This is a genomic window from Erwinia sp. PsM31 (genome assembly GCF_030433775.1).
Taxonomy (GTDB): domain Bacteria; phylum Pseudomonadota; class Gammaproteobacteria; order Enterobacterales; family Enterobacteriaceae; genus Erwinia; species Erwinia aeris.
The window spans coordinates 1-56258 of the sequence record NZ_JARUWZ010000011.1 but is presented as its reverse complement, the minus strand read 5'-3'; the positions used below and the strand labels follow the sequence as shown (position 1 = coordinate 56258).

The window sequence follows — 56258 nt, the reverse complement described above, 5'->3', positions numbered from 1 at the left end:
AAATCTCAACGTTCGACATCATTCGCTTACCTTTTCTGATACTGACGGAAACGCTGCTGTAAATAGCGCAGCTGATCGATACGGGCATCGTAGCGGGCCTGCTTGAGGCTGCCCAGCGGCACGGCGGCGCTGGCGTCGCTCAGGCTGCGGATCGCCTGATCCAGCTGGCCGTTCAGCGCCAGGCTTTCCGCCCGCGCCGCCTCTTCTTCATCCGTCAGCCCCTGAGCGGACGACGCCTGCGCCAGCAGATCCCAGCCGTTGGGATCGTCTTTATGCGTCCAGGTATAGCGATAAAGGATTTTGCTGGCGCTGGCGGGCTGCTTCGCCTCGACGTAAGCGTTAGCCAGGTTGAGCTGTACCACCGGGCTGGATGCTTTGGCTTTTTCCAGCAGGGCGATAGCGCGCTGCGGCTGCTTCAGGCCGATATCAATATCGGTCATCAGATCCAGATACCAGACGTTATTCGGCTGAGCGGCCAGCAGCGGCGCGATAATGCGTCGGGCGTTGTCATAGCTTTTCGCCTGCAGGAACTGAACGGCCTTGCCGTACTGCGCGGCGGTCTGCTCGCGCGTGTTGCCTTTACTCAATGTTTCCAGCAGATCGTCACCAAGCTGGTTTTTTCCCGTCGCGTACATGCCCAGCACGCGCACTTTCGCCATATAGAAATCCTGTGACGACTGCACTACGACGGGCTTCATCTGGTTGGCGCGGTTGCGGGCATCGGCCAGGCGGCTGTCGGGCAGGGGATGGGTCAGCAAAATTTCCGGCGGCTTAGAGGCGAAGCGGGACTGGTCGGACAGCTTTTGCAGAAAGTTGGGCATCGCCTGGGGATCGAACCCCGCGCGCTGCAAGACCTGAATGCCGATACGGTCAGCCTCCTGCTCGTTCTGCTGGGTAAAGCTGATCACGCCCTGCTGCGCGCCCGCCAGCGTGCCGCTTAACGCCGCCATCCCGGCCTGCGGGTTTGCCATCGCCAGCAGAATGGAGCCAAGCGCGCCCACCCAGGTCAGCGGCGCGTTACGCTGCTGCTCTTCCATCGCGCGCGCCAGGTGACGCTGGGTAACGTGAGAAATTTCGTGTGCCAGCACCGAGGCCAGCTGGCTTTCGTTTTCGGTATAGCGGAACAGGGCGGAATGCAGCACCACGTTGCCGCCGAAAAAGGCAAAGGCGTTCAGCTCGTCATTGCTGACCAGGAAAAAGTGGAACGGCGTCTTGACCGACCAGGCGTGCGCCACCAGCCGCTGGCCCAGCTGGTTGATATAGTCATTGAGCAGGGGATCGTTGATCAGCGGCGCGCTGGCCCGCAGCTGGCGAACATAGAAATCCCCCATCGCCAGTTCCTGATTAACGGAAAGCGTATTGCCTGCGGTGGTGCCGATATCCGGCAAAGTATCGCTGATGTCGGCCCTGGCAGGCTGCGCGGCTATCGTGGGCAGCAGGATCAGCGACGCCAGCGCGCACCTTTTCAGTCGGTTAATCATGCAAAATCCTATTCTGATAACGTCCTCAATTGCCCGGCAGAAGGATTAACGGTTCTGCAGGACGGCGCTCTTCAGCGGCTATCTTAACCAGAGGTGATAAGGAAGGAAACGCCGCTAAGCATGAATAAATACCGGGCCGGACGAGCATACCTTAAAGTCAGCGAAAAAAACTGAACGTAGGCCCTGCTGGCACACAGGGGCAGGAAAGCGGATTATTAAGTAAATTCAGGTAAATTTATTCAGTAAAATTGAATATGGCACGAAAATTGTTTAGGTTTACTCCTAAAAATGGCTGTAAACCGATCCTTCTCGCCGTCTCTTGCACAGGCCTTCCTTGCGTTTATCTTTATAATCCCGCTCCAGGCTTTATCAGAATTTTTTGCTTAGCCAAAGAACCATGGCTGACTCAGCAGGAATAATAAAAAGCGTTGAGGAGGAAATGCTTTTATACGCTGGCACTTTTTTCTGATTAAAAATATATCTCGCTTTTAAATAAAACAGATAAATAAAACCGACGAGCAGTGCCGCACTTATAAAAGCAGAGTAGCGCTTATTTACAGCAAGAAATAATTTACTCAATCTTTGCGTCAGATTTACACGATAACTTCACTTCCCTCTGTTCCGTTTCCGATTCGTTACGCTTTCTGGAGAGCATACTATGCGTCCTGTTGTGTCTTACGTTTTAATCGCTGCCGTGGCCGGTTTTATTGGCGCCAGCTTCTCTTCCGCCCCGGCTATTGCAGAGAAAATCAGCCAGCACTTCGGCGTTCAGGATAACGATCCTGACGGCTTCTGGAGCACGCCGGCTATCGATGGCTACGGCAAAATTCATTATGAGGCGGATGCGGCTTATAAGCCGGCCGTGGGCGACAGCAATAAAGTCGTGTTCCAGATAACCAAAGCGGAAAATGGCCCTAAAGTCCCTAACCTTGGCCTGGAACGCGTTGCCCGCGTGGTAAATTTATATATTGCTTCCGGAGTGCCGCAGGAGCAGCTTAAATTTGTGGTTTCGGTGACCGGCGACGGTACGCCAGCAATGTTAAATAACGCGGAATATAAAAAAGTCTTCGGCGTGGATAACCCTAATCTGAAGCTGATTAGCGAACTGCGCGCTAAAGGCGTGGACGTCTCCGTCTGCGATCAGTCAGTGGCTTTCCATCACTTTAAGCATGAGTGGATTGATACCTCCGTTACCCATGCACTTTCCAGCCCGACCACGGTCGCCACGCTGGAAAACCAGGGTTACGCTTTCCTCGCTATGTAGCCATCTTTGTCCCGCCCGTTATCGGTGCGGGACGCTACCCCCGCTGTCGCCTGAATTCGCCTTCTTATCAGTTACCTCTGCCCATCTGCAAAAAATTGAGTTAAAATCTCTAAGATTATTCCTAATGCTGACGATACTCCTTGTATGACTCCATGCTTCACCAGGGCATGACGCGTTACCAAACCAAATTAAAAAAAAGAAGCGACATCTATGAAATGTTTCCTCGGGGCTAATCTATGAGGCTTCCTCGTCTGAAGCTGGATTTGCGCACGCTGATTATGCTGCTGGCCTTCGCCAGCATTGCCATCACGTTGGCCAACTCTCTGTACGCCACCCGGCAAGTGCAGCGGGAAGTGCTGATCGAAAATACGCTGGAATCCAACCGGGTTTATGCGACCAAGCTCGCCTCTACCACGGAAATGTTTTTTCAGCTGGCGGAATCGCAGCTGGCTTTCAGTGCCAAAACGCTGGGACAGGGCGGCAATGATGACGCGCTGATGCAGCGTGAAGTCATGCGCCTGCGCGAGCAGACCAACAGTTTTAACTCGGCGGTGATTGTCGATGCCAACGGCTGGGTAAAAGCCATCTCTCCCGACTCGCTGATGCTCAAAGGCGTGCATCTGACCACGCCGGTTACCCGACAGGCGCTGAAAGAGCGTAAACCGCTGGTCAGCCAGCCTTCGCTGTCGGTCGCCAATAATTTAATGGTGTTCGTCTCCTATCCTATCTGGTCGCCCAACGGCGTCTATCTGGGTTTTGTTGGCGGCACCATCTACCTGAAGAAAAAGAGTATTCTCAACGAACTACTGGGCGAGCAGTTCTACCGTGACGGCTCTTCTCTTTACGTGGTCGACAGCGGCAACCGCGTGCTGTATCACCAAAACGGCACGTTAATCGGGCAGAAAATCGCGCCGCTGATTAGCGACGAGATGAAACAGGATAACGGCTCTCAGCAGGTGTCGAAGCAAAACGGCGAGCCGATGCTGGCGGGCTACGCAATGGTTGCCACGCCCGGCTGGATGATTGTGGCGATGAAGCCGACGCCCACCACGCTGACGCCGCTTACCAGCATGATGCTGCAGGTGGTGCAGCGCGCCGTTCCGCTGGCGCTGTTGACGCTGGCGTTAGCCTGGCTGTTTGCCTGGCTGATCGCGCGGCCGCTGGGGCAGCTGGCGGACAACGCCAGCCAGATGGATGCGCCCGGCGCGTCTACGGAGATTGGCGCCATCCGCTCCTGGTATTACGAAGCGGCGCAGATCAAGCGGGCAATGCTCACCGGCCTCGGCCTGCTGCAGGATAAAATTGGTCGCCTGAAGTTTGAGGTGCAGACCGATCCTATGACCTCCTTGCTGAACCGTCGCGGCCTGCACGCCGTGCTGGAGTATTTTTACGCCACGCGCCAGCCTTTTGCCGTGCTGGCGCTGGATATCGATCACTTTAAATGCGTCAACGACGGCTGGGGCCACGACGTGGGCGACAGCGTGATTAAAAGCGTGGCGCAGGAGCTGAGCAAAAGCTCGCGCCAGACCGATGTGGTATGCCGCAACGGCGGCGAAGAGTTTTTGATGATCCTGCCGGGCGCGGACCGGGAAATGGCGGCGGTAATTGCCGAGCGCGTGCGTAAAAAAATTGAACAGCTGGCGCTGGCCCCGGTGGGATGCGTGACGCTGTCGATTGGCGTAGCGCTGTGGAACGCGGACGAGATGCCGCTGGAGCAGGTATTTAAACAGGCGGACGACGCCCTCTACAGCGCCAAACATGCCGGACGCAACCGCGTGGTGGTGAGCGGGCAATGGCAGGAAACGGCGCAGGAGATTTACCGTCAGTATGGCTGAGGCCGGCGCTGGAAGCCGCGCGGCCAGCCATTTTTTCAGGTAGACTCTGCGGCTTCCTTCAGTAAGCCAGGACTTTTCCATGCTGGATCTTCTACTACAGTGGTATCGCCGGCGCTTTAGCGATCCCCAGGCTATCGCGCTGCTGGCGATACTGCTTGCCGCTTTCGGCATCCTTTTCTTCTTTAACGGCCTGCTGGCGCCGCTGCTGGTGGCGCTGGTTGTTGCTTATCTGCTGGAGTGGCCGACGGTACGTCTGGAACGGCTTGGCTGCTCGCGCGCCTGGGCCACTACTATCGTACTGATTTTCTTCGCCACTATTGTGCTGGTGCTGATCCTGGTCGTGGCGCCCGTCGCCTGGCAACAGGGCATCAATTTAGCGCACGAGCTGCCTACGATGCTAACCAGCCTGTATCACTTTGCCACGCGTCTGCCGGAGCGTTTCCCGGCGCTGATAGATGTCGGGCTGGTCGATATCGTGGTGGAAAACCTGCGCGCCAGGCTGAGCGGTATCGGCGATCAGCTGCTGCGCTATTCTCTGGCTTCGCTGGTGGGCCTGATGACGCTGGCGATTTACCTGGTGCTGGTGCCTCTGATGGTGTTCTTCCTGCTTAAGGATAAAGAGCAGATGCTGGCGGCGATCGGCCGCATTTTACCGCGTAATCGCGGCCTGGCCGGACAGGTCTGGCTGGAGATGAATCAGCAGGTTTCCAACTATATTCGCGGCAAAGTGCTGGAAATGGTGGTGGTCGGCGTGGCGAGCTGGATCGGTTTTCTGGCTATCGGCATGAACTACGCGCTGCTGCTGGCGGTGCTGGTTGGCGTGTCGGTACTGATCCCTTACATAGGCGCGCTGGCCGTGACCGTGCCGGTTATTGGCGTAGGCCTGGCGCAGTGGGGGCTGGGCGGCGATTTCTGGACGATGATTATCGTTTATCTGATTATTCAGGGGCTGGACGGCAATATTCTGGTGCCGGTGCTGTTTTCCGAAGCGGTGAATCTGCATCCGCTGGTAATTATTCTGTCGGTGGTGATTTTTGGCGGTCTGTGGGGCTTCTGGGGCGTATTTTTCGCTATTCCGCTGGCCTCGCTGGTGAAAGCGGTGCTTCATGCCTGGCCTGATGAACTGAATTCTGAACGTTCAGGGCTTAAATAGGTAATAAAGAGAGGAGAGAATATCTCCTCTCTTTATCTATTAATTCTTGTTGCGCTATTCATGAAATTATTTTCTGTATAATCGAGTCGCTATTCCGCAAAGGGATAATGAATTAAAGTTTTTTTCCGTGGAAGGAAGCGTAATGTTTTAGGTTTTTTTAAAGCCCTTCCTTTAACTCTTCTTCAAAAGGATTTTTATGGAAAGATTAAGCGGAAAACATTGGGTAAAAGAGTTTTTTGGCAGAGAGCCTGGCCGCAGCAGCGGAAATGATGGCAGCATTTGGCATGGCAAACCTGAACGTTGCGCCATCGTTAAGAAGCCGGCATACGGAAGGGAAAGTTATTGATATGGCCATTTCCTGGTCTGGGGTGTTAATAATAGAAGACAATAATAAAAAAACGCTAACTATCAGATCATTTCCGAAAGACGGCATGAATAAAGAACTTCATGAGGTGGGGAAAATATTTGGCGTCATTAAATACCGTGGTGGTATAAGCGATAAACCTCATTGGTCCTCGGATGGGCGGTAATATGAAAGCTCACTTAGCTGTTCTTGTTTTTAATTTTACTGTTTGCGGTTGTTCGTATGCCAATAAGCCTCCATCTGTACCCAAAGATTTGAAGGCATTTTTGGATAACGCCGAAGATTGCCAGCACTTTTCAGGCGAATGGGACAGTACGCTTTCAGCGGCACGCCAAAATGAGATAGAAAAGAAGGTAGAAACCGTCTGTGACCAGGCCAGAAGACAAAAGGAAAAATTAAAGAAAAGGTATTATGGAAATAAAATGATTGAAGCACAGCTGGATGACTACGATTTTTAACATCAGAAAACGTTATCGCAATGGGCGGTAATCACACCGCCCGTTTCACCATCAGGCCGATTGCAAATAGTCCATCACGATATCGTGGTGGTTGCTGGTTTTGAAATCATCAAACACTTTTTCGATTTTGCCGTCGGTACCAATCAGGAAGCTGATGCGGTGGATGCCGTCATAGGTTTTGCCCATAAAGGTTTTCTCGCCCCAGATGCCGAACTGCTCGCAAACCCGATGATTTTCATCCGACAGCAGCGTGAAGTTCAGCAGCTCCTTCTCGACAAAACGCGAGAGTTTTTCCGGTTTATCGGTGCTGATGCCCAGCACTTCCACGCCCGCTTTTTTCAGCTCGTCCATGCTGTCGCGCAGACCGCACGCCTGTACGGTGCAGCCCGGCGTCATGGCTTTTGGGTAAAAATAGACCAGAACGCGCTGTCCCTGGAAGTCGGTCAGGTTTACCTGCTCGCCATCCTGGTCGGGCAAGCTAAAGACGGGTGCGGGATCGCCGGCTTTCAGTGGATTCATCACTATTCTCCGTTTTTTCATCATGCTGTGGATACTGGACGACGCTAATAGTGCCTTGTGCACTTAACTCTGTACAGAGGCTGTTAAACGCCTGCTCAATAATGGCAGCATCCTGGCTGGCAGGACTGTGCGCGGTAATTTGAATATAGAGCAAGGGCGGCTGATTTTCTGCCGCAGGTTGCGTGCGTGAGACCAGTTCAGCAATATGCATCTGATGGGAATCAAAGAGATCGGTAAAGCGTTCGATAATATGCGCGGAGTCGGTGACTTCAATCTGCACCCAGACGGTAGCGGGCATAGGCGGCCTTTCGCGAAAGGTGGTGCGCTTCATCACGATCAGCAGCTCCAGCTCGGCGCCTTTCAGCGGCAGCGTCGATTCAATCAGCGCGATAGCGTTCCAGCTTCCTGAAAGCAGCATAATAAAAGTGAATTCATCACCCAATATGGCCAGGCGGCTGTCTTCGATATTGCAATCGCAGCTGCTGACGTGGCGGGTAATGGTATTAACAATCCCCGGTCGGTCGACGCCCACGGCGGTAATAACCAGGTGATGTTGCTCTGACTGCGGCAAAATAATGCTTCCTGTACGTCTCAGTGATTAGCAATTGTGATAACTCTTAGGTAAACATAAAAAATACCCTGTGCCAAGGGGCCTGGCAGGCTTGCCCGCTTGCTTTTCGTGGGCCGTCAAACGTACCATGAAGCACTTGTTTGTGGAGGGGATGGCTAATGTTTACGGGAAGTATTGTTGCGCTCGTTACGCCGATGGACGACAAAGGGTCCGTCTGTCGCGCAAGTCTGAAAAAACTGATTGATTATCATGTTGCCAGCGGAACAGCGGCAATTGTCTCCGTAGGAACAACGGGCGAATCGGCAACATTAAGCCACGACGAGCATGGTGACGTGGTCATGCTGACGCTGGAGCTGGCCGACGGGCGCATTCCCATCATTGCCGGTACCGGCGCCAACGCCACGGCAGAAGGCATCGCGCTGACGCATCGTTTTGAAAACAGCGGCGTGGTAGGCTGCCTTACCGTCACCCCATACTACAATCGTCCAACCCAGGAAGGGTTGTTCCAGCACTTTAAAGCCATCGCCGAAAGCACCGATCTTCCGCAAATGCTCTACAATGTGCCGTCGCGTACCGGTTGCGATATGCTGCCGGAAACCGTAGGCCGTCTGGCGAAGATCAAAAATATTATCGGAATCAAAGAGGCGACCGGGAACTTATCGCGGGTTAGCCAGATCCAAGAGCTGGTCGATGACGATTTCGTGCTGGTCAGCGGCGACGACCTTTCTGCCCTCGACTTTATGCAGCTGGGCGGCAGGGGCGTTATCTCCGTAACGGCCAACATCGCCGCGCGCGAAATGGCGGAGCTCTGCGCGCTTGCGCAGCAGGGCAACTTCCGGGAAGCGCGCCGCCTTAACCAGCGTCTGATGCCTCTGCATCAGACGCTATTTATTGAGCCTAATCCTGTCCCGGTAAAATGGGCTGCTAAAAAATTAGGATTAATTGCAACCGATACGCTGCGTCTACCAATGACGCCGATGACTGATGCCGGTCGTCCGGTTGTTGAGCAGGCACTGAAAGACGCAGGCCTGCTGTAAATTTAGGGAGAAGTAATGGCTTACTCAGTACAAAAGTCGGCAATCGCAAAAGTGGTTGGCCTGTCGCTGGTGATGTTGTTGGCGGCATGTTCGAGCGATCAGCGCTACAAGCGCCAGGTCAGCGGCGACGAATCTTACCTCAAAGCTGCGGATATCAACGAGCTGCACGCGCCAGCAGGAATGATCCTGCCGCTGCAAAACGGTGATTTTGATATCCCTTCCGCCAGCGCGAAAGGCGCCGTCGGCAAGCAGCTGGATATCCGTCCACCGGCCCAGCCGCTGGCGCTGATCAACGGCGCCCGCACTCAGTTTGCCGGCAACTCCGGCGTGCTGCTAATCGATAACGCCAGCGGCGCGCTGTGGCCGCAGGTTGTGACGGTAGTGCAGACGCGCAACTATCCGATTGCCAGCCGCACCGACGGCAGCCAGACGCTGACCACCGACTGGGTGCAGTGGAACCGCGCTGATGAAGATCATCAGTATCGCGGCCGCTACCAGATAGCCGTGCAGCAGCAGGGCTATCAGCAGGCGCTGAGCGTGAAGCTGCTGGAGCTGGAGCAGGAAGGTAAAGCCGTTACTTCACCCGTCCAGCTGCAGCGCTACACCGCGCAGATGCTGAACGAGCTGAGCGCTGGCCTGGATAAAATCGCCACGACTCGCGACGACGCGGCGGTTAAAGGCAGCACTGCGCAAATCAACGTGCAGAGCGGCGCGGACGATACCGGCCTGCCTACGCTGGTGGTGCGCGCGCCGTTTAACCTGGTCTGGGAGCGTCTGCCGACCGCGCTGGAGCGCGTGGGCATGAAGATCACCGACCGCAACCGTCCGCAGGGCAGCCTGAACGTGACCTACAGCGCCCCGTCCAGCGAGACCTGGGACAGCATTGGCGCGAAAGATCCTGAGCTGACCGACGGCAACTATAAGCTACAGGTCGGCGATCTGGATAACCGCAGCAGCCTGCAGTTCCTGGATCCAAAAGGCCATGCGCTGACCCAGTCGCAAAACGATGCGCTGGTCGCCGTGTTCCAGGCGGCATTTAACAAATAATCGAAAGGCCGACGCGCGTCGGCCTTTTTTATTTGCTGCCGCGTAATCGATTGCTTCGGTTTTTTCGCGTCCGATCATACAATGGACGCAACAGTTCATACCCGACCGGTTTCGGCCTGTTCGCAGGCGCAAAGCACCGGGCATTTCACGTTTGGAGTAAAGAGATGAAAAAGCAAGCTGAGTTGTATCGCGGCAAAGCGAAAACCGTTTACAGCACCGAAAATCCGGATCTGCTGATACTCGAATTCCGCAACGATACATCAGCCCTGGACGGTGAGCGCATCGAACAGTTTGACCGCAAAGGAATGATTAACAATAAATTTAATCACTTTATCATGAGCAAGCTGGCGGAAGCGGGCATCCCTACCCAGATGGAAGCGCTGCTGTCGGACAACGAAGCGCTGGTCAAAAAGCTGGAAATGGTGCCGGTGGAGTGTGTAGTGCGCAACCGCGCGGCAGGGTCGCTGGTGAAGCGCCTGGGCGTGGAAGAGGGCACCATCCTGAACCCGCCGCTGTTCGATCTGTTTTTAAAAGACGATGCGCGTCACGATCCCATGATCAACGAATCCTACTGTGAAACCTTTGGCTGGGTGAGCAAAGAGAACCTGGCGCGTATGCGCGAGCTGACCTACAAAGCCAACGACGTGCTGAGCCAGCTTTTCTCCGATGCCGGTCTGATCCTGGTGGACTTCAAGCTCGAGTTCGGCCTGTTCCACGGCGAAGTCACGCTGGGCGATGAGTTTTCCCCGGACGGCGCGCGCCTGTGGGACAAAGAGACGCTGAATAAAATGGATAAAGATCGCTATCGCCAGAGTCTGGGCGGTCTGATTGAAGCCTATGAAGAAGTGGCGAATCGTCTGGGCGTGAAGCTGGACTGATTTCCCCCGGCCGTGGGTGTCGCCACGGCCGCTTTTCTCTTACCTGCTCCGCTAATCTACCTCTATTCTGAAATACCTTTCCGTTCCGGCCCGGCAGCCGCCGCAAGGCTGGTGTTAGCGGCTATGCGCGACTAAAATCACTCCAACAGTTCATAATCCGAGGTAGTGTATGCGTTGGCAAGGGCGCCGTGAGAGCGATAACGTGGAAGATCGCCGTAATGAATCCGGTGGTAACTCAATGGGCGCGGGACGGATGCGTATTCCGCGCGGCAAAGGTGGCATTATTCTGCTGATCGTCGTGATGATTGCGGGCTACTACGGCTACGATTTAACGCCTTTATTGACCGGCGAGTCGACCTCGCTCTCTTCACAACAGCAGCAGCAGCGAAGCACGCCGCAGCAGGATGAGGCGGCGAAATTCACCTCGGTGATGCTGGCCACCACGGAAGACACCTGGCAAAAAATCTTCGAGAAAATGGGCAAAACCTATACGCCACCCAAGCTGGTGATGTATCGCGGTGCAACCCGTACCGGCTGCGGCACGGGACAGTCCGTGATGGGGCCGTTCTACTGCCCGACCGACAGCACCGTCTACATCGATCTGTCGTTCTATGATGAAATGAAAAACAAGCTTGGCGCCGATGGCGACTTTGCGCAGGGCTACGTGGTCGCGCACGAGGTCGGACACCACGTGCAGCATCTTCTTGGTATTGAACCTAAGGTGCGTCAGCTGCAGCAGCAGGGCGGCCAAAAGCAGGCGAACCAGCTTTCCGTGAAGCTGGAGCTACAGGCCGACTGCTTTGCCGGCGTTTGGGGCCACTACATGCAGCAGGAAAACGTGCTGGAGCCGGGCGATTTGCAGGAGGCGCTGAACGCCGCCGAAGCGATCGGGGACGATCGTCTGCAACAGAAAAGCCAGGGACGCGTAGTGCCGGACAGTTTCACCCACGGCACCTCGGAGCAGCGCTACAGCTGGTTTAAAAAAGGGTTCGACAGCGGCAATCCTGGCCAGTGTGACACTTTCAGTGGCTGATCTGCGCGACGTCATTACGCAAACGGAACAGCTACAGCGGCAGGGAATGCGCAGGCTGATGGTTATCAGCGGCGAGGCGGAGTGGTGCCAGCAGCAGGCGCAGCAGTGGCTATCGCTGCTGCCCGGCGACTGGCTGTGGCTTGGCGATGCGCCGCAAAGCCCGCTGCATTGCGCGCCCGAAGCGGTGCGGACGCTGCTGGGGCAGGAGTTTCTGCACGCCGTGTTTGACGCGCGTCACGGCTTCAACGCCGAGGCGCTGGCGGTGCTGGCGGGCACGCTGAAAGCGGGAAGCTGGCTGCTGATGCTGGTGCCGGAATGGGTCGGCTGGCCAACGCAACCCGATAAAGATTCGCTGCGCTGGGGAGATACCGCTACGCCGCTCGCCACGCCTAATTTTGTCTCCCGTCTGCAAAAGCTGCTGCTGGCCGATCCACAGGCCGCGCGGTTTTGCCAGCATCAGGCGCCCGTTTTGCCTGCGCCGCCGTTCGCGCCAGACTGGCAGCCCGATGACGACGGTCAGCAGCAGGCTCTGTTGGAGCAATTGCTGATGGCGAAACCGGGTATCTACGTGGTCACCGCGCCGCGAGGACGAGGCAAATCCGCGCTTGCCGGGTTGCTTGCCGCCCGCTGGCCCGGCCGTGCGCTTATCTCTGCCCCCGCGAAAGCCGCCACCGACGTGCTGGCAACCTACGCGGGCGACGCTTTTGATTTTATCGCGCCGGACAGGCTGCTGGCGCTCGACCCGGCGGCGCGTCCCCGGGATGTTGACTGGCTGCTGATTGACGAAGCGGCAGCGATCCCCGCGCCGATGCTTGAGCAGCTGGTCAGGCTTTTTCCGCGCACGCTGTTAACCACCACCTTGCAGGGTTATGAAGGGACGGGGCGCGGCTTTATGCTGAAGTTCTGCGACAGCCTGCCCAACGCTACGCTGTGCCGACTTGACCAGCCTTTGCGCTGGTCGGCGCACGATCCGCTTGAGCAGTTTATCGATCGCGCCCTGCTGTTCAGCGAAGCGGAGCCTGAAATTGTCAGCGCGCCGGTGCGCTTTTGTTTTCCGCATCAGGCGGAATGGCAGGAAAACCCGGCGGTGCTGGAGGCGATTTATCAGCTGCTCGCCAGCGCGCACTACCGCACTTCGCCGATCGATCTTCGGCGCATGATGGACGCGCCGGGCATGCGCTTCAGCGCCGCGCTGCAGGCGGACAAAGTTCAGGGCGCGCTCTGGCTGGTGGAGGAAGGTGGATTAACGGCGGAGCTGGCGCAGGCCGTGTGGGCAGGACTGCGTCGTCCGCCAGGCAACCTGGTGGCGCAGTCGCTGGCGGCTCACGGCGGCTGGCCGGAAGCGGCGCAGATGCGCTCACGCCGTATCAGCCGCATCGCCATCATGCCCGCGCTGCGGCGGCAGGGTGTCGGCAGGGAGATGGTGCGGCACAGCGTCAGTCAGGCGGAAGGGCTGGACTTTTTCTCGGTGAGTTTTGGCTATACGCCTTCGCTATGGCGTTTCTGGCAGGCCTGCGGGTTCCGGCTGGCGCGGGTGGGCACGCGAACGGAAGCGAGCAGCGGCTGCCACACCGTGATGGCGATACTGCCGCTGAGCGAACAGGGAAGGGCGCTGGCCGACAGGGCGGAGCGTCGGCTGGCGCGCGACTGGCGCTGGCTGCGTCCTTTTCTTCATGACGTCGATCTGACTTTCCCGAAAGTTGAGGCCACTGGCCTGGATGAGGACGACTGGCGCGAGCTGGCGGGCTTTGCGTGGGCGCAGCGCTCGTTCGAGGCCGCTATCGGTGCGCTGGGCCGACTGCTGGAAAACGCCCCGCAGCCGCTGCCGTTATTACAGGGCGCGCTGACGGAAGGGCTGGCTCAGGCAGAGCTGGTCAAACTGTCGGGGCTGTCGGGGCGTAAGGCGTTGCTGAACGGCTGGCGGCAGGAGGCGGAACGGGCGCTGACAGCGCTGGATAATGAGCGGGCAGAAACATGGCGGCTAAAGATAATGAAGACAGGGCAGTCGGACATAAATTAAAACAGGGGCCGTCGCCCCTGTCGTTTACTTCTTCTTCGGCCAGTCGTCTTCATCGTCCCATTTATCGTTAAAATCGCGATGCGGCGGCAAATCCGGGCGGTTATCCATATATTTTTTATGGTCGATACGCTTCAGGTCTTTATACACATTCATCAGAATGCCCACCATCAGCACAATCCCCAGCAACCACCAGTACTCTTTCAGCCATTCCATATTTGATCCTTACGCTATCAATTGTTCCATAATGCGCTGATACATCCGACTCAGCAGCTGGAGGTCGGCAGCCTTAACGCACTCATTTATTTTGTGAATGGTGGCGTTGACCGGCCCTAACTCCACAACCTGCGCGCCCATACGGGCAATAAAGCGGCCGTCGGACGTGCCGCCGGTCGTCAGCAGCTGCGGCTTGATCTCATTATAGTGCTCAACGGCGTTTACCACCGCCTCGACCAGTTTGCCGGTAGAGGTTAAAAAAGGCTGGCCGGAAACCACCCAGTCAAGCGTATAGCGCAGCTGATGCCGATCCAGCAGCGCCTGTACGCGCTCTTTGATCAGCGCGTCGGTCAGCTCGGTGCTGAAACGGAAATTAAACTGCACGAAAAACTCGCCGGGGATCACGTTGTTGCTGCCGGTTCCGGCCTGGACATTGGCAATCTGCATGCTGGTCGGCGGGAAAAACTCGTTGCCCCGATCCCATTCTGTCGCCGTCAGCTCGTTCAGCGCAGGCAGCGCGCGATGTACCGGATTATCAGCGAGGTGCGGATAAGCGACGTGGCCCTGTACGCCATGAATGGTCAGGTTGGCGGTCATCGAACCGCGACGGCCGTTTTTCACCACGTCGCCCACGATTTCCGTGCTGGAAGGCTCGCCGACCAGGCAGTAGTCCAGGCGCTCGTTGCGCGCCATCAGCGTCTCGACAACTTTGACCGTGCCGTTTACGGCGCTGGCTTCTTCATCGGAGGTAATCAGAAAGGCCAGGCGGCCCTTGTGGTGCGGATGGGCGGCGACAAAACGCTCGGCGGCGACAACCATGGCGGCCAGCGAGCCTTTCATATCCGCCGCGCCGCGTCCAAACAGCATGCCGTCGCGGATGGCGGGTTCAAACGGCGGGTTGATCCAGCGGTTGGCATCACCTGCGGGCACCACGTCGGTATGCCCGGCAAAGGCCAGCGTTTCGCCTTCGCCGCGCCATGCCCAGAAATTTTGCGTATCGCCAATATTCATTAATTCAACGGTAAAGCCCAGCGCCTTAAGGCGCTCGATCATCACAGCCTGGCAACCGGCATCATCCGGGCTGAGGGAAGGGCGACGAATAAGCTGCTGCGTCAGCTCAATGACCGGACAATACATAATCAGGACTTCTCCACGATAAAAGATGCGTAAGCGGTTTCGTTAAAACCCAGCAGCATAGAGCCGTCGGCCCGGCAGAGCAATGGGCGTTTAATCATCGCCGGCTGTGCCAGCATAAGCTGCTGCGCGGCCGCCGCGTTGTCTACCGCGCTGCGCGTCGCTTCATCCAGTTTGCGCCAGGTGGTTCCACGCGTGTTCAGCAGCGCCTCCCAGCCCAGCGTATCGCTGAAGCGCTGGAGCAAATCCGCCTCCAGCCCGTCGGCGCGATAGTCGTGAAACTGGTAAGCTACACCGTTAGCATCCAGGTACTTTCGTGCCTTTTTGATGGTGTCGCAGTTTTTAATGCCGTACATCGTCAGCATGGCGGGTTCCCTTCTATTTTCTGTGGGCTTCATCTATATTCGATACTGCTCAGGCGCTGAGTTTACAATGGATACGCCTGCGAGGCACGGAAGACGGCATAAACCCAGGAACAGAGGAGAGGGAGGGATAATATGAACTATATGGAAGCGTCTTCCGCCCATACGGTTGAAGAGACGAAATCGACAATTGTGATCGCCAGAAAAAAAGAGACCCGCTGCGATGAGTTTAATCACATCGTTGAAGCGGTACTGGCCGAGCATCCCGATGCCAAAACCCATATAGACAGCGAGAGCGGCGGCTACGACAAAATTATTGTGCTGAAGTAGTAAATGCGCGAGGGGGCTTCAGGCCCCCTCAAAAATTTCCCGTGCTTCATACCTCGTGCTTCGCCTGATGTCTCGTACCTTGTACTGCGAACCTCGTAATCCATACCTGATATCTCGTATCGCGTGCTTCGTATCTGAAGTCTGGTTTTTGTCTTGCCAAATGCCTTTTGCTGACATATCAGCCTAATCAAGCGGTTAGCCGATCGTCCGATCCCTGATGATAAGCAGGCTATTAATTCCCTTAAAAATCAACCGATAAGAAATGTGCGCGGCCGCACGTTTTAAGATAATTCTTAATTTTATACCCCTGTTCATGGCCGAAAGTTGTTCACTTCGCCTTAGGAATAATCCTATAATGACCGCAACACAACGAGAGAGGTGATGTATGATTGATTTAGAACTGGGGAACTGGAAAGACTTTATCGAAACGATGTTGACTCGTAAGTAACACATTCATAAAGAAAAATCCGGCAGCACGCCGGCAAGCTTTACCTTCAGTAACCGAATTTAAAAAAGGCAGCCTTCAGGCTGCCTTTGCTCTTTTATGCGATCGGCCTCTCTTTTAACGGAAAGCGTCGGCGCACCAGCACAAAGAAAATCGGCACAAAGAACAGCGCCAGTACGGTGGCGGCGATCATCCCGCCCATCACGCCCGTGCCTACCGCGTGCTGGCTGCTGGAGCCTGCGCCGTTGCCGACAGTCATCGGCAGCACGCCAAAAATAAAGGCCAGCGACGTCATCAGAATAGGGCGCAGGCGTTGACGCGAGGCTTCCAGCGTCGCCTCCAGCAAATCGCATCCTTTACTGTTCATCTCGTTAGCAAACTCCACGATAAGAATGGCGTTTTTCGCCGACAGCCCGATCACCGTCAGCAGCCCTACCTGGAAATAGACGTCGTTTTCCAGCCCGCGCAGCCAGGTCGCCGCCAGCGCGCCCACCACGCCCAGCGGGACGACCAGCATCACGGAGAAAGGCACCGACCAGCTTTCATAAAGCGCCGCCAGGCAGAGAAAAACCACCAGCAGAGAAATGGCATAGAGCGCGGGCGCCTGCGAGCCGCTCATCCGCTCCTGAAACGACGCGCCGGTCCACTGCACGCCAAAACCGGTCGGCAGCTTGCTGACCAGCTGCTCCATGCTGTCCATCGCGGTGCCGGTGCTGACGCCCTGAGCGGATTCGCCAACGATCTCTACCGACGAATAGCCGTTATAGCGCTCCAGACGCGGCGAGCCGGTTTCCCAGCGGGTGCTGGCGAAAGCGGAAAAGGGCACCATGCCGCCGCTGCTGTTGCGCACGTACCATTTATTGATATCGTCCGGCAGCATGCGGAAAGGCGCGGCCGCCTGCACGTAGACTTTTTTTACGCGTCCGCGATCGAGAAAGTCATTGACGTAGGTCGATCCCCAGCCGGTGGTGAGCGTGTCGTTGATATCGTCCACCGACACGCCCAGCGCCTGCGCCTTGTGCTGATCGATATCGATCCGCAGCTGCGGCGTATCGTCCAGCCCGTTATGACGCACGCGGGCCAGTGACGGATCGCTCTCCGCCATCGCCAGCAGCCGATCGCGAGCCTGCATCAGCGCGTCGTGACCCAAACCGGCATGATCCTGTAATTCCATATCAAAACCGGCCGAGTTGCCCATGCCGGTGATAGCGGGCGGGCTGCTGGCAATAACCCGACCCTCGCGAATGTTTTTAAAGGCCACGGTTGCGCGTTCAATAATGGCAAACGAGCTGTTGTCCTTGCCCGGCCGATCCCGCCAGTCTTTCAGCCGGACAAACATGCGCGCCACGTTCTGTCCGTTGCCGCCTGGCCCGGCGCCGATAGTTGAAAACACCGACAGCACGTTATCCTTTTCCCGGGTCAGGTAATATTGTTCAACTTTATTCACCACTTTATTCGTCTGTTGCAGCGTGGAGCCTGGCGGTAGCTGCACCTGAGTGGTAAAGACGCCGCGATCTTCCAGCGGCAGAAAAGAGGTCGGCAGATGCAGGAACAGCAGCGCCATGCCGGCGATAAGCAGCACATAAAGCAGCAGCCAGCGTCCCGCTTTCGCTACGATGCGCCCTACGCCGCGCTTATAGCGGTCTGCGTTACGGTTAAAGGTGCGGTTAAACCAGCCGAAGAATCCTCGCCGTTCATGATGCGCGCCCGGCGGCAGCGGTTTTAACAGCGTGGCGCAGAGGGCGGGCGTCAGCACCATCGCCACCAGCACGGAAAGCACCATAGCGGAAACGATAGTGATGGAAAACTGCCGGTAAATGGCGCCGGTGGTGCCGCCAAAAAAGGCCATCGGCACGAAAACGGCGGAGAGCACCAGCGCTATCCCCACCAGCGCGCCCTGAATTTGCCCCATTGACTTTCGCGTGGCCTCGCGCGGCGAGAGGCCTTCCTCACTCATTATTCGCTCGACGTTTTCCACCACCACAATCGCGTCGTCCACCAGCAGGCCGATCGCCAACACCATCGCAAACATCGTCAGCGTGTTAATACTGAATCCGCAGGCAGAGAGAATGGCAAAAGTGCCAAGCAGTACCACCGGCACGGCGATGGTGGGAATAAGCGTGGCGCGAAAATTCTGCAAAAACAGATACATAACCACGAACACCAGTACGATGGCCTCCAGCAGCGTTTTCACCACGTCTTCAATAGAGGCGACCACGAAAGGCGTGGTTTCATAAGCGATTTCCGCCTTGAGGCCGGGCGGGAAATAGTGGGAAAGTTCTTCAATGCGCGCTCTGACCAGCTTGTCCGTTTGCAGCTCGTTCGCGCCCGAAGCCAGCTTCACGCCCAGACCCGAAGCGGCCTGGCCGTTGTACTGGCTCAGATAGTCATATTTTTCCGCGCCCAATGCCACCTGCGCCACGTCGCCCAGCCGCACCTCCGAACCATCCTGGTTAACGCGCAGCGTAATCTGACGAAACTGCTCGGGCGTGGTCAGTAACGACTGAGAGTTAATAGTAGCGTTGAGCGCCTGGCGTTCTATGGAAGGCAGGCCGCCCAGCTGGCCCACGGCGACCTGGCTGTTTTGCGATTCGATGGCGCTGACGATATCGGAGGTGGTCAGCGCATAGTTGATCAATTTGTCAGGATCGAGCCAGATGCGCATGGCGTATTGCGAGCCGTAGGCGTCTACCTGGCCCACGCCGTCGATGCGGCTCAGCGGATCCTGCACGTTGCTGGCGACGTAATCCGCAATGTCCTGTTTGTCCATGCTGCCGTCGGTAGAGACGAAGGCCACCATCAGAATATTGGTGTCGCCGGTTTTGGTTACCGTCACCCCCTGGGACTGCACGGCCTGAGGCAGCTTGCGCAGCGCGGTTTGCAGCTGGTTTTGCACCTGCTGGCGCGCCTCGTCGGGATTGGTGCCCGCAACAAAAGTCAGCGTAATCGTCGCCTGGCCGGTATTGCTGCTTTGCGAAGACATGTACATCAGGTTATCGATGCCGGTCATATTCTGCTCGATCACCTGAGTAACCGTATTTTCCAGCGTCTGCGCGGAAGCGCCGGGATAGTTAGCGGTAATACGGACGTTAGGCGGCGCCAGCGCCGGATATTGCTCTACGGGCAGCGAAAAAATAGCCAGAGTACCGGTCAGACACAGCAAAATTGCTATCACCCACGCAAATATGGGGCGATCGATAAAAAAATTCGCCATCAGCGGCTCCAGGCTAGCGTCGGGAAAGGTTACGACCGGGCGACGCCGTGCAGAATGCATCGCTGCCCGTAACAAAGCGTTTAAGCAGAGCGTTTCACTTTACCCGGCGTCCCTGGCGGAATCGTGGAGAAAATGAGGATAAAATGTAAATTATCATGCAAAATTTCAGCGCCGTGCGCCTTAGCTTTTGTCCGGTATAAAACGGAGGAGCACCCGCGTGCCGCCTTGCGCTTGCGGGGTAATTTCCAGCTGCGCGTTCAGACTTTTTGCGCGCTCCTGCATTATAGCCAAACCGTAGTGGCCGGGTTTGGCATCGGCCAGACAAAATCCCTGGCCGTTATCGCTGACCTCAATATGCAGCAAATCGGCGGCCGACTGCGTAATGCGTACCGCAATGTCGCTGGCGCGCGCGTGGCGGAGAGCGTTGAGCAGCGCTTCCCGGACAATTTGTAAAACGTGTACCTGCTGTTGCGCATTCAAACGCTGCTGCCGCGCCTCGCTGATAAGCTTAATATCCGCTTCCGTTTGCCGGTTAAGCTGCGCGACGACCTGTTCCAGCGCGGTAGTGAGATCGGCTGGCTCCACCGACAGGCGAAAAGTGGTCAGCAGTTCGCGCAGCTGGCGATTGGCTTCGGCCAGCGCCACGTCGATTTCGCCGACGATAGCTGCCGGCGGCGTCTCTTTGTCGACCACGCGCTTCAGCCGCGCCAGCTGAATGCGCAGGTAAACCAGCGACTGCGCCAAAGAATCGTGTAGCTCTCTGGCGATAGTGGCGCGCTCTTCCATCAGCAGCAAATGGCGGCCTTTTTCTTCAGCGTCGTCCAGCTGTAACGAGCGGCCCAGCATCGTCGCCAGCCCCTGCATCAGCGAGGGTTCGCTGTCACTTGCCTGCCAGCGCAGCACCCCGCCTTGCGTCTGCTCCAGCGGCAGGCTGTGCCAGGCGAGACGTTTATCCTCTTCGCCAGCGGTCAGCTGCCAGCGAGGCGCCACGTCCAGAGCGATAATCGGCAGATTTTCATGCTCTTTCGCCAGCTCAAGCACCTGCGCATAGGCCTTATCGTGTCCGCGCAGCATCTCGGAGCAGCGATAAAGCAGTTTCAGGCGGCGATTCGCCTGGCGCAGATCGCCGGTTCGCTCTTTGACCGCCTGTTCAAGCCACAGATACTGTTTTTCTAAATCGCCCGACATGCGGGCAAAGGCTTTCGCCAGCAGGGCAATGGCAATAAAGCCCAGCAGGCAGGCGCCTGCCACCAGTTTCATTTTCAGCTCCGCCCAGCGCTGCAGGGCAAGCACAAATCGATCTATCTGCGCGACATAGTGCGAGACATGCTGCCGGAAGCGCTGACCATCGTCCCTGGTCAGCTCGGGCTGTAGCTTTTGCCAGGCCGTCAGCATTTCGTGATAGCGCGCTTTAACATTGTTTGGCACCCAGGCATGCTGTAGCGAAAGCAGCACCGGCGCCTGAAGCGACTGCTGATAGCTGAGGATATCGCTGTCCAGCGAGGGCGAGCGGGTTGCGGCATCCAGCGCCAGGCGGTAGCTCTGCATGCGCAGCGAACCGGCCATATTGAGCGCCTCGGCATCGCGCAGGCTGGCTGAAAGCGTCAGCAGCGCCAGAAAAGAACAGCACACGGCCAGCAGCACGATAGCGAACAGCGCGCGAGCCAGGCTGCGGGTAACGGAACGTTTTAACATGCAATGCTCCCGTAAAGGGCGTTAACGCTGCGGATAGCGTCATCGGCCAGCGTCAGCCAGATAAGGCCTGCCGCAGTATAAGCTTTTCCTCGCGCGGTGCAGCGCACGAACGCCGGCGCTTTGCGAAAGATCAAAAGTGTGCGGTCGCGCACTTGAAGCCAGACGCGGCGGCGGGTAGAGTTAAAAAGTCGTCATAAAATTACGCTGCGCATTAATATAAAGTTACATCATGCAGAAAAAGTAACTTTTATTGACGCTTCTTGGGATAAATGTTTGTCACGCCCACATTCCTTTAACGCTTTTACCGCGCGCTTACCCTGCTTTGCACCTCATCCGTCATAGTTAACGCCGTATCCCGAATCATGCTATCCGCTAATCCGGATAAGGAGCTAACTATGAATAAACTGCCTGCAACGATTGCCGCTGCCATTCTGGCCGCCACTTCATTTTCAACGCTGGCCGCCACCCAGGTCAGCACTGAACAGAGTCAAAACCTGCAACAAATGGGCACGGTTTCCGTGACCGGCGTGACCGGCTCGCTGGATGACGCCACCGCGCAGCTGGCGCAAAAAGCCGAAGAGATGGGCGCCAGCCACTATCGCGTGATCCGTGCCGACACCCCCGGCGACTCCAGCCTGTGGAGCGGCAACGCCGAGATTTACCGCTAGAACCTGTCCTGTCCCATGTAGCCTTTCCCTGTTGGAGAACCGACCGTCTTAAGCGGTCGGTTTTTTTTTGCCTCCTCTGATGGAAGTCACAAAACCTCACGATTTCGCCTACAGATTTTTTGCGTCGGCTTTACAGAACGGTTAGGATGCATCGCCGTGATTTTCCCGCTTCCGTCAACACAATAACTACAGGAAGAGGGGAAAACGCCCGAACGCCTGCGGGCAACGCAATCGTTTGGTTAGCGCAACAGAAATCAGGTCGCCCGGGAATGGTAGCCGTATCACTGTGGACAGGATAATTAGGAAAGAAAATGAAAGCTGATAAAAAAGCGGTAGCAGACAAGCGCGCCGCAAGAAGACGTTGGTTAAATTCTCATGATTCCGGCTATCACAAAGCGATGGACAATCGCCATGTGCAGATGATTGCTATCGGCGGGGCTATTGGTACCGGCCTGTTCCTGGGTGCGGGCGCGCGATTGCAAATTGCCGGTCCGGCGCTGGCTATCGTCTACCTGGTATGCGGCATCTTCTCTTTCTTTATACTCCGCGCGTTGGGCGAGCTGGTTTTACATCGTCCTTCCAGCGGCAGCTTCGTTTCTTACGCACGTGAATTCCTGGGCGAAAAAGCCTCGTACGTTGCAGGCTGGATGTACTTTGTTAACTGGGCGATGACCGGGATCGTGGATATCACCGCCGTAGCGCTTTATATGCACTACTGGGGCGCGTTTGGTGATGTGCCGCAGTGGGTATTCGCGCTGGGCGCGCTGGCTATCGTCGGTACCATGAACATGATCGGCGTAAAATGGTTTGCCGAAATGGAGTTCTGGTTTGCGCTGGTGAAGGTGCTGGCTATCGCGCTTTTCCTGATTGTGGGCGTGGTGTTTCTTGGCAGCGGCAAGCCGCTGGATGGCAACGCCACCGGCTTCCACTTAATTACCGATAACGGCGGCTTCTTCCCGCACGGTTTGCTGCCTGCGCTGGTGCTGGTGCAGGGCGTCGTTTTCGCCTTCGCCTCTATCGAGCTGGTTGGCACGGCGGCGGGAGAGTGTAAAGATCCGAAGACCATGCTGCCGAAAGCGATCAACAGCGTGATCTGGCGTATCGGCCTGTTCTATGTCGGCTCCGTGGTGTTGCTGGTGCTGCTGCTGCCGTGGAACGCCTATCAGGCGGGTCAAAGCCCGTTTGTTACCTTCTTCTCGAAGCTGGGCGTGCCCTATATCGGCAGCATCATGAATATCGTGGTGCTCAGCGCAGCGCTCTCCAGCCTGAACTCTGGCCTCTATTCTACCGGCCGTATTCTGCGCTCGATGTCTATGGGCGGATCGGCACCAAAGTTCCTCTCTAAAATGAGCGGTCAACAGGTGCCTTATATGGGCATCCTGGTCACCATAGCCGTCTATATCGTGGGCGTCTGGCTGAACTATATCGTGCCTTCGCGCGTGTTCGAAATCGTACTGAATATCGCTTCCTTAGGGATTATCTCTTCCTGGGCCTTTATCGTGGTTTGCCAGATGCGTCTGCGTAAGGCGATTAAAGAAGGCCGCGCGGAAGACGTCAGCTTTAAGCTGCCGTGGGCGCCGTTTACGTCCTGGCTGACGCTGCTGTTCCTGGCCAGCGTGCTGGTGCTGATGGCGTTTGACTACCCGAACGGCACCTACACTATCGCCGCCGTGCCGCTGATCGCCGTCGTGCTGGTGCTGGGCTGGTTCGGCGTGCGTAAACGCGCTAACCAAATCGCGCAGACCGAGCACGATCACGTGGCGGAAGAGACGTCGCGCTGAAGCTGAAGCAGCAGTAAAAGGCGGCCCCGGTGGCCGCCTTTTTTATGTCCGCTGATAGTTTTCCCCCAGGGCAGGCCTTATGATGGCTCACTTCCGCTAAAGGCAACGGAGCCTGTATGTCAGTCAAAGTCGAAGTGATCAAAGATAAAATCCTGTCGGAAAATTGGTTCCTGCTGCGCAACTTCACCTATGACCTTACGACGAAAAATGGGGAAACCCTGCGTCATAAGCGCGAAGTTTACGATCGCGGCGACGGCGCCACCATCCTGCTTTACAACCGTGAAAAAAACAGCGTGGTCCTGACCCGTCAGTTTCGTATCGCCACCTGGCTGAACGGCAACGACAGCGGCCTGCTGATCGAAACCTGCGCCGGCTTGCTGGACGATGATTCGCCGGAAGTCTGTATCCGTAAGGAAGCGGTTGAAGAAACCGGCTATGAAGTGGGAGAAGTGGTCAAGCTTTACGATCTTTATATGTCGCCAGGAGGCGTAACCGAACGGCTGCATTTTTTTGCCGCAGAGTATAACGACTCGCTGCGGGCCACAGCAGGCGGCGGCGTTGACGATGAAGATATTGACGTGATTGAGCTGAGCTTTGCCGATGCCTGGAGCAGGGTGAAAACAGGGCACATTAAAGACGCTAAAACGGTGATGCTGCTCCAGTATGCGCTGATTGAAGGTTGGTTAACGCTGGGTTAAAAATGACGGGCTGATGATTAACAGCTGGTCTTAATAAGATAAGAGCGTCCGGGTCAATAAATAAAATAATCCGCAAATATTAACCTTAGTTTTTGCGGGTTAACTTCAGTTAATTATTTATTTAATATCTTCGCAGACGATGGCATAAATATAAGCTAAACAGGGAGGAGAATAAACTTTTTGCATGTGCCTCTGAGCAGGCTATTCAGGCTGGCATCAGAACTATCTGCTTATATGATGAAATTTCAGGCTTAACAATCTTATTCGGACAGCTTGCAGCCGCCGCACAGGCTTTGCCGCGCTGGGCGCAAAAGGTGACAAAGCTCACACTATTACTGCAGTTTTAATCCTTTCTAAACAAAAAAACTTTATTTTCATCTGATAATAAGCGATTTTTTGACGGTCCTGCGGCGCTTTTTTCCTTGTCCGATTTATCTGATTGAGCCGCCTGCACATAAAGTTCAATATAATTAAAGCGGGTAATTATTCTTTTAATGCGCTGCGGCTGATTTAATTGTGCCGAGCGATAACCGCTACGCTATGCTTACTGCTTAACTGTCATTCGGGGATACGGGTATCGATGCATTATTGGATAAAGTTACCTTTGGCGCTGCTGTTTTTTGCCGCCGGACTGCATGCCGAACCCCTGCAAAAAACCTTTTCTGACTGGCAGATAACCTGTAATAACCAGAACTACTGCGTGGCCCGGAGCGTGCCGGGCGTCAACGGGCTGGTGATGACCATCAGTCGTCATGCCGGCGTTAACGATCGGCCCTTTCTGCGTATTGATTACGGCAGTCGCTATACCGGCAAGCTGAGCGGCGCGCCTTTGCAGGACAATCTGCTGCTGGACGGCCAGCGGCTGAAGCCCGATTTAAAACATTGGGAGGTTCAGCCGCATCACCTTTCTACCGGCCATGCTATCTCCATCAATGAGTTTCTGTCGCTGGTGATGGACGCTGATAATCTACAGCTGCTTTATCGGCCGCGCGCCACTATCTCGCTGCACGGCCTGAAAGCGGCGCTGCTGCTGATGGATGATATCCAGGGGCGGGTCAACGGCATGAGCGCCTGGATTAAAAAGGGTGAACGTCCGGCAATGGACGTGCCGCCACCGCCCGATTTCCCCGAAGCTCCCCGTCTGCAACCGGTGCCGCCCGCCCTGACGCGTGAAGAAACTACCGGCCTGCTGGATTACGGCACCTGGCGCGTCAATACCGATCGCTGCTCGTTGGATCCTCAGCGTCGCCAGGTCAGCGTCGCGCCGCTGAACGATAAAAAAGCCCTGTTGCTGGTCAGCTGTGAAATGGGTGCCTATAACGTTATCGATCTTGCTTTCGAGGTCACCCGCAGCCAGCCCTATATGGCCAGAGGATTGACCCTGACGCTGCCTTTTACGCCGCCGCGTCATGGAGAAAAAAAGCTGGAGCTGATCAATGCCGATTATGATGCCAGCCGCGGCGAGCTGCTGACGTTTGGCAAAGGAAGAGGCCTTGGCGACTGCGGTACGGCTACCCGCTGGCAGTATGACGGGCGCGAGTTTGTGCTGACGGAATATGCGGAAGAGGGAACCTGCGATGCCTGGCACGGCAGCGACGACTGGCCGACGCTCTGGACCAGCAAAAGGGATATGCCGCCTGCGCCAGAGCAGGCGTCTACGGAGTGAAAAGGCTTCATTGAGTATGCTTTCCTGAACGGCGTAGAAAAGCGCAAAGCTTTTACCTGATTCACGGCGCCCCAGCCCGGTGAGGCGCCCGTTTACGCGATCAGCTGCCGCGATAGGTTGAGTAGCCGTACTGGCTAAGCAGCAGCGGCACATGATAATGCTCGGCCGTGTTGCTGATATGAAACTCTACCGGGATCTCCGGGAAGAAGCTCTCCTGCTTTTGCTCGCTAAAATAGCGTCCGGTTTTAAATACGACGCGGTAATCGCCGGTGGCTGCAGGCTGCGCAGGCCAGAACTGTTTAATACGTCCATCCTTATCGGTGCTGGCCTTGTTAAGGAATTTCCAGCCCGCGTCCTGTTTCTGCTCCAGCGTAACTTCCACATTCGATGCCGGTTTGCCAGTTTGCTGGTTCAGCACGTGTACGCTTAAAAGATTCTGCTCTGCGGCCATCGCGGAGGCAGAAGCGGTAAGGGCCAGCGCCAGCGCTGCCGCGTTGAAATATTGTTTCATCATCACTTCTCCTGTTTGAATATGCCTCTTTATAACGTAGAACAAAGGGAAACAACCTGACGCGAGCATGACAAAAATGTCAGATTGGCTGAAGTTCGGGGACAAAATTTCCGCCTCGTGGCAGACTTGTGCTTATGAAACTATTGCTGATTGAAGATAACCAGAAAGCCAGCGACTGGCTTTGTCAGGGCCTGCGCGAAGCCGGATTTGTGGTGGACAGCGTCACCGACGGCCGCGACGGACTGCACCTGGCCCTGAGCCAGAACTATGCGCTTATCGTACTGGATATCATGCTGCCCGGCATGGACGGATGGCAGGTATTACGCTCGCTGCGTACCGCCCGCGCCACGCCGGTAATTTGCCTGACGGCAAGAGATTCGGTAAACGATCGTGTTAAAGGGCTGGAGCTGGGCGCCAATGATTACCTGGTCAAACCTTTCTCTTTTGCCGAGCTGCTGGCCCGCATCAGAGCGCAGCTGCGCCAGAATCACCCTACACAAGCGGTGCTGACGGTTGGCGATCTGGTCATGGATTCGGTGCGGCAGACGGCCAGCCGGCAGGGCGAATCGGTCGCGCTGACCCGTAGAGAATTCGCGCTGCTGTGGCTGCTTGCCAGCCGACGCGGAGAAATAGTGCCGAGAACGCTGATCGCCAGCGAGGTCTGGGGCATTAATTTTGACAGCGAAACGAACACGGTTGACGTAGCCATCCGCCGTTTGCGCCGCAAGATAGACGACCCCTATGAGCCGAAACTGATCGACACCGTGCGCGGGATGGGATACCGGCTGGCAGAGCCGGGAGAACCGCATGCGTAAGATCTCGCTGACGGCCCGACTCACGATCATTTTTGTGCTGATTATGGCGGCGGCCTGCGGCGGCATCACGCTGACGCTTTACGGCGCGTTACGCCACGAGCTGATCTGGCGTGACGATCGCACGCTGATTAATCGGGCGCTTCAGCTGCGCCAGCTGTTGCAGGATGGCGCGAAGCCGGAAATGCTGCCGCTTTATTTCAGCCGCATGGTGGACACGCAGCAGGATATCCTGCTGATCCGTCAGGCTGCGGGGCCGGACGTGACGATTAACCAGACGGGCATTGGGCTGGCGGCGCTGACCGCAGAAAACCAGCCGGGCGTGCTTCGCCGACAGCGCACCAAAGAAGGTGAAGAGCTAACCATTCTCAGTCTGCAAGGCGAATCGAACGGCGGCGCGGTGACGCTGACCGTAGCGCGGCTGGCGCGCGAAAGAGCCAAAATGCTGGAGCAGTATCGCCAGGAAAGCCTGCTGGTGTGCCTGGCTGCGCTGATGCTTGGGGCTATCCTGAGTCCTCTGCTGATCCGGCGGGGACTAAGAGCCATAGGCGCGCTCAGCAAAATCACCGCGGCCACCCACGCCGACAGGCTTTCTGACAGCGTTCCACTGAATACTCTGCCCCGCGAGCTGCTGCCGCTGGGCGAGGCGCTTAACGTGATGCGCAGCCGCCTGGCGCACGATTTTACCCGGCTGACCCGATTTGCCGACGATCTGGCACATGAGCTCCGCACGCCGGTCAACGTGATGCTCAGCCAGAATCAGGTCGCGCTGGGGCAGGAGCGCACGCCGGAAGCGTACCAGCAGCTGCTGGAAGGAAATATCGAAGAGCTGGAGAATCTCTCTCGCCTGACCGACAACATTCTGTTCCTGGCCAGAGCCGATCACCACAACGTGGCGCTCAGAAAAGAGGTTTTTTCGCTGCCCGACACGCTGGAAAATATCACCGATTTTCTGGAGCCGCTGGCGGAAGAAAAAGGGCTACGTTTTGCGCTGGAGGCGGAAGGCGATATTCAGGCCGATAAAATGCTGTTTCAGCGGGCGCTGGTCAATCTGATTACCAATGCCGTTCGCCACGCGCCGGAAAACACGCTGGTTCGCATAAAAACCGAGGCGACAGGAGAAGCTGTCGATATAGCCGTGGGTAATAAGGGTGAGCCTTTGGCGGAGACGGAAAAATTATTTGAGCGCTTCTGGCGCGGAGACGAGGCGCGCAACAGCGTGGGATCGGGACTGGGTCTGGCGCTGGTTAAAGCTATTGCGGAACTGCACGGCGGCTACGCCTGGTATCAGCATCGCGAAGGGGAAAATCTGTTTGGTATCAGGCTGGGCGGTGAGACTCCTGCCCGCCAGGGGCGGGCAGGAGAACAGGCTTAGTGAGGCTTCAGCAGTTTTTCTGCATGGCTGACGATGTTTTCCACCGTGAAGCCAAACTCGTTAAACAGCTTCTCTGCCGGTGCGGACTCACCAAAGGTGGTCATCCCGACAATCGCGCCGTTCAGGCCGACATACTTATACCAGTAGTCTGCGATGCCCGCTTCCACCGCCACGCGAGCGGTAACGCCGGAAGGCAGCACCGATTCGCGATAGGCCAGATCCTGCTTATCAAACAGGTCGGTTGAAGGCATAGACACCACGCGAACTTTATGGCCGTTGGCGGTCAGTTTTGCTGCCGCGCCCAGCGTGATTTCCACTTCAGAACCGGTTGCGATCAGGATCACTTCCGGCGTGCCTTCGCTATCTTTCAGCACGTAGGCACCGCGAGAGATGTTTTCCAGCTGCTCTTTGGTACGCTCCGGCTGCGCCAGGTTCTGACGGGAAAGGATCAGCGCGGTCGGGCCGTGGTGGCGCTCAATCGCGTGTTTCCAGGCCACGGCGGTTTCTACCTGATCGCAAGGACGCCAGACGCTCATGTTTGGCGTAACGCGCAGGCTGGCGATCTGCTCAACCGGCTGGTGCGTCGGGCCATCTTCGCCCAGACCGATGGAGTCGTGTGTGTAGACCAGGATCTGACGCGCCTTCATCAGCGCCGCCATACGCACGGCGTTACGCGCATACTCGACGAACATCAGGAAGGTAGCGGTGTAAGGCACAAAGCCGCCGTGATGCGCGATGCCGTTAGCGATAGCGGTCATACCGAATTCGCGCACGCCGTAGTGGATATAGTTACCCGCCAGGTCGTCTTTAATCGATTTGGAACCGGACCAGATAGTCAGGTTGCTTGGCGCCAGGTCAGCGGAACCGCCCAGGAATTCCGGCAGCAGCTTGCCATAGGCTTCCAGCGAGTTCTGGGAAGCTTTACGGCTGGCGATTTTCGCCGGATTAGCCTGCAGCTCTTCGATAAACTTCTGCGTTTCCTGCTGCCAGTTTTCCGGCATGCCGCCATCCATACGACGAGCGTACTCTTTCGCCAGTTCCGGATAAGCCGCTTTATAAGCTGCGAACTTGTCGTTCCACGCTTTCTCGTACTGCTGGCCCGCTTCTTTGGCATCCCACTGTGCGTAAATTTCCTGCGGGATTTCGAACGGCGGATAGTTCCAGCCCAGCTGTTTGCGGGTCAGTGCGATCTCTTCATCGCCCAGCGCCGCGCCGTGCGCTTCTTCTTTACCGGCTTTGTTTGGCGAACCGTAGCCGATAATGGTACGGCAGATGATCAGAGAAGGCTTATCGGTCACGCTCTGCGCTTCTTTGATCGCTTTCGCTACCGCTTCGGCGTCGTGACCGTCTACTTCGCTGATCACATGCCAGTTGTAGGCTTCAAAACGCTTGGCGGTATCATCGCTGAACCAGCCTTCCACTTCGCCGTCGATCGAAATGCCGTTGTGATCGTAGAAACCGATCAGCTTGCCAAGGCCCAGCGTGCCGGCCAGCGAGCAAACTTCATGCGAGATACCTTCCATCAGGCAGCCGTCGCCCATAAACACATAGGTATGGTGATCGACGATCTCATGATCGGGACGGTTAAACTGCGCGGCCAGCGTGCGTTCGGCAATCGCCAGACCCACGGCGTTGGCCAGACCCTGACCCAGCGGGCCGGTAGTGGTTTCCACGCCTGGCGTGTAGCCGATTTCCGGGTGGCCCGGCGTTTTGGAATGCAGCTGGCGGAAGTTTTTCAGTTCTTCAATCGGCAGGTCATAGCCGCTCAGGTGCAGCAGGCTGTACAGCAGCATGGAGCCGTGACCGTTGGAAAGGATAAAACGGTCGCGATCGGCCCAGGCAGGGTTAGTCGGGTTGTGATGCAAAAAGTCGCGCCACAGCACTTCTGCAATATCTGCCATGCCCATTGGGGCGCCTGGGTGACCCGATTTGGCTTTTTGCACCGCATCCATACTCAGCGCACGGATTGCATTAGCCAACTCTCTACGTGAAGACATATTTTTCTCCCTGATATTTTTGGGGGGACGAACTGGGCAAATAAACGTCGGGCGACTTTCCCCGACGCGCGTCGGGGAGGCCCGTGAACGAAATTACAGCTTAGCGGCCAGCACGTCTTCCAGGTGCTGTTGGTCAACGGCAAACTGGCGGATACCTTCGGCCAGTTTTTCTACCGCCATAGGATCCTGATTGTGCTCCCAGCGGAACTCCGATTCAGAAAGCGGAGCAGGCTGGTGGAAAGCTTCAGTTGACGGCGTCAGCTTGCGCTCAACCGGCGCGTCGCTGGCCTGCAGCTCTTCCAGCAGGTTTGGTGAAATAGTCAGGCGATCGCAGCCCGCCAGCGCGATGATTTGTTCCGTTTTACGGAAGCTGGCGCCCATGATGATGGTGTTATAGCGGTGCTGCTTGTAGTACTCGTAGATTTTACGAACGGAAACCACGCCTGGATCTTCATCCACCACATAAGGGTCAAGCGGCTTGCGGGTGTTGTACCAGTCGTAGATACGGCCGACAAACGGCGAAATCAGGAACACGCCCGCTTCCGCACAGGCGCGCGCCTGGGCAAAGGAGAACAGCAGCGTCAGGTTACAGTTGATGCCGTTTTTCTCCAGCTCTTCCGCCGCGCGGATGCCTTCCCAGGTGGAAGCGAGCTTGATCAGAATACGTGAACGGTCGATACCGTTGTCTTCGTACATTCTCACCAGCTTCTCGGCTTTGGTCACGCACATGCCGCGGTCAAACGACAGGCGAGCGTCCACCTCGGTAGAAACGCGGCCAGGCACGCTTTTCAGGATTTCCATACCGAGGTTGACGTTGACTTTGTCGCTGGCGTTGATGATTTGCGTCTCTTTGCTGCCGCCCTGTTTTTTGGCGTAGTCGATAGCGTCGGTGATCAGGTGCTTGTAAGAGTCGAGGCTGGAGGCTTTCAGGATCAGAGATGGGTTGGTGGTGGCATCTTCAGGGTGATAATTACGAATAGATTCGATATCGCCACTGTCCGCCACCACGGTGGTGTATTGTTTCAGTGCGTCTAGCTGGTTCATCTCATGGCTCCTTGATGGGCAATCTGCAAAACTAATGATGACCGTGCCGGAACATCGGCTGTCGCCGGGCTACAAAGCCCAATAGCGAACGAACCGGGCCGCAATCCTGTGCATTTACGCAGGGCCGGCTTCCGACGCGGTGGATTATTCTCAGGCCAAACATTGCATCAGACGTCCTGTAATGGGAATGCGTTTTCTCTGATTGTTGCAATGGGTTAGCCCAATGGCTGGTAAAACGCGGTACCTGAAAGTGTAGCACTTCTTCAGGATTACGGCAGGCGGTAGCACTGGCTGCTACTTTTTTGGAATCATGGAACACATCCAGCCGGGCTACCGGGGACAATGCCTCCGCCACCGGCTGCTTGTTTATCGTGAGCTAGTGTTTGGGGAGTTGTTCAGAAAAGTTTTTATAATCGGTTGTCCCCTGCGATCTCTCTTGCAGATAGCCTGAATGCTTAACGGCGCTCTTTAGAGCATGTTGATACTCGCTGCTTTCAGGGCCATAGGTATTAAGCGTCAAGTTCACCAGCTGATGATAAAGATCTTTCTGAAAGGATAGTGAAGCTTGCGCCTCGTTTTCCGGGAATGCGGAACCGCGCAGCGACTTTACCAGCGCCCTGACAGCGTCTGAAGACTCCATTTCATTTAAAAACGCTTTGAAGCCGACACGGGCAATAGCTTTCAGTAACACATTTGCTACCGTACTTTGCTCGTTAATCGGCGTCGTTAAAGTTAAGGCCGGCTTGTCAGCTTGCGCAGGCTGCTTACTGGCCAGCACTTGCTCAATGGTTGAAAAAAATGACGCTACGTCAGGAATATCGGCACCATAATCGAAACGGCGTAAAAAGGCGGTGTCAAGATCGTCCTGATATGCCTGCCGGAAAGCAGAAACTTCGGCCAGCAGTTCCCGGATCGCTTTACCGGAAACGCGAGTCGTGTAATAACGAAGCATTCCTTCAAGCGTATCTTCGCCGGTGATCTCTTCAGCATCCATATTGATGTACGTCATCATTAGCTGTTTCAATCGCGGGTAGCTGTCAATCATAAGTCGTCTCCGGTTTTGGATAAGCCGTCAAAATAAACTTGTCACGATCATGAATCGTCAGGCCTTCTTCCGCCCATTGCAGGATAACAATTAATGTCCTGCTAACTATCGGCGCACCGCCTGCGGGATGGCGACGAAAAAAACGTCCGATGGGATAATTATTCGTATATTCCACTGCTAAATCCCGGACTTCATCCTCATCGCTTCCAGCTGCCGCACCAGCCGTTTTTGGCGTTGTATACCAATCATACACTTTTTCAAGATTTGACAGCAGAGCCTTAGCGATAATGGTTTCCACAAATTCTCTATCGTGATAAAAGCCGCCGTTTTTGGAAGGTGCACGGGGCTGAGAAAATCGCGCATTCAGTTCCGTATCTGTTTTATTAACGTGACGCGCAAGCGTATGGCCGCCGGGTTTTGTGGGTGCCTCATGCTGTCTTAAATCGGTTTTCATGATATCTGACATGATGTCAGTCAGCCGCTTTGCCTCAACGTCAACTGTCAAAGGCTGATTCCACAGATCCATTCAGGTCTCACTTAGCATAAATATTTTAAGCCTCTCACAATAATATGACAGGCTTAAGGTAAGTGATAGCAGCGGCTGCTAACTTTTGAAGCGGTCTCGCATAACAGGCTGAATAATTAAATCCAGGCTTTAACCGGCAGGAAATCGGTGTACAGCGCGGCTTCCGGCGTGCCCGGCTGCGGCTGGTAGTCGTATTCCCAGCGTACCAGCGGCGGCATCGACATCAGAATGGATTCGGTACGGCCGCCGGTCTGCAGACCAAACAGCGTGCCGCGATCCCACACCAGGTTGAACTCTACATAGCGGCCACGGCGGTAAAGCTGGAACTGGCGCTCGCGCTCGCCCCACGGCAGCGTTTTGCGCCGCGCCACTATCGGCAAATAAGCGTTGAGGAAGCCTTCGCCGACCGCCTGCATAAAGCGAAAACAGTGGTCAAAATCCGGCGTGTTCAAATCGTCAAAAAACAGGCCGCCGATGCCGCGCTGTTCGTTACGGTGTTTGATAAAGAAATAGTCGTCACACCACTTTTTGTAGCGCGGATAGACCTCTTCGCCAAAGGGCTGACAGAGATCGGCCGCGGTTTGATGCCAGTGCACCGCGTCTTCCGTAAAGCCATAGTAAGGCGTCATATCGAAACCGCCGCCGAACCACCATACCGGGTCGGCGCCCGGCTTTTCGGCAATAAAAAAGCGCACGTTGGCGTGGCTGGTGGGCACGTAAGGATTGGACGGATGGATCACCAGCGATACGCCCATCGCTTCAAAACTGCGGCCGGCCAGCTCCGGCCGGTGCGCGGTGGCGGAGGCGGGCATCTGGTCGCCGTGCACATGAGAAAAGTTAACGCCAGCCTGTTCAAACACCGCGCCGTTGCGCAGCACGCGGCTTCTGCCGCCGCCGCCGCCTTCGCGCGTCCAGCTGTCTTCCGCAAACTGCGCCTTGCCGTCAGCCTGCGCCAGCTGCTGACAGATTGTGTCCTGTAACCTGAGCAGAAACTGCTTTACCAGGGCGATATCGGGTGTATTCATGGTTTTGCCTGACTGTAAAATGACGCGCGAAGTATACGTCAAAATGCCCTAGCCGGGGCGGCGGTTGTTGGCATCGAACTCATTAAAATAGCTGATAACGCCATCCACTATAGCGCCGGCGATTTTCCGACGGAAAGCGGTGGTGCCCAGCAAGCGCTCTTCGGCGGGGTTGGTAATAAAAGAGGTTTCCACCAGCACCGAAGGGATAGAAGGCGATTTCAGCACGGCAAAAGCGGCCTGCTCGGGATGCTGACTGTGCAAATGGTGAATCGGCCGGATCTGGCTCAGCACGTGCTTGCCCAGCGTCAGGCTATTTTTAATCGTATCGGTCTGCACCAAATCAAACAGCACCTGCTGTAGATAGTGATCCTTTTGCGCTACCTTGACGCCGCCCACGGCATCGGCAGCGTTTTCGCGCTCGGACAGATAGCGGGCCATTCGGCTGCTGGCACCACGGTTAGAAAGGGCGAAAACCGAAGCGCCGTTGGCATCGGGGCTGGTAAAACCGTCGGCGTGTATCGACATAAAAAGATCGGCGCCGTGCTGGTGTGCAATTTCCACGCGCTCGCCCAGCGGGATAAAGCGATCGTTATCCCGCGTCAGTCGCGCCTCGATATGAGGATGATCGCTCAGCATCTGACGGATATGTCCGGCTATCTCCAGCACCACGTGTTTTTCTTCCGAACCTTCTTCACCTACCGCGCCAGAATCGATGCCGCCGTGGCCGGGATCGATCATCACAATCCTTTTACCCTTTGCTTTAGGCGGCGTGGCCCCGTGCGCGGATGCTGTTTTAAGCGGTGCTTCTTTTGCCCTGGCGGCACTGCCGCCCAGCAGCGCCAGCGCCAGGCCGGAAAGCAGCAGCTGACGGCGGGAAGTAAGCGGGGTCATCGGGCCAAACTTTTTCATTACAACATCCTCAGGGCGCAAAGTGCTTACTGTTATATCGTAACAATAAGACGACAGCGAGGCGGGAACTATTTCAACGTTTTACTTTTTATTTCAGGCCGCTAACGGCAGCGTAAATTCACTGCTCATGCAGCCAGCTGGAAAAGCGATCGCGTGCTATCTGGGGATTATGTAGCCGCTTTCTGCCACTTTCTGGCAATTATCTCTTCGGAGGGTTGCGCCCGCGAAAGAAACCGCGATAATCAGCGAATTGTGGTTAACATCTGGGACAACGCTATGGAAATTCGCGTATTTAGCCAGGACGATTTTGAAGAAGTGATCACCCTGTGGGAACGCTGCGATCTGCTGCGCCCGTGGAACGATCCGGAAATGGATATTGAGCGCAAACTTAATCACGATCCCGACCTGTTTCTGGTGGCGGTGGTCGGTGGCGCCGTGGTCGGTACGCTGATGGGCGGTTATGATGGCCATCGCGGTTCAGCCTACTATCTGGGCGTGCATCCCGACTATCAGGGCCGTGGCTTCGCCAATGCGCTGATCAACCGGCTTGAAAAAAAGCTGATTGCGCGCGGCTGTCCGAAAATCAACGTGATGGTGCGGGAAGAGAACGACGCGGTGTTGGGTTTCTATGAAAAGCTGGACTACGAGACGCAGGACAGCATGTTACTTGGTAAGCGCCTGATTGAAGACCGCGAATATTAAGCCAGCCGACCGTTCCGCCATGTGCCTCTACACGCCCGACGACTACGATGCCAAAGGCCAGCTGAAGCTGCCGCTGGCCTTCTGGGGCGTGCTGCTGCTGCAGGCGCGCACCTGGCTACTGTTTATTATGGCCGGTGCCTCTCGCGATCAGGGCACGGCGCTGCTGGCGCTGTTCTATCCGGATACGCGCGCGTTCTGGACGGGCATTGCGCTGGGCGTGCCTGCGGCGGTAGGGCTGCTGCTGACCGGCTATCGCCAGCGTCTGCCGCGGCTCTGGCAGGCGTGGCGCTGGGTACTCTGCCTGTCGCTGGCCGTGATGCTCTGCGTGCAGTTCGCCAGCCTCTGGCTGGGCGAGGACACGCTGTCGCCGTGGATGATCCTGTTTACCGGTTTCGATCTGCTGGCGCTGGGCTGGTTTGCCTTCAGCGCGCGGCTGCGCGACTGTTTTGCGTCAGAGCAGCACCTCGAATAAACTTTTCTGCCGATCCGTACTCCAACCTTTCTTTGGGGCTGCCGTAAAAGGCGTTGTGCTATGGCAGCCGCCTCTCTTTTTGTCAGGAGTTTTCATGAAAACCGTTCGTCCTTTAGCCCTGGCCGCGGCCGTTATGCTGGCTGGCTGCGCCAGTTCCGGCGACGCCGCACCGGCCACTCACGGGGCCACCTGGTGGAACCCGCTGACCTATTCCTGGTCCAGCCTCTCGCCCTGGCACTGGTTCGGTTCTGCTACTGAGGTCAGCGAGCAGGGCGTTGGCGGCCTGAACGGCGCGACCGCGATGAACGAGCAGGCGGTTGGCGAAGCGCTGAACGACGACTATCAGATACGTAAAGGGATGCGCGGCGAAAACGGCAAGGTTATCACCTTCTTCCAGGCGCTCGACGGCAAAGAGGTGAAGCTGGAAATCACGGGCGAAACCAGCGTCAGCGAGGTGCGGGTGATGGATGACAGCATCCAGACTACCTCTGGTGTGAAGATCGGCACGCCTTTTAGCGACCTCTATAGCCGCGCTTTCGGTGCCTGTCAGAAGGCTGCTGGCGGCAAGGGAGTAGAGTGCCGCGCGCCGGACAGCCAGCATATCAGCTACGTCTTTACCGGCGAATGGCACGGGCCGGAAGGGCTGTTGCCGTCTGATGATACGCTGAAGAAATGGCAGGTAAGCCAGATCGTCTGGCGCCTCTGATTGGCCTGCGGCTGTGTGTCACAGGACAGATAGCCGCCGCTACCGTTATCAGAAACAGATCGGGATAGTCATTGCGCTTGCTGTCCCTTTCCCGATCGTTCCACGCGCGCAGCCAGCACACGCCGCCCGGCGTATCCGCGACAGTTCCCTGGACATGGTGTTCCCCTTGCGCGATCGTTGCTTCAAACAGGCTTTCTATTTCTGCCCGCTGCATAACCTGTCCCGCCCGCTTATAGCTTTTTAAACTTCCAAATCACCAAACGGTATATAAAACAGTTACTCCTTTTCGTGTGGTTATAAATAAACTGAACCCTCTCAGGCCGTGAGACGGGCCATCATTCCGGGATGAACAGCATGACCACACTGAAAAAAATCTGTAGCGGCGCCGTTCTGCTGCTGCTGGCCGGGTCAGCCCAGGCGACAGAGCTGCTGAACAGCTCTTATGATGTCTCACGCGAACTGTTTGCGGCCCTGAACACGCCTTTTGAACAGCGTTGGGCGCAGCAAAACGGCGGCGACAAGCTGACGATCAGGCAGTCACACGCCGGGTCGTCCAAACAGGCGCTGGCCATTTTGCAGGGCCTGAAAGCCGATGTCGTAACCTATAACCAGTTGACCGACGTGCAGATCCTGCACGATCGCGGCAACCTCATTCCGGCGGACTGGCAGCAGCGTTTGCCCAACAACAGCTCGCCTTTCTATTCCACCATGGCTTTTCTGGTGCGCAAGGGCAATCCAAAGCAGATCCATGACTGGCGCGACCTGGTCAAAAGCGACGTAAAGCTGATATTTCCTAATCCAAAAACCTCCGGCAATGGTCGTTATACCTGGCTGGCGGCGTGGGGCGCGGCGGATAAAGCGGACGGACACGACAAAGCAAAAACCGAACGGTTTATGGCGCAGTTCCTTAAAAACGTCGAGGTTTTTGATACCGGCGGGCGCGGCGCGACCACCACTTTCGTCGAGCGCGGGCTTGGCGACGTGCTGATCACTTTTGAGTCGGAAGTGAACACTATCCGTAATCAGTACCCGCAGCAGGATTTTGAGGTGATTGTCCCGCACAGCAACGTGCTGGCGGAGTTCCCGGTCACATGGATCGATAAAAACGTGGCGGCCAACCATACGGAAAAAGCGGCCAAAGCGTACCTGAACTATCTCTACACGCCTGCGGCGCAGAAAATCATCACTCAATATTATTACCGCGTAAATAATCCTGAGCTGATGGCGCAGCAGCGGCAGCGCTTTCCGGCCGTCGATTTGTTCCGCGTGGAACAGGTATTCGGCAGCTGGGAGCAGGTCATGAAAACGCAGTTCGCCAGCGGTGGCGAACTGGATAAGTTGTTAGCAGCGGGACGTGAGTAATGTTTGCCACTAAAAGTAAGCGCGTGCTGCCCGGCTTTGGACTGAGCCTGGGCAGTAGTCTGTTTTTTACCTGTCTGATCCTGCTGTTGCCGATCAGCGCGCTGCTGATGCAGCTGTCTGAGATGACGCTGGCACAGTACTGGGATGTGGTAACCAATCCCCAGATGATTGCCGCCTATAAGGTGACGCTGCTGTCGGCGGGCGTCGCCTCGGTGTTTAACGCCTTTTTCGGCATGCTGATGGCCTGGATCCTGACGCGCTACCGTTTTCCGGGGCGCGCGCTGCTGGATGGCTTAATGGATCTGCCTTTTGCGCTGCCGACGGCGGTAGCGGGCCTGACGCTGGCCGGGCTTTTTTCCGTGAACGGCTGGTACGGGCAGTGGCTGGCGCAGTTCGATATTAAAGTTTCCTACACCTGGCTGGGGATCGCCGTGGCGATGGCCTTTACCAGCATTCCTTTCGTGGTGCGCACGGTGCAGCCGGTGCTGGAAGAGCTTGGCCCGGAATATGAAGAGGCGGCGGAAACCCTCGGCGCCACACCGTTTCAGAGCTTCCGCCGCGTGGTGCTGCCGGAAGTTGGCCCGGCGCTGCTGGCCGGCACGGCGCTCTCTTTTACCCGCAGCCTGGGCGAGTTCGGCGCGGTGATCTTTATTGCCGGTAATATCGCCTGGAAAACCGAGGTGACCTCGCTGATGATTTTCGTGCGTCTGCAGGAGTTCGACTATCCGGCAGCCAGCGCCATCGCTTCAGTGATCCTGGCCGCCTCGCTGCTGCTGCTGTTTGCGATTAACACTCTACAAAGCCGCTTTGGCCGTCGTCTTGGAGGTCAATAATGGCTGACGTTACCGAACTGAATCACGTTGGACGCGAGCGTCCGCGCTGGGGCAAATGGCTGCTGATCGCCACGGGCATGATCGTCTCGCTCGGCCTGCTGGTGGTGCCGCTTATCGCTATTTTCGCCAGCGCCTTTTCCGACGGCGTGACGGCGATGTTCAGCAACCTGAAAGATGGCGACATGCTGCACGCCATCTGGCTGACCGTGCTGATGGCGCTGATCACCGTGCCGGTTAACCTGGTGTTCGGCACGCTGCTGGCCTGGCTGGTGACGCGCTTCACCTTTCCCGGCCGCCAGCTGCTGCTGACGCTGTTTGATATTCCTTTTGCCGTGTCGCCGGTGGTGGCGGGGCTGATGTATCTGCTGTTCTGGGGCGTAAACGGCCCGGCGGGCGGCTGGCTGGACGAGCACAGCATTCAGCTGATGTTCTCCTGGCCGGGTATGGCGATGGTCACTATCTTCGTGACCTGTCCGTTTGTGGTGCGCGAACTGGTGCCGGTGATGCTGAGCCAGGGCAGCAGCGAAGATGAAGCCGCGGTGCTGCTTGGCGCCTCCGGCTGGAAGATGTTCTGGCGCGTTACGCTGCCAAATATCCGCTGGGCGCTGCTGTACGGCCTGGTATTAACTAACGCGCGCGCGATTGGCGAGTTTGGCGCGGTTTCGGTGGTTTCGGGATCGATTCGCGGCGAAACCTACACGCTGCCGCTACAGGTAGAATTGCTGCATCAGGACTACAACAGCGTGGGCGCTTTTACCGCCGCCGCGCTGCTGACCCTGATGGCGATAGTCACGCTGTTTCTGAAAAGCGCGCTGCAATGGCGTTTAGAACGCCGCGCGCAACGGGAGGGGGAACAATGAGCATTGAAATCAGTAACATCAACAAATCCTTTGGCCGGACTAAAGTGCTGAACGATATTTCGCTGGATATCCCTTCTGGTCAGATGGTGGCGCTGCTGGGCCCGTCCGGCTCCGGGAAAACCACGCTGCTGCGTATTATCGCCGGTCTGGAGAGCCAGAACAGCGGCCGTCTGAGCTTTCACGGCAACGATGTGACGCGGCTGCACGCCCGCGACCGTCGCGTCGGCTTTGTATTCCAGCACTATGCGCTGTTTCGCCATATGACGGTGTTCGACAATATCGCTTTTGGACTGACCGTGCTGCCGCGCCGCGAGCGTCCTTCTGCGGCGGCCATTAAAGAAAAAGTCACGCGCCTGCTGGAGATGGTGCAGCTGGGACATCTGGCCGGGCGTTTCCCGGCACAGCTTTCCGGCGGTCAGAAACAGCGGGTGGCGCTGGCGCGTGCGCTGGCGGTCGATCCGCAAATTCTGCTGCTTGATGAACCCTTTGGCGCGCTGGATGCGCAGGTGCGTAAAGAGCTGCGCCGCTGGCTGCGACAGCTGCACGAAGAGCTGAAGTTCACCAGCGTGTTTGTTACCCACGATCAGGAAGAGGCGATGGAAGTCGCCGATCGCGTGGTGGTGATGAGCCAGGGCAATATCGAGCAGGCTGGCGCGCCGGATGAAGTATGGCGCGATCCGGCCACCCGTTTCGTGCTGGAATTCCTGGGCGAAGTGAACCGCTTTGATGCTGAGGTGCACGGTTCGCAGTTCCATGTCGGCGCGCATCGCTGGCCACTGGGCTATGCGCCAGCGCACCAGGGTGCGGTCGAACTGTTCCTGCGCCCGTGGGAAATCGACGTCAGCCGCCAGAGCAGCCTGGAAACGCCGCTGCCGGTGCAGGTGCTGGAAGTCAGCCCGCGCGGCCACTACTGGCAGCTGGTGGCACAGCCCACGGGCTGGGGTGAGCAGCATGAACCGATCACCGTAGTGATGGAAGGCGAGCAAACCGCGCCGATCCGCGGCGAGCGTCTTTTTGTCGGCCTGCAACAGGCGCGCCTTTATAAAGGCGATACGCCGCTGCGGCAGGTTGCCTTTGCGCAGAGCGCCTGATATTTTCTACCGCCATCCGGGTCAGGTTATGCCTGACCTTTTTTGCCGGTAAGGCCTTCTTCAGGAACCATCACTTGACCACGCTCGAACACACCATCGGCAACACGCCATTGATCAAGCTTCAGCGGCTGACGCCAGACAACGGCAGCGAAATCTGGCTGAAGCTTGAGGGCAATAACCCCGGCGGCTCGGTCAAAGATCGCGCCGCGCTGTCGATGATCCAGCAGGCGGAGCGGCGTGGCGAAATCCGGCCCGGCGATATGCTGATCGAAGCGACCAGCGGCAATACGGGCATCGCGCTGGCGATGATCGCCGCGATGAAAGGCTACCGTATCAAGCTGCTGATGCCCGATAACATGAGCATGGAGCGTCAGGCGGCGATGCGGGCCTACGGCGCGGAGCTGCTGCTGGTAAGCCGCGAGCTGGGCATGGAGGGCGCGCGCGATTTGGCCCGCGATATGGAAGCGCGCGGAGAGGGCAAAGTGCTCGATCAGTTTAACAATCCTGATAACCCGCTGGGCCACTACGTTACCACCGGCCCGGAAATCTGGCAGCAAAGCGCAGGAAGGCTGACGCACTTTGTTTCCAGTATGGGCACTACCGGCACCATCACCGGCGTGGGACACTATCTGAAAGAGCAGAGCGGAACGGTAGCTATCGTGGGGTTACAGCCCGCCGAAGGCAACAGCATTCCCGGCATTCGCCGCTGGCCGCAGGCCTATCTTCCCGCCATCTATCGACCGGAGCTGATCGACCGTATCCTGGATATGACCCAGCAGGAGGCGGAGGAAACCATGCGCCTGCTGGCGCGTCGTGAAGGCATTTTCTGCGGCGTCAGTTCCGGCGGGGCGGTGGCCGGCGCGCTGCGTATTGCGCAAGAGCAGCCCGGCAGCGTTATTGTCGCCATCGTCTGCGATCGTGGCGACAGGTACCTCTCTACCGGCGTGCATTCGTCACCAGACTGATCCCTCTATCGGCGTGCATTCCCAGACCGATCTCTCTACCTACCGGCGTGCATACGCCAGCCCGATCTCCCTCCTGGCAGGCCCACGCTTTCGGGCCGCTCAATTTGTGCTCATGCCGTTACACTGTAAGGATTGGGTAAAACCTGCTGCTATTGTTTGAGCAACAGGTGAAAATAGCGCCTGGCCTGGAGAGAGATAACGCATGAAAATTTTACTGGTTGATGACGATCTGGAGCTGGGCACCATGCTCAGCCAGTATCTGATTGCCGAAGGATTTGACGCCACGCTGGTACTGAGCGGCAAAGCGGGGATTGAAGGGGCGATGTCGGGCGGCTATAGCGCAATGATCCTGGACATCATGCTGCCGGATATGAGCGGCATTGATGTGCTGCGTCAGGTGCGGCAGAGTAGCCGCCTGCCGGTCATCATGCTGACGGCGAAGGGTGACAATATCGATCGCGTCATCGGCCTGGAAATGGGTGCCGATGACTATATGCCTAAACCTTGCTATCCGCGCGAGCTGGTCGCCAGGCTGCGCGCCGTGCTGCGCCGCGTTGAAGAACAGCCGGTGGTGGTGGAAAGCCGTGAAGTGGTCAGCTGGGGCGAGCTGACGCTAAACCCGGCCACGCGCATCAGCGAATGGCAGAAGCAGCCGTTCGATCTCACCGCTTCGGAATTTAATCTGCTGGATCTGCTGCTGCGCTCGCCCGATCGCGTGGTTTCTAAAGATGAGCTGTCGGAAAAGGGGCTGGGTCGTCCTCGCGAAGCCTACGATCGCAGCGTGGACGTGCATATCAGCAATATCCGCCAGAAGCTTTCCGCTTTAACCTGTGACGCCATCACCATCGAAACCGTTCGCAGCATCGGCTATCGCATCCGATGACGGCGGGCTTTCGTGGGCTGCTCTTCTGGAAGATCCTGCTGGGTTTCTGGCTGACGTTTCTGATTATGAGCCAGCTGCTGTGGCTGAGCTTTTCCCTGTATGGCCGGCACCACGAACCGCCGGAAAACCTGGCGGCCCGGCGCATCGTTAATTTGCAGATGACCTCGGCCGTCTCGGTATTGCAGCGCGGCGGCATGGATGCGCTCAACGATATGATGGCGGACTGGTCCGCCAACGATCGCCGCTTCTTCTCGGTACAGGTGATGAAAAAGCCGCCGCAGGAGCTACCGCACGGCGACCTTAACCGCGATTTGCGGCCCGGCGAGTTCCCGAAAGAAGTGATCGAATGGGTGACCGGTGCCGATGGTCAGCAGTATCAGCTGCGCTACGACGTGCAGGGGCTGCGCGAAGACAGCCATATGGCCGGTGGCCACCGCAGCTTTCTGAATATTCCTGAACCCATGCTGTTTATGGCTGGCGGCGGCGGGCTGCTGTTCAGCCTGTTTCTGGCGTGGAACCTGACCCGACCTATGCGTCAGCTGCGAGAAGGTTTCGATCGCGTCTCCAAAGGCGATCTCTCCGTGCGGCTGTTTCCCAAAATGCGTCGGCGGCATGACGAGCTGTCGGTGGTGGCGCAGGATTTTGACGCCATGGTTGAACGCCTTTCCGTGCTGGTTAAGGCGCGCGAGGAGCTGCTGCACGATGTTTCTCACGAGCTGCGCTCGCCGCTGGCGCGTCTTCAGCTGGCGACCGGGCTGGCGCGGCAAACGCCGGAGTCGGTAGGGCAATCGCTCGACAGGATCGACGAAGAGGCGCGGCGGCTGGATAAGATGATCGGCGAGCTGCTGACGCTGTCGCGCGCCGAGCATCAAAGCCTGCCGGACGAGCAGTATTTCGATCTGCTTGGGCTGCTGGAGGCGGTCGCCAACGATGCGCGCTACGAGGCTCAGGGTTCCGGCGTGGAAATCATGCTGAATGCGGACCAGAACGGCGACTACACGGTTAAAGGCGACGCCAAGCTGATCCGTTCCGCAGTGGAAAACGTGGTGCGTAACGCGCTGCGTTTTTCCGGGCAGGGGCAGCAGGTCAGGATCTCGCTACAGCAGGACAGCGGCTGGCTCACCATCGGCGTCAGCGACCAGGGCCCCGGCGTGGATGCGGACAAGCTTTCCAGCATTTTCGATCCCTTTGTGCGCGTGAATTCGCCGCTATCCGGCAAAGGCTACGGCCTGGGGCTATCAATTGTGCGTAAGGTGATCCTGGCGCATCAGGGCGAGGTCAGCGCGGTGAACGGTAAAAACGGCGGGCTGGAACTGACGCTGAAGCTACCGCACTGGGTGGCTTAGCTTAACGAGGGTGCTATCATTGTCCGACACCTTTTATTCGCATTTATGAGGTAAAGGATGAATAAAGCGTCGTCCAGTAAGCAACAGGAAGTGCAGCGGATTGTGGATGCCATCTCCAACGCCATTGCGCAGCATCGGCTTAAGCCGGGCACACGGTTAATCGAAGCCCAGATTGTCGAGGTGCTGGTGGCCAACCGCAATCACGTGCAGAGCGCGCTACAGCGTCTGGCGATGCAGCATATCGTCACCATTGAACCGCATCGCGGCGCGATGGTCGCCAAACCGGAAGCGCGCGAAGCCCGGGAAGTCTTTACCGCCCGGCGAGCGGTAGAGAACGCCATTATAGCCGGTATCACCACGCAGCAGATGCAGCGCTATCAGACTGAGCTGATCGCGCAGCGACAGGCGGAGAAAGAGGCAATTGCCAGCAATAACCGCCTGGAAATTGTACGGCAGCTGTCGCAGTTCCATCTTTTGCTGGCGGAAATCAGCGATAACCGCGTGCTCAGCGAAATTCTTACCAATCTTACCGTACGCAGCTCGCTGATTGTCGCGCTCTACCAGCGCAATGAGGATCCGGCCAGCCACTGCGAACAGCACAGCTCGATAGTCGCTGCGCTGCAGGCGGGTGACAACCACCGCGCACAGCAGTTGATGCATCATCATATGCATGAACTTGAGCTACAGCTGTCGCTGGATGAGATAGAAGAAGTGCCCAGCCTGCGCGATGCGTTAGCCTGAAAAAAAAGGCCGCCTGATTGCTCAGGCGACCTTTCAGACAGGCACGGCTTACTTTTTGATGCGGATCACCGGTGTTTCGCCCACGGTAACGCTACCCGTCAACTTAACCAGCTCTTTGATCTCGTCCATATTAGAGATCACCACCGGCGTCAGCGTAGATTTCGCTTTTTCTTCCAGCAAAGGCAGATCGAATTCGATGATCACGTCACCTTTCTTCACTTTCTGGCCTTCTTCAGCGATACGCTTAAACCCTTCACCCTTCAGTTCAACGGTATCAATCCCGAAGTGAACGAACAGCTCAATGCCGCTGTCCGATTCAATGGAAAATGCATGATTGGTTTCGAAGATTTTACCGATGGTGCCGTCAACAGGCGCCACCATTTTGTTGCCGGCAGGTTTGATTGCGATACCGTCGCCAACAATTTTCTCCGCAAATACCACGTCCGGCACGTCTTCAATGTTTACGATTTCGCCGGACAGCGGTGCCACGATCTCAATGGCACCAGATGCGGTATCTGACTTATCGCCAAAAAGTTTTGAAAACAAACCCATGATCTTCTCCTAAGCAGTAATATTTGGCCAGCGCTTCTGGATCTCAGCAGAGTGTTTTTTCTTCAATGAACTTGTTGACCAGGTTCATCAACTCTTCCGCTGTCGGTTGAGCCAGAGCCTGTTCTGCTAACGCCTTAGCATCTTCAAAATTCGTATTACGAATAATTTTTTTGATGCGCGGGATAGAAATGGCACTCATGCTGAATTCGTCCAGCCCCATTCCCAGTAACAGTAGTGTAGCACGTTCATCGCCTGCCAGCTCACCACACATCCCTGTCCATTTCCCTTCAGCATGAGATGCGTCAATAACTTGCTTGATCAGCGTCAGCACGGAAGGGGTCATTGGGTTGTACAAATGCGAAATCAGATCGTTACCGCGATCGACCGCCAGCGTGTACTGCGTCAGGTCGTTGGTGCCGATACTGAAGAAATCGACTTCTTTAGCCAGATGATGCGCGATTGCGGCTGAAGCTGGCGTTTCCACCATAATGCCGACCTCAATCTGCTCGTCAAAGGCTTTGCCTTCTTCACGCAGCTGCGCCTTCAGCGTTTCCAGCTCGGCCTTCAGCGTGCGCACTTCCTCAACGGAAATGATCATCGGGAACATAATGCGCAGCTTGCCGAAAGCGGAAGCGCGCAGGATGGCGCGCAGCTGGGCGTGCAGGATTTCCGGGCGATCCATCGCAATACGGATGGCGCGCCAGCCGAGGAACGGGTTGTCTTCTTTTGGCAGGTTCATATAGGGCAGATCTTTATCGCCGCCGATGTCCATCGTGCGTACGATAACGGCCTGCGAACCCATCGCTTCCGCCACGGCTTTGTAGGCCTGGAACTGCTCTTCTTCGCTCGGCAGCGAGTCGCGATCCATAAACAGGAATTCGGTACGGTAGAGGCCCACGCCTTCCGCGCCGTTACGCTCCGCGCCAGCTACATCGCGCACGGTGCCGATGTTGGCGCAGACTTCAACCTGATGACCGTCAAGCGTTACCGCAGGCAGATCTTTCAGCTTGGCCAGATCGTTCTTTTCCGTCACGTACTGAGTGTGGATAGCTTTCAGTTCGTCGATCTGCTCCGGCGTTGGATTAACGTAAACCTGGTTGTTCACGCCGTCCAGAATCAGATAATCGCCATTCTTCACCTGGCTGGTTACGTCGCCCGTGCCGACGATGGCCGGCAGCTCCAGCGAGCGCGCCATGATGGAGGTGTGGGAAGTACGGCCGCCCAGGTCGGTAATAAACCCAAGCACTTTGTTCAGGTTCAGCTGCGCGGTTTCAGACGGCGTCAGATCTTTGGCAACCAGCAGCACTTCTTCGGCAATGGCGCTGAGATCGACGATATGCAGGCCGAGAATGTTTTGCAGCAGACGTTTACCGATGTCGCGCACGTCGGCGGCGCGCTCTTTCAGGTACTCGTCGTCCAGTTCTTCCAGCGCTTTCGCCTGGCCTTCAATCACGGAGTGGGCGGCCGAGTCGGCTGAGGCCAGCTCGTCTTTAATCAGGGCTATGATTTCCTGCTCAAGCTCTTCATCTTCCAGCAGCATGATGTGGCCTTCAAAGATGGCCTCTTTCTCTTCGCCGAAGGTCTCCCCGGCTTTGGTTTTGATCGCCTCAAGCTGCGCGGCAGCCTTGCTGCGACCATCGAGAAAACGCTGAACTTCCTGCTCAACCTGGTCGGTAGTAATTTTTTTCCGGTTGATGACTATTTCATCTTCTTTCAGCAGAAGCGCTTTGCCAAAAGCGATACCCGGTGATGCTAAAATGCCTGAAATCATAACCCTACCTTTTTAATTACTGATAATCGCGAGCGAGAAACTGCGGCGAACCCGGCACCGGCGAGAAACCCGGCGGCCACCCGCATCTGACAGGCGCTCCACTGTATTAAAACAACAACGCGGACATGCTGTCCGCGATCAATTATGTTGCAATAAAGTGCCTGTCGCGTAGAAAAAGCTGACGCTTATTCGAGTTCGGCCATCAGTTTGACCAGGTGCTCAACGGCTTTCTGCTCGTCTTCGCCTTCGGCGGAAAGCGTCACGACGGTGCCCTGAGTCAGGCCCAGCGTCTGCAGTTTAAACAGGCTTTTGGCGCTGGCGGATTTGCCGTTAGAGGTCACGGTGATTTCAGAAACGAAAGCCTTGGCTTCTTTAACAAACTGAGCGGCAGGGCGAGTGTGTAGACCGTTAGGCGCGGTAATGGTGACTTCTTGCTGGAACATGTTGTTTCCCCAACTTAATTTATTTGGCGTTATTCCAAAGCTTAGCCTGGCGGCGCCGCTTTGGCCTGAATGTCTCGCGCAGGTCCGTGTTTAACAACGTGCCAGAAATGCGCCGAAATATGACAGATAGCGCGCGGATAACATGGCACACCGGCTGCGCTTTCTTCCTCTTCATTATGCCGTGCTTTCTGCTTTCGCGCCAAACCGGTAAATCGATTCAGCTACAGGCAATTCACGCAGCGATTAATTTTGAGGTTCGAAATAATTGGTTGCTTAGATACCAGACACCCGCAGGTAAAAGCAATGTGGAAAGTGGCAAAAGTTTGACGTGCTCCACAAAAAAGCACCCTGGCGGGTGCTTTTTCAGACAGTTTCAGGCAACCGCAATCGCTACTGTAATTCTTTCTCGGTAAAGAGATCGGCAAACAGCGCCGTACTTAAGTAGCGCTCGCCGGAAGAGGGCAGGATCACCACGATAGTTTTATTGGCAAAAGCTTCATCTTCCTGCAGCTTGAGGGCAGCGGCAACCGCAGCGCCAGAGGAGATCCCGGCCAGAATGCCTTCTTCTTCCATCAGACGGCGCGCCGTAGAGATAGACTCTTCGTTGGTGATAGCCACCACACGATCGACCAGATCCAAATCCAGGTTGCCAGGGATAAAGCCGGCACCGATACCCTGAATTTTATGCGGGCCAGGCTTGATCTCTTCACCAGCCAGCGCCTGGGCGATGACCGGCGAATCCGACGGCTCTACCGCGACGGCGATCAGATCCTTTTTGCCTTTGGTATTTTTGATATAGCGGCTGACGCCGGTCAGCGTGCCGCCCGTGCCCACGCCGGCGATAAAGACGTCGACTTCGCCGTCAGTATCTTCCCAGATTTCCGGGCCGGTGGTTTTTTCATGAATTTCCGGGTTAGCCGGGTTGCTGAACTGCTGTAGCAGCACAAATTTGTCCGGATCGCCGGCGACGATTTCTTCCGCTTTGGCAATCGCGCCCTTCATGCCCTTAGCGCCTTCCGTCAGGATCAGATTCGCACCCAGCGCCTTCAGCAGCTTGCGGCGCTCCACGCTCATGGTTTCCGGCATGGTCAGCGTCAGCTTGTAGCCGCGCGCGGCGGCCACGTAGGCCAGCGCGATGCCGGTGTTGCCGCTGGTTGGCTCAACCAGTTCGACGCCAGGTTTCAGAATGCCTCTTTTCTCGGCGTCCCAGATCATGTTGGCGCCGATGCGGCATTTCACGCTGAAGCTCGGGTTACGGGATTCGACTTTAGCCAGAATGCGTCCGTTACCAATCCGGTTCAGGCGAACCAGAGGCGTATGGCCGATTGTTAACGAATTGTCTTCATAGATCTTACTCATAACCCGTCCTTAACTGTATGAAAAATGGGAACTGCATCAAGCATACCCGGTTCAATTTTTCAAGGAAGTAAAGAAATAGTATATATATATGTTCTGCGGCAATAAGGGTGAAGCAAAAAGCATAAGCCTTATTTTACCTGCCCCAGCGCGCCGCGATAGCGATCGACCCACATGGCGGTCGCGCCGCAAACGGCTACCGGCATAATCGCCAGATTCAGTATCGGCACCATGGTAAATAAACTCACCAGCGCGCCGAACTGCATCACATCCGTTTTATGCCGTTTTAGCGATGTACGCATCTGCCGAAAACTGACCTTATGGTTATCAAACGGATAATCGCAGTACTGAATCGAGAGCATCCAGGCGCTGAATAAAAACCAGAGAACAGGCGCGACCGTTTGCCCAAATCCGGGGATAAAATAGAGCAGTAGCAGAACGAGCGCGCGCGGCAGATACCATGCCAGCTTTTGCCATTCGCGCTTCATAATGCGCGGAATATCCTTCACCATGCCCGCCCAGCCGCTGTCCGGCATCGGTTTTCCGGTGAGTTTAGCCTCCAGCTGTTCGGCTAACAGCCCGCAAAAGGGCGCGGCTATCCAGTTGGCGACGGTCGAAAAGAAATAGCTGAATACCAGCAGCACAAAAATAACCGTCAGCGGCCACAGCAGATAGTTGAGCCAGTGCAGCCAGTCGGGCACATGAGACATTAAAGCGGGAAGCCACTGCTCCAGCCTGAAGAACAGCCAGATAAACGCGCCACCCATCAATAAAAAATTAAGCGCCAAAGGCACAATAACAAAGCGGCGAATGCCGGGCAGTCGGATCAGCTGCCAGCCTTGGGCAAAATAGTGGATCCCATTGCCGGAAGCGCCGGTACGGTGAAGAGCCATGTCTGCTTTCCTTAAGTTAACAAGCCGTGCGCGGCTATCATAACTCAGCCGTTTGCGCTGAGCAGAAGAGATTTGCGCGAAAAAACAGCAAATAACCGTGTCGTTTCACGCTTATTTGTCAGAAAATACTGCACGGACTTGCACTTGTGCAGCGGGGCAAATACAGTTAGGGGATAAAGTTTGCCGCGGTGGCAAGGTATTGGAACAACAGAGAATACAATGATGCAGGATTTGCGTCTGATATTAATCGTTGTTGGCGCGATCGCTATAATAGCGCTTCTGCTTCACGGCTTCTGGACCAGCCGTAAAGAGCGCTCATCCGTTTTTCGCGATCGTCCTCACAAACGTTTAAAACAGGATAGAGAAGAGGCTTTTGACGACGTCGATGATGACGCGGGCAGTGCTCGCGGCAAAAGCCCGCGTCCGCGTAAAGCAGAAGAAGATGAGCCGGTAGTCGGCAGCTTTGACGAGCAGGCGCCGCCGCGCCCGGTAAAACCGCGCGCTCAGCCAGAACCTGTTCGCCATCAGCATCCGGTTGATGAGTCTCCCGAGCTGGATCCGCTCTTCGGCGGCGATTTGCCGCAGGAAGCCGATGACGAACCTTCCGTTCCGGTAAGCCGCAGGCAGCCGGAAGCGCCGCAGCCGGTTCAGTCTGCTCCGGCACGGCCTCAGCCGGTTCAGTCTGCTCCGGCACGGCCTCAGCCGGTTGAGTCTGCTCCGGTACAGCCGCAGCCGTCCCCGTCTGTTCAGCCTGCTCCGGCACGGCCGCAGCCGGTACAGTCTGAACCGACCTTCGTCGAGCCGGAACCGGAACCCGCGCCGCAGCCTGAGCGCCCGGTCGCACCGCAGGAAAAACCTAAAGAAACGGTACTGGTGCTGCACGTTAGCGCCCATGCCGGCGGCGTACTGAACGGCGAGGCGCTCCTGCAGGGCGTGCTGCAGGCCGGTTTCCAGTTTGGCGAAATGAACATTTTCCATCGTCATCTCAGCCCGGCGGGCAGCGGCCCGGTGCTGTTTAGCCTGGCGAATATGGTCAAGCCCGGCTCGTTTAATCCTGATGAAATGTCAGATTTTTCTACGCCCGGCGTCTCTATCTTTATGATGGTGCCTTCCTATGGCGATGCGAATCAGAACTTTAAGCTGATGTTGCAGTCCGCCCAGCGCATCGCTGACGACGTTGGCGGCGTGGTGCTGGATGACGAGCGCCGGATGATGACGCCGCAAAAGCTGGAAACCTATAAAAACCGCATTCGTGACGTTATTGAGGCGAACGCCTGAGTTACCGGCACGCCTTCCTCTCTGTACACAAGACCCCCGCCAGCCGGGGGTTTTTTATCGCTATGGTGCCGCTATGGAATCCGTACAAGACAAAATCATCGCTCTGCAAACCACGCTTCGCCATTACGAATACCAGTATCACGTCCTTGATGAACCGGTAGTGCCGGACGCCGAATACGATCGCCTGATGGGCGAATTGCGCAAGCTGGAAGCGGCGCATCCCGATCTGGTGACGCCCGATTCGCCGACCCAGCGCGTAGGCGCCGCGCCGCTGAGCGCGTTTGAGCAGGTGCGTCATGAAATCCCGATGCTGTCGCTGGACAATGCTTTTGATGATGAAAGTTACCTTGCCTTTAACAAACGCGTGCAGGACAGGCTAAAAAGCGTTGATGAAATCACTTTCTGCTGTGAGCTAAAGCTGGACGGCCTGGCCGTCAGCCTGCTGTATGAGAACGGGCTGCTGGTGCGGGCGGCAACGCGCGGCGACGGCACCACCGGCGAGAACATCACCTCTAACGTGCGCACCATCCGCGCTATACCGCTGCGGCTGCACGGTGACAATATCCCGGCACGCGTTGAAGTACGCGGTGAGGTTTTTATGCCGCAGGCAGGTTTCGAGGCGCTGAACGAAGAAGCGCGGCGTACCGGCAGCAAAGTTTTCGCCAACCCGCGTAATGCTGCGGCCGGGTCGCTGCGCCAGCTCGACCCGCGTATTACCGCTAAGCGTCCGCTAACGTTTTTCTGCTACGGGCTGGGGCTGTTGGAAGGCGGTGAAATGCCGCGCAGCCACCTGGGCCGCCTGCAACAGTTTAAGGCCTGGGGGCTGCCGGTCAGCGACCGTGTGCGCCTCTGCCACACGCCGGAAGAGGTGCTGGCTTTCTATCGCAAGGTGGAAGAGGATCGCGCCACGCTGGGCTTCGATATTGACGGCGTGGTGATAAAAGTGGACTCGCTGGATCTCCAGGAGCAGCTGGGCTTCGTGGCGCGCGCGCCGCGCTGGGCGATAGCGTTTAAATTCCCGGCCCAGGAGCAGATGACGCACGTGCGCGACGTTGAATTCCAGGTTGGCCGGACGGGCGCGATTACCCCGGTTGCCAGGCTGGAGCCTGTGCAGGTGGCGGGCGTGATGGTCAGTAACGCCACGCTGCACAATGCTGATGAGATAGATCGTCTGGGCTTGCGTATCGGCGATCGGGTGGTGATCCGCCGCGCGGGTGACGTTATCCCGCAGGTAGTCGGCGTGATCGAGGCCGATCGTCCGGCAGATGCCAGAGCGGTAGAGTTTCCTACGCACTGCCCGGTTTGCGGCTCGGACGTGGAGCGTGTAGAAGGCGAAGTGGTGGCGCGCTGTACCGGCGGCCTGATTTGCGGCGCGCAGCGCAAAGGCGCGTTAAAACATTTCGTTTCCCGCCGTGCGATGGACGTGGACGGCATGGGCGATAAAATCATCGACCAGCTGGTGGAAAAAGAGTACGTCAAAACGCCTGCCGACCTGTATAAGCTGACCGCGGGCAAGCTCACCGGCCTGGATCGCATGGGGCCGAAGTCTGCACAGAACGTGGTGGACGCGCTGGAAAAATCGAAGCAAACCACGCTGGCCCGTTTCCTTTATGCGCTGGGTATTACGGAGGTGGGCGAGGCGACGGCAGCCAACCTCGCCGCGCATTTTGGCTCGCTGGAAAGCATCATCAGCGCCGATCTGGACGCGTTGATCGGCGTGCAGGATGTCGGTAAGGTAGTGGCTGCCCATGTGCGAAATTTCATGGACGAGGAGAGCAACCGCGAGGTTATCCGCCAGCTGGTGGAAGAGGCCGGTATTCACTGGCCAGCGGTTGCGGTAGTCAAAGCGGAGGAGATCGACAGTCCTTTCGCCGGCAAAACCGTGGTGCTGACCGGGTCGCTGACGCAGCTTTCGCGCGATGAGGCCAAAGATCGCCTGGCCGCACTGGGCGCTAAAGTCAGCGGCAGCGTCTCGAAAAAAACCGATCTGGTGATTGCCGGGGAAGCAGCAGGCTCCAAGCTGACCAGGGCGCAGGAGCTGGGAATTAAGGTGATCGACGAAGCGGAGATGATTCGACTGCTGGGTGAATAAATGGAAAAAGAGCACCTGATTGAGATTGCCAATACCGAAATGCCCTTTGGAAAATATAAAGGGCGTTTCCTGATCGATTTGCCGGAGCCTTATCTGCTGTGGTTTGCGCGTAAGGACGAGTTTCCGGCAGGTCATCTGGGCGAGTTAATGCGTCTTACGCTGGCAATAAAGATTGAAGGCCTGGAAGGCCTGCTTAAACCACTTAAAAAAAGCTGAAATAACGGGGGAAGTCGCTTCCCCCGCTGCGGCTATTTCTGCGATTCCACCACCGTTTTAGCTTTCGATACCTGCTTTTCCACCTGTTTTTCTCCTGCCTTTTTATAGCGTTGCGCCAGCATAGAGCAGACCATCAGCTGCACCTGATGGAAAATCATCAGCGGCAGCACGATGATGCCGACCGCAGCAGAAGGAAACAGGATATTTGCCATCGGCACACCGTTCGCCAGGCTCTTTTTCGATCCGCAAAACAGAATGGTAATTTCATCCGCCCGGTTAAAGCCAAACAGACGCGCGGCCAGCAGATTAATGGCCAGCGCCACAAACAGAATGCCGAGGCTGCCGATCAGGATATAGAGCAGGGTCATCGCGCCGACGCGGTGCCAGATGCCGTTTACCACCGCTTCGCTAAAGGCGGAATAGACTACCAGCAGAATAGAAGCCTGATCCGTTTTACCAATCAGCCCGCGATGTTTTTCGACCCACTCTGCAATCCAGCGACGCGAGATATGCCCCAGAATAAAAGGCACCAGCAGCTGCAGCATAATGCTGCCTATCTGCGTCAGGCTACCGTTGGCGGCATCGTTATGCACGTTCATCACCAGCCCGACCAGCAGCGGAGAGATAAACACGCCCAGCAGGCTGGAAGCCGACGCGCTGCACACCGCAGCCGCCACGTTGCCGCCAGCCAGCGAAGTAAGCGCAATTGCCGACTGCACGGTCGCGGGCAAAATACAAAGGTAGAGGAAGCCGGTATAGATTTCTGCGCTGACCGGCAGCGGATGCCACCAGACAAACAGCAGGCCGAGCAAAGGAAACAGCACGAAGGTGCTGATCATTACCCATAAATGCAACCGCCAGTGGCCGCCGCCGGCAATGATTTTTTCGCGCGACAGCTTGGCGCCGTGCATAAAAAACAGCAGGGCGATAGCGGCCGTGGTCAGCCACTCAAAGAAAGTCACAAAGTGGCCGCGCGCGGGCAGGAACGTTGCCAGCAGTACGGTAATAATCAGTTTAACCATCATGGGATCGAGCCGGAGAAACCGCATTGTTAATGCCTCGTTAATAAATCAATGTCGCTATTGTGCGTCAGCAGGGTTTAGAAATAAAATTGATTTATTGAATTCATATATGAGTTAAATCGATGAATTATACGCTCAGGCAGCTGCGGGTGTTTGTCGCCGTCGCGCAGCAGAGGAGCTTCAGCCAGGCGGGCCAGATGATAGGGCTGAGCCAGTCGGCCGTCAGCCACAGCGTCAAAGAGCTGGAAAGCGAGATGGGTATCCGTCTGCTGGACCGTACAACGCGTGAAGTGATGCTGACCGAAGCTGGCGTCCAGCTGGCCAGCCGCCTGGAGCGCCTGTTGGAAGAGCTGAATACCACGCTGCTGGACGTGCGCAGCTACGGTCAGCAGCGCAGCGGCACGGTCAGGATCGCCGCCAGCCAGACCATCTCCGCGCATCTGATGCCGCAGTGCCTGGCCGCCAGCCAGCTGCATTTTCCTGAAATTAAAATCATGCTTCGCGACAGGCCACAGCAGTGGGTACTGCAAAGCATCCGCAACGCGGAAGTGGATTTCGGGATCGTGATAGGGCCGCTCCAGGTAGACGATCTGGAGGGCGAAGCGATTCTGGAAGAACCCTTTCTGCTGCTCTGTCGTCAGGACGATCCGCTCGCTGCAGAGAAAGAAATTAGCTGGCAAATGCTGAACCGACGGCTGTTGGTGCTACAGGACTATTCATCAGGTAGTCGGGTATTAATCGACGAGGCGCTGCGCCAGCAACAGGTAAAAGTGGAAATCGTGCAGGAGATAGGGCATCCGGCGACGCTTTACCCGATGGTGGAAGCGGGAATAGGCATCAGCATTTTGCCGGCGCTTGCGCTGCCGCTGCCGCAGGGGAGGCCGCTGCTGGTAAGAAGAATAACGCCGGAAATCAATCGCTCGATTATGCTGGTCAGACGCAAGAACCGCTCGCTGTCGCCCGCGGCGGAAGCTATCTGGCAGGAAGTGCGCCAGCAGGCTGCCCTGCTGACGCAGCAACGCGCGCTTGCGCCAGCGTTTTAGATATAAACGTTGAGCGAATTAGCTGCGGTTGGCCGGTTTACGCCGTCGGCTACTTTGCTGTAGGCCGAGGCCGGATCCTGCTGTGCTTCCTTTTTATCCTGCGCTTTCTGCGCCTGCTGCTGCTCCAGCTGAGTAATTTGTGCCTGTAGCAGCTGGATCTGACTATTGATAACCTGTTCCTGCTCCGTTTTCTGCTCATTGGTGAGGGTGGTATCCGTCGCCAGCGATTTTAGCTGGTTTTGCAGGTTGACTACCTGCTTGTTCAACGCAGCAATTTTGGACGTCGAGCCGGCCGATGAACTGCCGGAACCGATCGAAGTGTTGGTACTGGTTGTAATTGTTGTCATCGCTATCTCCTTTGTATTTAACCACTACGGTTATCGGTAAGCACCACGGGAGACTTGACTACAAAAAGCGTAAAAGAAGTGATAAGAATTCGAAAGGGGGGCTAAGACCCGAATTACGCACGGCAAAAAGGCGCCTTTAGGGCGCCTTTCTACATTGGTGGGTCGTGCAGGATG

At 56.6% G+C, this 56258-nt stretch carries 56 protein-coding genes (1 of these 56 running past the window's edge); 33 read left to right on the top strand and 23 right to left on the bottom strand.

From position 1 onward, the window contains the following. Both arsC and QCD69_RS10920 read right to left on the bottom strand, forming a co-directional pair. Nucleotides 1–19, bottom strand: the start of a protein-coding gene (gene arsC / locus QCD69_RS10925; protein WP_253461249.1) for an arsenate reductase (glutaredoxin). 335 nt of this gene lie to the left of the window's left edge; 19 of the gene's 354 nt are visible here — the first part of the coding sequence; its start codon is at nucleotides 17–19; the stop codon falls past the left edge of the window. Between the two features lie 7 nt (nucleotides 20–26). Next, nucleotides 27–1481 (bottom strand): beta-barrel assembly-enhancing protease, encoded by a 1455-nt coding sequence (locus QCD69_RS10920; RefSeq protein WP_253459397.1) that lies wholly within the window; start codon nucleotides 1479–1481, stop codon nucleotides 27–29. A 658-nt stretch (nucleotides 1482–2139) separates the two neighbouring features. Between QCD69_RS10920 and QCD69_RS10915 the strand changes: the two genes are divergently transcribed. The 5 genes from QCD69_RS10915 to QCD69_RS10895 all read left to right on the top strand — a co-directional run bounded on the left by QCD69_RS10915 (nucleotide 2140) and on the right by QCD69_RS10895 (nucleotide 6555). Beyond that, nucleotides 2140–2745: a DsrE family protein gene (locus QCD69_RS10915; protein ID WP_253459402.1), complete on the top strand. Its 606-nt coding sequence runs from the start codon at nucleotides 2140–2142 to the stop codon at nucleotides 2743–2745. Nucleotides 2746–2981: 236 nt separating this feature from the next. Beyond that, nucleotides 2982–4580, top strand: a complete 1599-nt coding sequence (locus tag QCD69_RS10910; protein WP_301252006.1) for a sensor domain-containing diguanylate cyclase — start codon at nucleotides 2982–2984, stop codon at nucleotides 4578–4580. A gap of 79 nt (nucleotides 4581–4659) precedes the next feature. Then, entirely contained in the window at nucleotides 4660–5733 is a 1074-nt protein-coding gene (locus QCD69_RS10905; RefSeq protein WP_125289561.1) for an AI-2E family transporter, read from the top strand. A 236-nt stretch (nucleotides 5734–5969) separates the two neighbouring features. Continuing rightward, nucleotides 5970–6263 (top strand): hypothetical protein, encoded by a 294-nt coding sequence (locus QCD69_RS10900; RefSeq protein ID WP_301252004.1) that lies wholly within the window; start codon nucleotides 5970–5972, stop codon nucleotides 6261–6263. 1 nt (nucleotide 6264) lies between these two features. Next, entirely contained in the window at nucleotides 6265–6555 is a 291-nt protein-coding gene (locus QCD69_RS10895) for a hypothetical protein (RefSeq protein ID WP_301252003.1), read from the top strand. A gap of 51 nt (nucleotides 6556–6606) precedes the next feature. Here QCD69_RS10895 and bcp read toward each other — a convergent pair whose 3' ends face one another. Continuing rightward, nucleotides 6607–7074: a thioredoxin-dependent thiol peroxidase gene (gene bcp, locus QCD69_RS10890; RefSeq protein ID WP_253459414.1), complete on the bottom strand. Its 468-nt coding sequence runs from the start codon at nucleotides 7072–7074 to the stop codon at nucleotides 6607–6609. After that, complete coding sequence (locus tag QCD69_RS10885; RefSeq protein WP_125289565.1) at nucleotides 7034–7645, bottom strand: glycine cleavage system transcriptional repressor; 612 nt, start codon at nucleotides 7643–7645, stop codon at nucleotides 7034–7036. Before QCD69_RS10885 ends, bcp begins: the two co-directional genes overlap by 41 nt. A gap of 158 nt (nucleotides 7646–7803) precedes the next feature. Here QCD69_RS10885 and dapA point away from each other — a divergent pair, with 158 nt between their 5' ends. From dapA to QCD69_RS10860, 5 genes are all read left to right on the top strand, one after another. Then, nucleotides 7804–8682 (top strand): 4-hydroxy-tetrahydrodipicolinate synthase, encoded by an 879-nt coding sequence (gene dapA / locus QCD69_RS10880; protein ID WP_301252001.1) that lies wholly within the window; start codon nucleotides 7804–7806, stop codon nucleotides 8680–8682. 15 nt (nucleotides 8683–8697) lie between these two features. Then, on the top strand, nucleotides 8698–9729 hold the full coding sequence (gene bamC / locus QCD69_RS10875; RefSeq protein ID WP_253459416.1) for an outer membrane protein assembly factor BamC: 1032 nt from the start codon (nucleotides 8698–8700) through the stop codon (nucleotides 9727–9729). Between the two features lie 164 nt (nucleotides 9730–9893). Further along, entirely contained in the window at nucleotides 9894–10607 is a 714-nt protein-coding gene (gene purC / locus QCD69_RS10870; protein ID WP_253459418.1) for a phosphoribosylaminoimidazolesuccinocarboxamide synthase, read from the top strand. A gap of 169 nt (nucleotides 10608–10776) precedes the next feature. Further along, a complete protein-coding gene (gene ypfJ, locus QCD69_RS10865; protein WP_253459420.1) occupies nucleotides 10777–11640 on the top strand; it encodes a KPN_02809 family neutral zinc metallopeptidase in 864 nt (287 codons plus the stop codon). Between the two features lies 1 nt (nucleotide 11641). After that, the gene (locus tag QCD69_RS10860) at nucleotides 11642–13660 is read left to right on the top strand and encodes a tRNA(Met) cytidine acetyltransferase TmcA (RefSeq protein ID WP_441004983.1); all 2019 of its coding nucleotides are present in this window, start codon (nucleotides 11642–11644) and stop codon (nucleotides 13658–13660) included. A gap of 24 nt (nucleotides 13661–13684) precedes the next feature. Here QCD69_RS10860 and QCD69_RS10855 read toward each other — a convergent pair whose 3' ends face one another. Genes QCD69_RS10855 through QCD69_RS10845 form a run of 3 tightly spaced genes read right to left on the bottom strand, consistent with a single transcriptional unit; the run spans nucleotide 13685 to nucleotide 15372 of the window. Then, nucleotides 13685–13873 (bottom strand): YpfN family protein, encoded by a 189-nt coding sequence (locus QCD69_RS10855; RefSeq protein WP_253459424.1) that lies wholly within the window; start codon nucleotides 13871–13873, stop codon nucleotides 13685–13687. 9 nt (nucleotides 13874–13882) lie between these two features. Further along, complete coding sequence (gene dapE / locus QCD69_RS10850; protein WP_253459426.1) at nucleotides 13883–15010, bottom strand: succinyl-diaminopimelate desuccinylase; 1128 nt, start codon at nucleotides 15008–15010, stop codon at nucleotides 13883–13885. A gap of 2 nt (nucleotides 15011–15012) precedes the next feature. Beyond that, a complete protein-coding gene (locus QCD69_RS10845) occupies nucleotides 15013–15372 on the bottom strand; it encodes an ArsC family reductase (protein WP_253459427.1) in 360 nt (119 codons plus the stop codon). Between the two features lie 132 nt (nucleotides 15373–15504). Between QCD69_RS10845 and QCD69_RS10840 the strand changes: the two genes are divergently transcribed. Continuing rightward, entirely contained in the window at nucleotides 15505–15699 is a 195-nt protein-coding gene (locus QCD69_RS10840; RefSeq protein WP_125289573.1) for a hypothetical protein, read from the top strand. A 385-nt stretch (nucleotides 15700–16084) separates the two neighbouring features. Then, on the top strand, nucleotides 16085–16147 hold the full coding sequence (gene ypfM, locus QCD69_RS10835) for a protein YpfM (RefSeq protein ID WP_148101251.1): 63 nt from the start codon (nucleotides 16085–16087) through the stop codon (nucleotides 16145–16147). Nucleotides 16148–16241: 94 nt separating this feature from the next. Here ypfM and acrD read toward each other — a convergent pair whose 3' ends face one another. Together acrD and QCD69_RS10825 are read right to left on the bottom strand one after the other, a co-directional pair. Continuing rightward, a complete protein-coding gene (acrD, locus tag QCD69_RS10830; protein ID WP_301251999.1) occupies nucleotides 16242–19358 on the bottom strand; it encodes a multidrug efflux RND transporter permease AcrD in 3117 nt (1038 codons plus the stop codon). A 180-nt stretch (nucleotides 19359–19538) separates the two neighbouring features. Beyond that, a complete protein-coding gene (locus QCD69_RS10825) occupies nucleotides 19539–21053 on the bottom strand; it encodes a type IV pili methyl-accepting chemotaxis transducer N-terminal domain-containing protein (protein WP_301251998.1) in 1515 nt (504 codons plus the stop codon). Between the two features lie 395 nt (nucleotides 21054–21448). Between QCD69_RS10825 and QCD69_RS10820 the strand changes: the two genes are divergently transcribed. The 4 genes from QCD69_RS10820 (at nucleotide 21449) to QCD69_RS10805 (ending at nucleotide 25866) form a co-directional block, all read left to right on the top strand. After that, nucleotides 21449–21721, top strand: a complete 273-nt coding sequence (locus QCD69_RS10820; protein WP_125289577.1) for a YdgH/BhsA/McbA-like domain containing protein — start codon at nucleotides 21449–21451, stop codon at nucleotides 21719–21721. Nucleotides 21722–22032: 311 nt separating this feature from the next. After that, the gene (gene ansP, locus QCD69_RS10815) at nucleotides 22033–23502 is read left to right on the top strand and encodes an L-asparagine permease (protein WP_253459433.1); all 1470 of its coding nucleotides are present in this window, start codon (nucleotides 22033–22035) and stop codon (nucleotides 23500–23502) included. A 116-nt stretch (nucleotides 23503–23618) separates the two neighbouring features. Next, nucleotides 23619–24200, top strand: coding sequence for a GDP-mannose pyrophosphatase NudK (nudK, locus tag QCD69_RS10810; protein ID WP_301251997.1), 582 nt, complete (start codon nucleotides 23619–23621; stop codon nucleotides 24198–24200). A 580-nt stretch (nucleotides 24201–24780) separates the two neighbouring features. After that, entirely contained in the window at nucleotides 24781–25866 is a 1086-nt protein-coding gene (locus tag QCD69_RS10805; protein ID WP_253459437.1) for a DUF1176 domain-containing protein, read from the top strand. A 100-nt stretch (nucleotides 25867–25966) separates the two neighbouring features. Here QCD69_RS10805 and hiuH read toward each other — a convergent pair whose 3' ends face one another. After that, on the bottom strand, nucleotides 25967–26377 hold the full coding sequence (gene hiuH, locus QCD69_RS10800; protein WP_253461251.1) for a hydroxyisourate hydrolase: 411 nt from the start codon (nucleotides 26375–26377) through the stop codon (nucleotides 25967–25969). Between the two features lie 134 nt (nucleotides 26378–26511). Here hiuH and hprR point away from each other — a divergent pair, with 134 nt between their 5' ends. Both hprR and QCD69_RS10790 read left to right on the top strand, forming a co-directional pair. Then, on the top strand, nucleotides 26512–27192 hold the full coding sequence (gene hprR, locus QCD69_RS10795; protein ID WP_253459439.1) for a response regulator transcription factor HprR: 681 nt from the start codon (nucleotides 26512–26514) through the stop codon (nucleotides 27190–27192). Beyond that, on the top strand, nucleotides 27185–28564 hold the full coding sequence (locus tag QCD69_RS10790) for a heavy metal sensor histidine kinase (RefSeq protein WP_253459441.1): 1380 nt from the start codon (nucleotides 27185–27187) through the stop codon (nucleotides 28562–28564). Before hprR ends, QCD69_RS10790 begins: the two co-directional genes overlap by 8 nt. Here QCD69_RS10790 and tkt read toward each other — a convergent pair. From tkt to amiA, 6 genes are all read right to left on the bottom strand, one after another. Then, nucleotides 28561–30561 (bottom strand): transketolase, encoded by a 2001-nt coding sequence (gene tkt, locus QCD69_RS10785; protein ID WP_253459443.1) that lies wholly within the window; start codon nucleotides 30559–30561, stop codon nucleotides 28561–28563. The genes QCD69_RS10790 and tkt overlap by 4 nt on opposite strands. A gap of 93 nt (nucleotides 30562–30654) precedes the next feature. Next, nucleotides 30655–31605 (bottom strand): transaldolase, encoded by a 951-nt coding sequence (gene tal, locus QCD69_RS10780; RefSeq protein ID WP_253459445.1) that lies wholly within the window; start codon nucleotides 31603–31605, stop codon nucleotides 30655–30657. A 376-nt stretch (nucleotides 31606–31981) separates the two neighbouring features. Then, a complete protein-coding gene (locus tag QCD69_RS10775) occupies nucleotides 31982–32650 on the bottom strand; it encodes a contact-dependent growth inhibition system immunity protein (RefSeq protein ID WP_301251996.1) in 669 nt (222 codons plus the stop codon). Beyond that, nucleotides 32643–33176 (bottom strand): RNase A-like domain-containing protein, encoded by a 534-nt coding sequence (locus QCD69_RS10770; protein WP_301251994.1) that lies wholly within the window; start codon nucleotides 33174–33176, stop codon nucleotides 32643–32645. The genes QCD69_RS10775 and QCD69_RS10770 overlap by 8 nt, the downstream gene beginning before the upstream one ends. Nucleotides 33177–33292: 116 nt before the next feature. Continuing rightward, nucleotides 33293–34201: an oxygen-dependent coproporphyrinogen oxidase gene (hemF, locus tag QCD69_RS10765; protein WP_253459447.1), complete on the bottom strand. Its 909-nt coding sequence runs from the start codon at nucleotides 34199–34201 to the stop codon at nucleotides 33293–33295. Nucleotides 34202–34249: 48 nt separating this feature from the next. Beyond that, nucleotides 34250–35110 carry an N-acetylmuramoyl-L-alanine amidase AmiA gene (amiA, locus tag QCD69_RS10760; RefSeq protein ID WP_253459449.1) on the bottom strand — a complete coding sequence of 287 codons (861 nt, stop codon included), beginning with the start codon at nucleotides 35108–35110 and terminating at the stop codon, nucleotides 34250–34252. Between the two features lie 276 nt (nucleotides 35111–35386). Here amiA and QCD69_RS10755 point away from each other — a divergent pair, with 276 nt between their 5' ends. The 11 genes from QCD69_RS10755 to QCD69_RS10705 all read left to right on the top strand — a co-directional run bounded on the left by QCD69_RS10755 (nucleotide 35387) and on the right by QCD69_RS10705 (nucleotide 45071). Continuing rightward, nucleotides 35387–35812 carry a GNAT family acetyltransferase gene (locus tag QCD69_RS10755; protein WP_125289591.1) on the top strand — a complete coding sequence of 142 codons (426 nt, stop codon included), beginning with the start codon at nucleotides 35387–35389 and terminating at the stop codon, nucleotides 35810–35812. A 19-nt stretch (nucleotides 35813–35831) separates the two neighbouring features. Further along, entirely contained in the window at nucleotides 35832–36284 is a 453-nt protein-coding gene (locus QCD69_RS10750) for a DUF2919 domain-containing protein (protein ID WP_301252080.1), read from the top strand. 94 nt (nucleotides 36285–36378) lie between these two features. Then, nucleotides 36379–36990 carry an RpoE-regulated lipoprotein gene (locus QCD69_RS10745; RefSeq protein ID WP_301251993.1) on the top strand — a complete coding sequence of 204 codons (612 nt, stop codon included), beginning with the start codon at nucleotides 36379–36381 and terminating at the stop codon, nucleotides 36988–36990. A 345-nt stretch (nucleotides 36991–37335) separates the two neighbouring features. Beyond that, a complete protein-coding gene (locus QCD69_RS10740) occupies nucleotides 37336–38352 on the top strand; it encodes a sulfate ABC transporter substrate-binding protein (RefSeq protein WP_301251992.1) in 1017 nt (338 codons plus the stop codon). After that, the gene (gene cysT / locus QCD69_RS10735; protein WP_253459455.1) at nucleotides 38352–39185 is read left to right on the top strand and encodes a sulfate/thiosulfate ABC transporter permease CysT; all 834 of its coding nucleotides are present in this window, start codon (nucleotides 38352–38354) and stop codon (nucleotides 39183–39185) included. Before QCD69_RS10740 ends, cysT begins: the two co-directional genes overlap by 1 nt. After that, complete coding sequence (gene cysW / locus QCD69_RS10730) at nucleotides 39185–40045, top strand: sulfate/thiosulfate ABC transporter permease CysW (RefSeq protein ID WP_253459457.1); 861 nt, start codon at nucleotides 39185–39187, stop codon at nucleotides 40043–40045. Before cysT ends, cysW begins: the two co-directional genes overlap by 1 nt. Beyond that, nucleotides 40042–41136, top strand: coding sequence for a sulfate/thiosulfate ABC transporter ATP-binding protein CysA (cysA, locus tag QCD69_RS10725; RefSeq protein ID WP_253459460.1), 1095 nt, complete (start codon nucleotides 40042–40044; stop codon nucleotides 41134–41136). Before cysW ends, cysA begins: the two co-directional genes overlap by 4 nt. 74 nt (nucleotides 41137–41210) lie before the next feature. Continuing rightward, the gene (gene cysM / locus QCD69_RS10720; RefSeq protein WP_301251991.1) at nucleotides 41211–42101 is read left to right on the top strand and encodes a cysteine synthase CysM; all 891 of its coding nucleotides are present in this window, start codon (nucleotides 41211–41213) and stop codon (nucleotides 42099–42101) included. 202 nt (nucleotides 42102–42303) lie between these two features. Continuing rightward, nucleotides 42304–42984, top strand: a complete 681-nt coding sequence (locus QCD69_RS10715) for a response regulator transcription factor (protein ID WP_253459466.1) — start codon at nucleotides 42304–42306, stop codon at nucleotides 42982–42984. Beyond that, entirely contained in the window at nucleotides 42981–44330 is a 1350-nt protein-coding gene (locus QCD69_RS10710) for an ATP-binding protein (protein WP_301251990.1), read from the top strand. The genes QCD69_RS10715 and QCD69_RS10710 overlap by 4 nt, the downstream gene beginning before the upstream one ends. 57 nt (nucleotides 44331–44387) lie before the next feature. After that, complete coding sequence (locus QCD69_RS10705) at nucleotides 44388–45071, top strand: GntR family transcriptional regulator (RefSeq protein WP_253459474.1); 684 nt, start codon at nucleotides 44388–44390, stop codon at nucleotides 45069–45071. Nucleotides 45072–45119: 48 nt separating this feature from the next. Here QCD69_RS10705 and crr read toward each other — a convergent pair whose 3' ends face one another. From crr to cysZ, 5 genes are all read right to left on the bottom strand, one after another. Continuing rightward, nucleotides 45120–45623 carry a PTS glucose transporter subunit IIA gene (gene crr, locus QCD69_RS10700; protein ID WP_125289601.1) on the bottom strand — a complete coding sequence of 168 codons (504 nt, stop codon included), beginning with the start codon at nucleotides 45621–45623 and terminating at the stop codon, nucleotides 45120–45122. A gap of 43 nt (nucleotides 45624–45666) precedes the next feature. Continuing rightward, a complete protein-coding gene (gene ptsI / locus QCD69_RS10695; protein WP_253459478.1) occupies nucleotides 45667–47394 on the bottom strand; it encodes a phosphoenolpyruvate-protein phosphotransferase PtsI in 1728 nt (575 codons plus the stop codon). Between the two features lie 185 nt (nucleotides 47395–47579). Then, the gene (gene ptsH / locus QCD69_RS10690; RefSeq protein WP_125289603.1) at nucleotides 47580–47837 is read right to left on the bottom strand and encodes a phosphocarrier protein Hpr; all 258 of its coding nucleotides are present in this window, start codon (nucleotides 47835–47837) and stop codon (nucleotides 47580–47582) included. 390 nt (nucleotides 47838–48227) lie between these two features. Beyond that, on the bottom strand, nucleotides 48228–49196 hold the full coding sequence (gene cysK, locus QCD69_RS10685) for a cysteine synthase A (RefSeq protein ID WP_301251988.1): 969 nt from the start codon (nucleotides 49194–49196) through the stop codon (nucleotides 48228–48230). Between the two features lie 128 nt (nucleotides 49197–49324). Continuing rightward, entirely contained in the window at nucleotides 49325–50086 is a 762-nt protein-coding gene (gene cysZ / locus QCD69_RS10680; protein WP_253459484.1) for a sulfate transporter CysZ, read from the bottom strand. Nucleotides 50087–50305: 219 nt separating this feature from the next. On the opposite strand from cysZ, the gene zipA reads away from it, so the two are divergent. From zipA to QCD69_RS10665, 3 genes are all read left to right on the top strand, one after another. Continuing rightward, the gene (gene zipA, locus QCD69_RS10675; protein WP_301251986.1) at nucleotides 50306–51364 is read left to right on the top strand and encodes a cell division protein ZipA; all 1059 of its coding nucleotides are present in this window, start codon (nucleotides 50306–50308) and stop codon (nucleotides 51362–51364) included. Nucleotides 51365–51437: 73 nt separating this feature from the next. Further along, entirely contained in the window at nucleotides 51438–53456 is a 2019-nt protein-coding gene (gene ligA, locus QCD69_RS10670) for an NAD-dependent DNA ligase LigA (RefSeq protein ID WP_301251984.1), read from the top strand. Further along, nucleotides 53457–53672 (top strand): DUF3820 family protein, encoded by a 216-nt coding sequence (locus QCD69_RS10665; protein WP_125289609.1) that lies wholly within the window; start codon nucleotides 53457–53459, stop codon nucleotides 53670–53672. Between the two features lie 32 nt (nucleotides 53673–53704). Here QCD69_RS10665 and QCD69_RS10660 read toward each other — a convergent pair whose 3' ends face one another. Then, a complete protein-coding gene (locus QCD69_RS10660; protein ID WP_253459494.1) occupies nucleotides 53705–54721 on the bottom strand; it encodes a bile acid:sodium symporter family protein in 1017 nt (338 codons plus the stop codon). 95 nt (nucleotides 54722–54816) lie between these two features. Between QCD69_RS10660 and QCD69_RS10655 the strand changes: the two genes are divergently transcribed. Further along, nucleotides 54817–55737: a LysR family transcriptional regulator gene (locus QCD69_RS10655; RefSeq protein ID WP_301251982.1), complete on the top strand. Its 921-nt coding sequence runs from the start codon at nucleotides 54817–54819 to the stop codon at nucleotides 55735–55737. On the opposite strand, the gene QCD69_RS10650 is transcribed toward QCD69_RS10655, so the two are convergent. Then, nucleotides 55734–56084 (bottom strand): FlxA-like family protein, encoded by a 351-nt coding sequence (locus QCD69_RS10650; RefSeq protein ID WP_253459500.1) that lies wholly within the window; start codon nucleotides 56082–56084, stop codon nucleotides 55734–55736. The two genes, QCD69_RS10655 and QCD69_RS10650, sit on opposite strands and share 4 nt — an antisense overlap. Between the last annotated feature and the right edge of the window lie 174 nt (nucleotides 56085–56258).

Bases quoted from the DNA above. Each gene is read 5' to 3' on its own strand.
- QCD69_RS10920 (WP_253459397.1), bottom strand. From the start codon at position 1,481: ATGATTAACCGACTGAAAAGGTGCGCGCTGGCGTCGCTGATCCTGCTG.
- QCD69_RS10915 (WP_253459402.1), top strand. From the start codon at position 2,140: ATGCGTCCTGTTGTGTCTTACGTTTTAATCGCTGCCGTGGCCGGTTTT.
- QCD69_RS10910 (WP_301252006.1), top strand. From the start codon at position 2,982: ATGAGGCTTCCTCGTCTGAAGCTGGATTTGCGCACGCTGATTATGCTG.
- QCD69_RS10905 (WP_125289561.1), top strand. From the start codon at position 4,660: ATGCTGGATCTTCTACTACAGTGGTATCGCCGGCGCTTTAGCGATCCC.
- QCD69_RS10895 (WP_301252003.1), top strand. From the start codon at position 6,265: ATGAAAGCTCACTTAGCTGTTCTTGTTTTTAATTTTACTGTTTGCGGT.
- bcp (WP_253459414.1), bottom strand. From the start codon at position 7,074: ATGAATCCACTGAAAGCCGGCGATCCCGCACCCGTCTTTAGCTTGCCC.
- dapA (WP_301252001.1), top strand. From the start codon at position 7,804: ATGTTTACGGGAAGTATTGTTGCGCTCGTTACGCCGATGGACGACAAA.
- bamC (WP_253459416.1), top strand. From the start codon at position 8,698: ATGGCTTACTCAGTACAAAAGTCGGCAATCGCAAAAGTGGTTGGCCTG.
- purC (WP_253459418.1), top strand. From the start codon at position 9,894: ATGAAAAAGCAAGCTGAGTTGTATCGCGGCAAAGCGAAAACCGTTTAC.
- ypfJ (WP_253459420.1), top strand. From the start codon at position 10,777: ATGCGTTGGCAAGGGCGCCGTGAGAGCGATAACGTGGAAGATCGCCGT.
- QCD69_RS10855 (WP_253459424.1), bottom strand. From the start codon at position 13,873: ATGGAATGGCTGAAAGAGTACTGGTGGTTGCTGGGGATTGTGCTGATG.
- dapE (WP_253459426.1), bottom strand. From the start codon at position 15,010: ATGTATTGTCCGGTCATTGAGCTGACGCAGCAGCTTATTCGTCGCCCT.
- QCD69_RS10845 (WP_253459427.1), bottom strand. From the start codon at position 15,372: ATGCTGACGATGTACGGCATTAAAAACTGCGACACCATCAAAAAGGCA.
- QCD69_RS10840 (WP_125289573.1), top strand. From the start codon at position 15,505: ATGAACTATATGGAAGCGTCTTCCGCCCATACGGTTGAAGAGACGAAA.
- acrD (WP_301251999.1), bottom strand. From the start codon at position 19,358: ATGGCGAATTTTTTTATCGATCGCCCCATATTTGCGTGGGTGATAGCA.
- QCD69_RS10825 (WP_301251998.1), bottom strand. From the start codon at position 21,053: ATGTTAAAACGTTCCGTTACCCGCAGCCTGGCTCGCGCGCTGTTCGCT.
- QCD69_RS10820 (WP_125289577.1), top strand. From the start codon at position 21,449: ATGAATAAACTGCCTGCAACGATTGCCGCTGCCATTCTGGCCGCCACT.
- ansP (WP_253459433.1), top strand. From the start codon at position 22,033: ATGAAAGCTGATAAAAAAGCGGTAGCAGACAAGCGCGCCGCAAGAAGA.
- nudK (WP_301251997.1), top strand. From the start codon at position 23,619: ATGTCAGTCAAAGTCGAAGTGATCAAAGATAAAATCCTGTCGGAAAAT.
- QCD69_RS10805 (WP_253459437.1), top strand. From the start codon at position 24,781: ATGCATTATTGGATAAAGTTACCTTTGGCGCTGCTGTTTTTTGCCGCC.
- hiuH (WP_253461251.1), bottom strand. From the start codon at position 26,377: ATGAAACAATATTTCAACGCGGCAGCGCTGGCGCTGGCCCTTACCGCT.
- hprR (WP_253459439.1), top strand. From the start codon at position 26,512: ATGAAACTATTGCTGATTGAAGATAACCAGAAAGCCAGCGACTGGCTT.
- QCD69_RS10790 (WP_253459441.1), top strand. From the start codon at position 27,185: ATGCGTAAGATCTCGCTGACGGCCCGACTCACGATCATTTTTGTGCTG.
- tkt (WP_253459443.1), bottom strand. From the start codon at position 30,561: ATGTCTTCACGTAGAGAGTTGGCTAATGCAATCCGTGCGCTGAGTATG.
- tal (WP_253459445.1), bottom strand. From the start codon at position 31,605: ATGAACCAGCTAGACGCACTGAAACAATACACCACCGTGGTGGCGGAC.
- QCD69_RS10775 (WP_301251996.1), bottom strand. From the start codon at position 32,650: ATGATTGACAGCTACCCGCGATTGAAACAGCTAATGATGACGTACATC.
- QCD69_RS10770 (WP_301251994.1), bottom strand. From the start codon at position 33,176: ATGGATCTGTGGAATCAGCCTTTGACAGTTGACGTTGAGGCAAAGCGG.
- hemF (WP_253459447.1), bottom strand. From the start codon at position 34,201: ATGAATACACCCGATATCGCCCTGGTAAAGCAGTTTCTGCTCAGGTTA.
- amiA (WP_253459449.1), bottom strand. From the start codon at position 35,110: ATGAAAAAGTTTGGCCCGATGACCCCGCTTACTTCCCGCCGTCAGCTG.
- QCD69_RS10755 (WP_125289591.1), top strand. From the start codon at position 35,387: ATGGAAATTCGCGTATTTAGCCAGGACGATTTTGAAGAAGTGATCACC.
- QCD69_RS10750 (WP_301252080.1), top strand. From the start codon at position 35,832: ATGTGCCTCTACACGCCCGACGACTACGATGCCAAAGGCCAGCTGAAG.
- QCD69_RS10745 (WP_301251993.1), top strand. From the start codon at position 36,379: ATGAAAACCGTTCGTCCTTTAGCCCTGGCCGCGGCCGTTATGCTGGCT.
- QCD69_RS10740 (WP_301251992.1), top strand. From the start codon at position 37,336: ATGAACAGCATGACCACACTGAAAAAAATCTGTAGCGGCGCCGTTCTG.
- cysT (WP_253459455.1), top strand. From the start codon at position 38,352: ATGTTTGCCACTAAAAGTAAGCGCGTGCTGCCCGGCTTTGGACTGAGC.
- cysW (WP_253459457.1), top strand. From the start codon at position 39,185: ATGGCTGACGTTACCGAACTGAATCACGTTGGACGCGAGCGTCCGCGC.
- cysA (WP_253459460.1), top strand. From the start codon at position 40,042: ATGAGCATTGAAATCAGTAACATCAACAAATCCTTTGGCCGGACTAAA.
- QCD69_RS10715 (WP_253459466.1), top strand. From the start codon at position 42,304: ATGAAAATTTTACTGGTTGATGACGATCTGGAGCTGGGCACCATGCTC.
- QCD69_RS10710 (WP_301251990.1), top strand. From the start codon at position 42,981: ATGACGGCGGGCTTTCGTGGGCTGCTCTTCTGGAAGATCCTGCTGGGT.
- QCD69_RS10705 (WP_253459474.1), top strand. From the start codon at position 44,388: ATGAATAAAGCGTCGTCCAGTAAGCAACAGGAAGTGCAGCGGATTGTG.
- crr (WP_125289601.1), bottom strand. From the start codon at position 45,623: ATGGGTTTGTTTTCAAAACTTTTTGGCGATAAGTCAGATACCGCATCT.
- ptsI (WP_253459478.1), bottom strand. From the start codon at position 47,394: ATGATTTCAGGCATTTTAGCATCACCGGGTATCGCTTTTGGCAAAGCG.
- ptsH (WP_125289603.1), bottom strand. From the start codon at position 47,837: ATGTTCCAGCAAGAAGTCACCATTACCGCGCCTAACGGTCTACACACT.
- cysK (WP_301251988.1), bottom strand. From the start codon at position 49,196: ATGAGTAAGATCTATGAAGACAATTCGTTAACAATCGGCCATACGCCT.
- cysZ (WP_253459484.1), bottom strand. From the start codon at position 50,086: ATGGCTCTTCACCGTACCGGCGCTTCCGGCAATGGGATCCACTATTTT.
- zipA (WP_301251986.1), top strand. From the start codon at position 50,306: ATGATGCAGGATTTGCGTCTGATATTAATCGTTGTTGGCGCGATCGCT.
- ligA (WP_301251984.1), top strand. From the start codon at position 51,438: ATGGAATCCGTACAAGACAAAATCATCGCTCTGCAAACCACGCTTCGC.
- QCD69_RS10665 (WP_125289609.1), top strand. From the start codon at position 53,457: ATGGAAAAAGAGCACCTGATTGAGATTGCCAATACCGAAATGCCCTTT.
- QCD69_RS10660 (WP_253459494.1), bottom strand. From the start codon at position 54,721: ATGCGGTTTCTCCGGCTCGATCCCATGATGGTTAAACTGATTATTACC.
- QCD69_RS10655 (WP_301251982.1), top strand. From the start codon at position 54,817: ATGAATTATACGCTCAGGCAGCTGCGGGTGTTTGTCGCCGTCGCGCAG.
- QCD69_RS10650 (WP_253459500.1), bottom strand. From the start codon at position 56,084: ATGACAACAATTACAACCAGTACCAACACTTCGATCGGTTCCGGCAGT.